Genomic DNA, 53,386 nt, shown 5'->3' on the forward strand with positions numbered 1-53,386 from the left:
ACGTGATCGCCGGCGAGGAAATCCTGCTGACGGCAGGCGGCGGCTACATCCGGCTCAAGGGCGGGAACATCGAGATCCATTGTCCGGGGAAGGTGGATGTGAAGGGGGCGGATCACAGCTTCAGTGGACCGGCGAATTTGAATGTCCCACTTCCGAACTATCCGATTAGTGATTTTAAGCCATCTGGCAAATTTACATTTTCCGAGTAGTGAACAATGATTATCAGCCCGCCAATTTTAAAAACTTCTCAAGGAAGCACTCCGGACCATAAATGGCTAGAGGAGTTAATGCCGCTTTCGTCCGGGGGGAACTACCCGATCTCGAATAAGCTCGCTTGGCACGGTGGCCAACATATTGCACATACTGATACCAGCGGGACTGCTGAGCCGGTTCGGGCTATCGCTGACGGCGAGGTAGTGTTTTGGCGAGATTCCAATGGTGCCGATCAAGCCCCGCTAAATTATGAAGGTAAGACAGACAATGGCTGCATCGTAATAAAACATAAGACTGAGATTGGCGAAGGGACAGAAGGATGCATCGAATACTATTCGATCTACATGCACCTTAAACAAGTATTCGTAAAGAAGAAACAAACTGTTTATCGCAAAGATAGCTTGGGTAGTGTTGGGGCGTGTAACGGTAAAAATGCCATGCATTTGGAAATAATTTGTGATGATGAAAATTTAAGAAAAATAGTGGGGCGAGGTTCTGGGGAACTGGATGTCAGCAAAAATGGTCGTCGCAATATCGTCTATGGCGATATTCATTTTTACCTTCCGTCTGGGACTAGGTTTTTTAGTTCTATCGCTTCAAATGAGGCTACTTCCGGTAATGGTTCTCCAATATATACTTCGACTTCTCCGCTATTCGTGATAATGCGCTTCGAACGTGGTAAATGTTTGCTCCACACACGTCAAGAGGATGCCACAAGGATGGGGTTGTACATCGAAATAGGGCAAGAATTGTCTGCGGAGGACAAAGAATATGAATACAACCTTTATGCCAAAGCCTGCAAGTTAGGTGATGCTTTTCACGTTGCACCAAGTGCCGCGTATGAATTGTTGCGCTTTGGCCGAGTTATCAATATCGAAAATGAAACACCTATTGCTTCTGGTGCGGTGCCTCATTGGCATAGGGTCAATTATCCAGGTGGTGATGGGTGGGTTGATCTCAATGCAATGGCCGTTATGAAGTTTAGCGACGGCGATTTTCCACACTGGTTGGGCTGGGCAACAATAGGTGATGACCCAACACCGGACAGCCAATGTAATTCACCAACACTTGAGAAGTGGATTAAAGGAATTGATGAGAAATTAACAGAAAATGCTCTATCAATTGCATTGAGAGATGAAGAGATTCAGTCTAGGCTTTCTCGTACAATATGTAAATTCCCCACGGAATGGGAAAGAGCGCAGGTTGATACACGTTACTCTTGGTTGAAAAAGTCAAGCGATGTGTTGGTCGAGCCAATGAAGGATGAAAAATATGCTGAATTTAAGGCGTATGTAGAGGCCTTGTCATTCTGGGAGGAGGCTAAACTTGCGATTAGTAACAGCCACTGGCACTTTCATCCTCGAGAGTTCATCCGCCATCTTGGAGGTGCCGAGTGGCTTAGCGAGAAAGAATGGGAGCAATTGATTCCAAAAAATGTGATTAGAAAACCCGGATCCCACAAGTCGGAAAAAACTTCTTTTTGGGAGAGCCCTCGTGTTTCCAGTGATTTTGTTCAGCTTTACTATCCAGAGCTCAACAAGGCTATGAGGAAATTTTTTATAATGAAAAGTGCCATGAGGGCTGCATGTTTCCTCGGAAATGCCATACAGGAAACGCAGTGGCTTAGCGCCACTAAGGAAGGAGGTGGTAGGTTTCCTGATTTGCATAAAGGTTGGTATGGAAGAGGGTTTCTTCAACTCACCAATCCGGATGGGGATATCAACAAAGGAAATAATAATTACTACAAATATTTTTCTTTCTGTGGGAGAAAAAATAAAGTTCCACCTACTCAGGTGGAACTTAATTGGCGCGATGAGTTGGCTTCTTCTGCATTTCACGCAGCGAATAGTGCTGGGGCGTATTGGTCTTGGGATGCCGGTGTGAAGAAGAATTCAAATATATACGCGGATGAAGAAACTAGGAATGATCTGAGGTCAATTGCTACCAACAAGGGGGAGAAGTACTGGTATTACTCTAGATCATTTGCAAAATGCGCTGCATCCGTGAATTTGCCAGGGCAAATACAAAGAGATCCACCCGAGAATATGAATGGGTTGGTGGACAGGCATGTAGCATATGTGAATGCATTAATGATTCTGCATGATTCGCCGATCTTCTCCGATGGCAATTACCCTAAAGGGTTCGAGTATAGGAGGGTGAAAATATGAGTTTAATTTTTAAGTCTGCATTGTTATTTTTCATGATGATGATTTCGGGATTATCTTACTCAAAGCAGGCGTGTGACACGATATTTGCAAATTTCAAGAATGTTGATATAAAAACTTGTGATTTGGATAAAATGGAAATTTCTGGAAAGATTGCAGGACGGAAAGTTAATGTCAAGTCATTCATTGTTGAAAAGGAAGGTGTCGCATATGAAGATTTTGATTTGAAATTGGAGAATGGATTTATTTGGCCGTCAAACAGTGGAAGGTATATTACTGGGATAGATAGGAAATTCACCGTTCCCATAAAGAATGGGTACCTGCAAGTTATTCATTCCAACTATATTTTTGGGGATGGACAGAAGGAGTTGACAAATATTTATTATGCGTGCAGACATCCCTTGCTTAATAAGTGCGCAGAAGTTGAGGTGACTGGAGTTGTCGCAGAAAAAGAAATGGTGTCAGTTCTAGAAAAAATTTTTTCCGTGACGCAATAACAGAATTGATGTTTACCCGGGTGTGGTGGCTCATAGACTTTATGGCTCAGTCGCCTCAACTGAGGGTACTGAGTTGATAAAGATTCTGATACATGAAATACAGATATTAATCAGCGCTTTAAGATTTTTTACGGATTTATAACGAAAAAGGCGACGGAAATCTCCGTCGCCTTTTCTTGGTTAGTTGGTCACTTTCGCTTCCACAGCCCTCAACGCCGTCCTCACCCCTTCCTCCACCACCGGGTGATAGAACGGCATCTCCAGCATCTGCTCAACCGTCAGCCCCATCTGCACCGCCCAAGCCAGCGTGTGGGCGATGTTTTCGGCGCGGGGGCCGATCCATTCGGCGCCGAGGAAGCGGCCGGTCGCCTTGTCGGCGTAGACGTGCATCAGCCCGCGGTTTTTCAGCATCACGCGGCTGCGGCCCTGGTTTTCGAAGCTGACTTCGCCGGCGACGAAGCTGCCCGGTTCGAGGTCGGCGAAGCGGGCGCCGACCATGGCGATCTGCGGGTCGCTGAACACCACACCGATCGGTGCGCGGCGCAGACCGGGTTTGACGTCGGGGTAGCTGGCGGCGTTGCTGCCGGCGGTTTTGCCTTCGTCGGCGGCTTCGTGCAGCAGCGGCAGGATGTTGTTGGCGTCGCCGGCGATGAAGACCGGGCTGTTGCCGCACTGCAATGTCTCACGGTCGAACAGTGGTACGCCGCGCGCGTCGAGTTCGAGGCCGGTGTTTTCCAGCCCGAGGCCGGCGACGTTGGGGCTGCGGCCGGTAGCGGCAAGCACGTAGTCGAAGCGCTCGGTGACGGTTTCGCCGGCGAGGCTCACGTAGCGGATCACCGCTTCGTCACCATCGCGCGCCATCGATTCGATCTTGGCGTCCGGGTCGAGGTAGAACTCGTTCTGGAAGGTGGTGCGGGCGTAGTCGCGGATCGCCGGATCGCTGAGCGGGCCGACGCCGCCACGCGCACCGAAAACACGGACGTCGACGCCAAGCCGGGACAGTGCCTGGCCGAGTTCGAGACCGATCACGCCCGGGCCGAACACGGCGACGCGGCGCGGCAGCGTTTTCCAGCTGAAGACGTCGTCGTTGACGATCAGCCGGTCGCCGAAGACCTTGAACGGCTCGGGTATGCTGGGGCTGGAGCCGGTGGCGATGACGACGCGGTCGGCTTTCACCGTGGTGTGGTCATCGACCAGCAAGGTCAGGTTGTCGACAAAGCGGGCGTAGCCGCGCAGTTTGTCTTCCGCCGGGATGCCGTCGACGCTGTCGAGCACGAAGCTGACAAAGCGGTCGCGTTCGCGCCGGACCCGGTCCATTACTTCGCGGCCGTCGATGACGATGTCGCCGACGACATGCACGCCGAACGGTGCGGTGTGGCGCGCTTCGTGAGCGGCTTCGGCAGCGGCGATCAGCAGTTTGGAGGGCATGCAGCCGACGCGGGCGCAGGTGGTGCCGTAGGGGCCGCCCTCGATCAGCAGCGCGGTTTTGCCCGCGGCCCTGGCTGCACGGTAGGCGGCGAGGCCGGCGGTGCCGGCGCCGAGGATGGCAACGTCGATGGTGATCGTATTCATGGCGGCTTCCTTTGAACCTGCCCCATTCGGCGGCTGCGCCCGCGCATTCCGGTGCCGTCCGATGCTCGGAATCCTCATGGACCATGTGTCCATTCCGGTTCCTGTGCTTCGGGCGTCACCAGACTGCTTTGGCTCGCTCGCCGACTGGGACTGGTTTTGTTGTTATTCGGGTCGGATAGCAATCATCGAGCCGGATGCACTGCGACAGTGCGATCGGGGCTGGTGATTGAAAAGGGCCGGTCAAGCCGGCCCTGTGTGCTGCATTCGGCCCGGCGGCGAGCCGGGCGCGGGCCTTACTTGACGAGGAAACGCTCGAGCTGTTCGTGGCCGCCGATCAGCTTGCCGTTGATGAACACCTGCGGGGCGGTCATCGAGCCCGAGACGGCGCCGAGCGCCTTGCCGCGGATCTTGTTGTCCAGCGGCACGTCGACGAAGTCGTAGCCGTGTTCGGTCAGCAGGGCCTTGGCCTTGGCGCAGAACGAGCAGCCGACCTTGGAGAACACCACGACCTGATCCGGCTTCTTCGCATTCGGGTTGATGTAGTCGAGCATGGTGTCGGCGTCGGACACTTCAAACGGGTCGCCTTCCTTCTGCGGCTCGATGAACATCTTCTCGACCACGCCGTCCTTCACCAGCATCGAGTAACGCCAGCTGCGCTTGCCGAAGCCGAGGTCGCTCTTGTCGACCAGCATGCCCATGCCTTCGGTGAATTCGCCGTTGCCGTCCGGGATCATCACGATGTTCTGGGCTTCCTGATCCTTGGCCCATTCGTTCATCACGAAGGTGTCGTTGACCGAGACGCAGAGGATGGCGTCGACGCCGTTGGCCTTGAAGGCCGGGGCGAGTTCGTTGTAACGCGGCAGGTGGGTGGAGGAGCAGGTCGGGGTGAACGCACCCGGCAGCGAGAACAGCGCCACGGTCTTGCCTTTGAAAAGCTCGTCGGTGGTGACGTTCTTCCATTCATTGTTTTCGCGGACGCGGAAAGTGACGTTGGGGACGCGTTGACCTTCACGGTTTTGCAGCATGTCTAAACTCCTTTTATTGAGGCGGGTAGGCTGCGTCGTGCAGCGATGGGTGAAGTATCCTGACCTTGTTGCGATACGTCTAATTTAATGATTTCAACATATCGATTGCCAATTTCTATCGATCCGTAACCGGGTCGTGTTTGCGCTGCCGGCTTCCGCCGGCGGGCGGCCGGTGGGATCATCGGCCATCGAACACTTGCAAGGAGCGCCTGTGCGGGCCCGACTACTGAGCTGGCTGACCTGCCTGTGCCTGATCCTGCCCGTGCTGGCTGTGGCGGTGCCGCTCCCGCTGAAACCGGTGGCGGCGTCGGCCCCGGCGGCCTCCGGCGCTGCCGCGGCCGAGCTTGGTGCCTCGCTCGACACGGTGATCCGGACGCTGGAAAACGAATCGCAGCGGCAGGCACTGGTGGCCGAATTACGGGCACTGCGCGTGTCGGCCAGTGCCGTCGCGGCATCGGCGCCGGAAGTGGAGCAGGGTGGCATGCTGGGCTGGCTCAACTCACAAGTTGATGTGTTGAGAAACCAGTTTGACAGCGGATTCCGCCCTTTGTTGCGCTGGCGGGCGCTGATTGGCAATAGTGCCAGCGAGCTGCGCCAGCGCATTGCCGAGCAGTCCGGCGATCCGTGGCGCTTTCCGGCGGACTTCGTGCTGGCGCTGGGCATGTGGATGGCGGCGGCGCTGGCGCTCGGCTGGATCGGCCGGCACATCGGCCTGCTGCTGGGCTTGCGCGGGGTCGAGCTGCCCGCGCATCCGCGCACGCGCGAACTGATGCTGTTCATCTGGCAGCGCATTGCACCGTGGGCGCTGGCGTTTGCGTTGACGCTCTATCTGGTCCACCTGAAGGTCACGCTCGGCGGCCTGCTGGCGATGATGCTGGCCTATGCCATCCTGGTCGGCGCGCTGTTCTCGGCACTGAGCGTGCTGCTGTTTTCACTGCGTGGCACCGGGTTGCGACGGGCAGCGGCGCGGGTGCTGATCGTGCGGAGCAGGCACTGGCAGATGCTGATCGGCATGGCACTGGCGCTGGCCGACGCCTTCAGCAATCCGACGATCAAGATCGAGTTCGGGCCGAACCTGGCCGGCCTGCTGGCCGCCATGGCCGACCTGACCACGATTGCATTGACCGCCGCGTTCGCGATCGCCTTCCGCCGGCCGATCGGTCACCTGATCCAGAACCGGCCGTACGCCCAGCGTCACGCCGGCAAGGCGCTGACCGAGACGCTGCAGTTCGTGGCTGCACTCTGGCATCTGCCGGTAGTGCTGCTGTGCGCGCTGTCGGCGTTCAAGACGCTGGCCAACGCCGGCCGGCTCGAAAACACGCTCAACAGCGCCGCGCTGAGTACGCTGCTGATGATCGGCACTTTCCTGGTCTCGACGTTCCTGCAGCGCTATTTCGCCGCCTCGCGCACCCGGCGGCACCGCCGCCGCTCGCCCTACCTGAGCCGGCTGCTGGTGTTCGGGCAGAATCTCTGCCTCGTCGGTCTCTGGCTGGTGTTCGCCGAGCTGTTCACCCGCCTGTGGGGGCTGTCGCTGCTCGACATCGGTGCACTGCGGCTGCGCGGCCGGACGCTCGACGACATCTTCGGCGGCATCGTGATGACCGTGTTGATCGCCTGGCTGCTGTGGATCCTGCTCGATACGCTGATCGAAGAAAGCATGAACGGCGGCGGCGGGCGGCGCGGCAAGACGGCGAGCACCCGCGTACGCACCATCCTGCCGCTGTTCCGCAATGCCATCCTCGGCACGCTGCTGGTGGTGGCGGCCATCCTGTCGCTGGCCAACTTGGGCATCGACGTGACGCCGCTGATTGCCGGCGCCGGCGTCATCGGTCTGGCGGTCGGTTTCGGCGCACAGACGCTGGTCAAGGATCTGATCACCGGGCTGTTCATCCTGATCGAGGATACGATCGCCGTCGGCGACTACGTCGACGTCGGCGGCCATGCCGGCACGGTCGAGGGGCTGACGATCCGCACCGTCAAGCTGCGCGATTCGGCCGGCGCGGTGCACGCGGTGCCGTTCAGCCAGATCGCCAGCATCACCAACTACGCCCGCGGCTTTGCCTACGCGCTGTTCGAGATCGGCGTCACCTACGATGCGGACCTCGACAGGGTGATGAAGACGATCCGCGATGTCGGCACCGAGATGCGCAGCGAGGCGCGCTGGCGCCGCGAGCTGCTGGCGCCGATTGACGTGCTGGGGGTGGAGCGCTTCGACGCCAGCGCGGTGATCGTCAAGGCCCGCTTCAAGACCCGGCCGCTGTCGCAATGGGAAGTCGCCCGGGCGTTCAACCTGCGGCTGAAGAAGCGCTTCGACGCACTCGGCATCGCCATGCCCTTCCCGCAGATGGACGTCCATTTCGACCCGCCGGCGGCGGCCGGCGCGGCTCAGCCGGCAGCCGATTAGGGCTCGGCCCCGATATCGGTGTCATAGCGAACGATTCACAATACGGTTTTCCAGTTTGGGCGCCGACCGTCATGCCTCAAGAACTGCTGTTCCTGCTGCCACTGGCCTTCATTGCCGGGATGATCGATGCCGCCGTCGGTGGTGGCGGGCTGATTCTGGTGCCGGGGTTGTTCACCATCCTGCCGCGCGAACTGCCGGCGATGCTGATGGGGACCAACAAGCTGGCCGCGGCAATGGGTACGTTGTCGGCGACATGGCGCTACGCCCGCCGGGTAAAGCTCGACTGGCACGTGCTGCTGCCGAGCGCGGCAGCGGCCTTCGTCGGCGCCTACTTCGGCGCACGGGCCATCCACCTGCTGCCGGCCGATTCGGTGCGGCCGATGGTCGTCGTGCTGCTGGCGGTGATGCTGGTCTACACCTGGTTCAAGCCGTCGTTCGGTGGCGAGGACGCCGGCCGGCCGCTGACGCGGCGTGACCTCTACACCGGCATGGCGATCGGTGCCGCCATCGGTTTCTATGACGGCTTCTTCGGTCCCGGCACCGGCTCCTTCCTGATCTTCCTGTTCGTGCGCTGCTTCCATTTCGACTTCGTCCGCGCTTCGGCGTCGGCCAAGGTCGTCAATCTGGCGACCAACTTCGCCTCGCTGGCGTTCTTCATCCCGGCCAAGCTGGTGCTGTTCGGCTATGCGATCCCGATGGCGATCGCCAATATCGCCGGTGCGCAGGTCGGCAGCCTGCTGGCGCTCAAGGGTGGCAACACCTGGATTCGTCGGCTGTTCCTGACGCTGGCGCTGGTGCTGCTCGCCAAGCTGAGCTGGGACATGCTCAGGCCCGTGCTGTCGTCATGAACCGTTAGCGCGTGCTCCCGTCGCGCCCGGTACAATGGGCCGGATGACGATGGATACCGAGGCGCTGCTGTCGTGCGCCAGTTGCAAGGCCTGCTGTTGCCGGCTTGAAGTGCTGTTGCTCGCCGGTGACGACGATGTCCCGCCGCAGTTCGTTGCCCGTGACGAATGGGGCGGCGAAGTGATGCGCCGGCTGGACGACGGCTGGTGCGCGGCGCTCGACCGCCGCACGATGATGTGTTCGATTTACGCGGTGCGGCCGCTGATCTGCCGCGAATACAAACTCGGCGATCATGATTGCCTGGAGCAGCGCAAGCTCATTCCGCTGCTGGCCGTCCGGGGCGAGGGAGAAGCATGAACTACTGGTTGATGAAGTCCGAGCCCGACGACGTCGGCATCGACGACCTGCAGCGGCTGGGTCAGGTCGGCTGGTACGGCGTGCGCAATTATCAGGCGCGCAATTTCATGCGTGACGCGATGGCGGTCGGCGACGGTGTGCTGTTCTACCACTCGAGCTGCGCCGAGCCCGGCGTTGCCGGTCTGGCCGAAGTCTGCCGCACCGCCTATCCCGACCCGACCCAGTTCGATCCCGAGTCGAAATATTACGATCCGAAGTCGACACCCGAAGCACCGCGCTGGCAGCAGGTCGACGTGCGCTTTGTCGCCAAGGGACGGCTGCTGGGCATCGATGCGATGCGTGCCGAGCCCGGACTGGCGGACATGCAGGTGCTCAAGCGCGGCAACCGCCTGTCGATCACGCCGGTGACCGAAGCCGAATGGCTGCTGATCAGGGACCGGATAGGATGCTGATCGCACTGCTTGCCTGCCTCGGTCTGGGGCTGGTCGCCGGGGTGCTGGCGGGCTTGCTGGGTGTCGGTGGCGGGCTCGTGATCGTGCCGGGCCTGTTGTTCGTCTTCCATCTGGTCGGTCTGCCCGAAACCCACCAGCAGCATCTGGCGCTGGGGACCTCGCTGGCGACCATCGTGTTCACCTCGATCGCCAGCTTCCGTGCCCACGCGGCGCGCGGCGCGGTACGCTGGCCGGTGTTCCGGGCGATCGCGCCGGGCATCATCGTCGGCACTTTCGTTGGCGCGCAGCTGGCGGCGCTGTTTTCCGGCGTGGCACTCAAATGGTTTTTCGTCGGTTTCGCCTATCTCGTCGGCGCGCAGATGCTGGCCGACCTCAAGCCGGCACCGAGCCGGCAACTGCCCGGGCTGCCGGGCATGAGCGGCGTCGGTGGCGTGATCGGCGCGGTGTCGAGCTGGGTCGGCATTGGCGGCGGCTCGCTGTCCGTCCCGTTCATGACCTTGTGCAATGTGCCGGTACGCGAAGCGATCGGTACCTCGGCGGCGATCGGCCTGCCCATCGCACTGGCCGGTGCGGCCGGTTATGTCGCCAGCGGCTGGCATGCATTCGGGTTGCCACCGGGCAGCGCCGGCTTCGTTTACCTGCCGGCGCTGGCCGGCATTGTCATTGCCAGCTTCCCGATGGCCAAGGTCGGCGCTTGGCTGGCACACCGCCTGCCGGTGCCGGTGCTGAAGAAGTGTTTTGCCCTGTTGCTGATCGTCCTGGCAACGAAGATGTTGCTGACGCTGGTCTGACGAAATGAACAACGCCACCCGAGGGTGGCGTTGTTCATGATCACTTGCTTACTGCTGACCGGGCCACGGGCTGCCGAATGCCGCCTGATAGTCGGCAGAGATCGATTCGACCGTGAACTGGTGGTTCTGCGCGCCGCGCTGGGCGATCTTCATGGCACCGAGCAGCGACGACAGCCGGCCGGTACTCGGCCAGTCCCAGCCTTGGGTGATGCCGTAGAGCAGGCCGGCGCGGAAGGCGTCGCCGCAGCCGGTCGGATCGACAACGGCTTCGGCCCGGACGGCCGGGATGTCATGCACGACGCCGTCGGCATAAATGTGTGCGCCTTCGGCGCCGCGGGTCACGATCAGCGCTTTCAGCTGACCGGCAATCTCGGCCAGCGACAGGCCGGTACGGCTGGCGATGACCTCCGCCTCGTAGTCGTTGGCGGCGAGATAGGTCGCCAGCTCGATCATCCGGCGCAGTTCGTCACCGTCGAACAGCGGAAAGGCCTGGCCGAGGTCGAAGATGAACGGGATGCCGGCGGCGGCGAGCTGCTCGGCACGTTCGACCATCGCCTGCTTGCTGTCCGGCCCGATGATTGCAAGTTCAACCGGCGCTTCGACCTGTTCGAGCCGGTTCAGGTGCGCCAGCCCCATCGCGCCCGGGTGGAAGGCTGCGATCTGGTTGTCGTCGAGGTCGGTGGTGACGAAACACTGCGCGGTGAACTGCTCGGGCAGCTCGCGCACATGGGTGCGGGTGATGCCCAGATTGTCCAATCGTTGGGCGTAGGGGCCGAAATCGCTGCCGACCGCCGCCATGATCAGTGGATCACCCCCCAGCAACTTCAGCGAATACGCGATATTTCCGGCACAACCGCCGAACTCGCGACGCATTTCCGGTACCAGGAACGATACCGACAGCATGTGGATCTGATCCGGCAGGATGTGGCGCTTGAATTGATCTTGAAACACCATGATGGTGTCATAGGCAACCGAGCCGCAAATCAGCGTGGACATGGTGTTTCCCAAGTTGAAAATCGGTCGATTATGCCACCTGTCGGAGCCGATGGTCGCTTCGTCGTACCGGGTACCGTTGGCGTGGCTGCTTTGTTAAGCTTGCAGTATGTGTAGGATTATTCATTCATGCTGATTTCCATTTCGAATCTATTGGTATTTGCGAGCCTGCTTCTGGGCGTGCTGGTCGCCGGCCAGCTGGTCCTGCTCGGCAACAGCCAGCATGAATCCGGGCTCGGCCCACTGGCGCTGGCGGGGGCGCTGACCGGTCTGACCGCCTTGCTGGCCGCGCTGGGCATGGCGCCACTTGCTGTTGCAGCATGGGTTTTCGCCGAATCGCTCTTCAATGTGGCGCTGCGCCGTCATCTGCTGAAAACGCCGCACTGGGCGCCGGCGGTCGGTTGCGCGCTACTGGCCTTCTTGCTGGGGGTCGCGTGGCAACGCGTCTTCGGCGATGAACTCCCGGTCATGCTGGCCGCCACCCTGGCCATCGTGCCGCTGGCTGTCTTGCGTCTTCAGTTGCTGCGCCAGCCGTTTGCCGAGGAGCGTGCCGGCGGGCCGCGACTGGTGATGGCGACCGTGTGCACCCTGCATGCTATGTACTGGCTCGGCATGCTGTTCTTCTGGGCCTTTGCCCAGCCCGGCTGGTGGGGAAGTGCCGAAGCGCTGGTGCTCGAATGCATGCTGTTCGGGCTGTTCCAGTCGCTGCTGTGGCCGCAGCTGGTCGCGCAGAAGCTGCGCGGCCGTCTGGCGCGTCTGGCACGCTACGACGTACTGACCTGGGCGCTGAACCGTCGCGGTTTCGAAGAGGTCTGCTTGCGCGAACTGCGTCGTGCCCGCAAGCACGAACGTCCGCTCGGTTTGCTGCTGGTCGACATCGACCGGATGCACGCGATCAACAGCCGCTACGGTCACGCTGGTGGCGACCATGTGCTGCGGACCTGCGCCGCGGCGCTACGCAGTCACCTCCGTCCCGAGGACAGCCTTGGCCGGATCGGTGGCGACAGTTTCTGCATCCTGGCGCCGCACCGCAACGATGCCGAATTGCAGACGCTGCTGATGGAGCTGCGCGAGGCGCTGACCACCATCGTGTCCGACTATGACGACATCGCAATCCGTGTTTCGGCGGGTGTCAGCATGGCGACGTATCCGCATGACGGCGTGGATTTCCCGGTGCTGTACGGGCAGGCGCAATCGCGCCTGCGGCCCGCCACCGACGGCCCGGCATCGGGCTTCATGGTCGCGCGCGGCTGATTCGTCGGGTTTGTCTCGCCAACGGCGCCCGCTTGAGCGGGCGTCGTCGTTTCCGGCGTCGTACTTAACCAACACTTCCATACGTGATGCTGACGTCTGGCCGTCATTGTATGCCGGCCGTCGTGGCGACACGTGCCGATCGCCTTTCTCCGTCCGCGTGCGTCCGGCCTTGTTTAGATTGTCGCAATGCCGTCGTCATGGCGGTGACCTGAACGGAGAGTCCGGATGCAAAGTAGTGAACCGTGGCCGCGCCTGCTGGCGCCGCTGCGCTCGGAACGGCGCCGCCATGCGCTGATGCTGTGCCTGATCATCGTGCTGGCCTATGTGTATTGCCGCAATGCGGTCATCGTTGGTGATGAGGTGGTCCACGAGGCACAAATCCGCCGTTTCCTGCTCGGCGATTTCAGCATCGATTCGCGTCTGACGACGATTCCCGGCTACCACATGCTGGTGGCCGCGCTGAGCTGGCCGTTCGGAGCCTATTCGCTGGCCACGGTGCGTGGCATCAGCACGCTGTTCGGCACCGCGCTGGTCCTGGTTTATGCGCTGTTGCTGCGCGAACGCCACGGCGCCGTCTCGCCGCAGCGTCTGGTGCAGTTCGCGTTCTTCCCGATTTTCCTGCCCTATTTCTATCTGGCCTACACCGATGTACTGTCGTTGCTGCTGGTTTTCGGCGGATTGTGGCTGGCGTTGCGCAAGCAGGCGATTCCGGCGGCGCTGGTGCTCGGCCTGAGCATCTGCGTGCGCCAGCAGAACGTCATCTGGCTGCTGGCGGTGCCGGTGCTGGCCTACTGCCGCGACAGCGGCTTCCGCTGGTGTCGCGAAACGCTGAAGGAACACGTGGCCGGCGCGGGACTGTACGCGCTGGCGCTGGCCGGTTTCATCGTTTTCGTGCTCTGGAACGGGGGTGTCGCGGTCGGCGATCGTGGTGCGCACCAGCTGTCCGGACTGTTCGTCGGCAACGTGTTCTTCATGTTGCTGCTGTACGCGATTTTCCTGTTGCCCAGCGTGGTGGCCAACCTGCCGGCGACGCTGGACTATGCGCGCCATCACGGCTTCGTGCCGCTGCTGCTCGCCGGACTGCTGGTGGTTTACCTGTTCGGCTTCCAGAACAGCCACCCGTACAACGCGATCCAGCCCGAATACTTTCTGCGCAACGGCTTGCTGACGCTGCTGTCGTCGTCGCTGCCGGTCAAGCTGCTGTTCTTCATTCCGATCGCGCTGGCCACGCTCGACTGGCTGGCGATGGCGCAACGCCGGCCCGAGCTGTACGTGATCGCCGCTTTCAGCGTACTGGCGCTGCTGCCGTCGTGGCTGATCGAACAGCGCTACATGATGATTCCGTTTGCGTTGCTGCTGCTTTACCGCGACGACGACCGGCCCGGCGTGCAGGCGCTGACGGGCGCGCTGTATGCGATTGTCGCTGTTGTGTTCGTCTACGGCACCGCGACGCTGCGCTTCTTCCTGTAGTTCAGGCGACGTAGAGCAGAATGCTGAAGAAGTGGCAGACGCTGCCGGCCAGTACGAACAGGTGCCAGATGCCGTGACCGTGGCGGATCTTTTCGTCGAAGATGAAGAAGATGATGCCGATGCTGTAGATCACGCCACCGGCCACCAGCCACGCCATACCGCCGGCGGGCAGCGCCAGTTTCAGCGGCTTCATCGCGATCAGGATCAGCCAGCCCATCAGCACGTAGATGATCAGCGAGAACACCCGCGTGCGCTTGCCGATCAGCAGCTCCTGAATGATGCCGATCAGCGCCAGTCCCCAACTGATGCCGAACAGCGTCCAGCCCCAGGGGCCGCGCAGCGTCACCAGCGAAAACGGCGTGTAGCTGCCGGCAATCAGCAGGTAGATCGCGCAGTGGTCGAACTTCTGCAGCACCTTCTTGGCGCCGGCGTGGCGGATCGAGTGGTACAGCGTCGACGCGCCATAGAGCATGACCAGCGTTGCGCCATAGATGCTGACGCTGACGACCTGCCAGGCGTTGCCGTACAGGCTGGCGACGACGACCAGCACGACAAGGCCGGCGACGGCGAGCAGCGTGCCGATCAGGTGGCTGTAGCTGTTGAAACGTTCTCCACGGTACATGGGCTTCTCCGGACGAAGCCGAAAGCATAACCGCTGCTGGTGGCGGCGCACTGTGGAAATTCCCACGACCACCGGCCCTTGCGGCGCGGACGACCCGCAAAGTCGCGTTTCCGGTTCTAAGCTGGTTCGACCCTTGTCCGAACGGAGCCTGCAATGACCAAGATCCTGGTGGTGTACTACTCGATGTATGGCCATGTCGAAACCATGGCCCAAGCGGTGGCGGAGGGCGCGCGCGGTGTCGCCGGTGTCGAGGTGACGCTCAAGCGGGTCGCTGATCTCGTGCCCGAAGAGGTGGCGCGCAAGGCCGGCGCCAAACTCGACCAGGCTGCACCGGTTGCCGCGCCGTCCGAGCTGGCCGACTACGACGCGGTCATCTTCGGTACGCCGACACGCTTCGGCAATATGGCGGCGCAGATGCGCAACTTCCTCGACCAGACCGGCGGGCTGTGGGCGAGTGGCGCGCTGATCGGCAAGATTGGCAGCGTGTTCACCAGCACCGCCACCCAGCACGGCGGCCAGGAAACGACGATCACCTCGTTCCACACCACACTGCTGCATCACGGCATGGTGATCGTCGGCGTGCCGTATGCATGTGCCGGGCTGACCAGAATGGACGAGATCACCGGCGGCAGCCCCTACGGCGCCAGTACCTTGACCAGTGGCGACGGCAGCCGCTCGCCGTCGGCGAACGAACTCGACATCGCCCGCTATCAGGGTCGGCATGTCGCGGAGCTTGCGAAGAAGCTTGGTGCCTGAGCTTTGGCTGTTGTCCCGGCGTGAAAAAGCCCCGTCGTTGACGGGGCTTTTTTTGCTGCTCGTCCGACCGATCAGGCGGTCAGCTTGTCGAGTGCTTCGCGATACTTGGCCGCGGTCTTCTCGGCGACGTCGAGCGGCACGGCCGGGGCCGGCGGCTGCTTGTTCCAGCCGGTGCTTTCCAGCCAGTCGCGGACGAACTGCTTGTCGTACGACGGCGGGTTGCTGCCCGGCTGGTACTGGTCGGCCGGCCAGAAGCGGCTCGAATCCGGCGTCAGCGCCTCGTCCATCAGGCACAGCGTGCCGTCCTCATCGAGGCCGAATTCGAACTTGGTGTCGGCGATGATGATGCCGCGGGTCGCGGCGAACTCGGCTGCGGCCTTGTACAGCCGGATCGCGGTATCGCGTACCTTGGCGGCGAGTTCCGGGCCGATCAGGTCGGCGGTCTGCTCGAACGAGATCGGTTCGTCGTGGTCGCCGACGGCGGCCTTGGTGCTCGGCGTGAAGATCGGTTCGGGCAGCTGCTGCGCCTCGATCAGGCCCGCCGGCAGCGCGATGCCGCTGACTGCGCCGGTGGCCTTGTAGTCCTTCCAGCCGCCGCCGGCCAGATAGCCGCGCACGACCGCCTCGACCGGCACCGGCTTCAGGCGCTTGACCACGACCGCGCGGCCTTCGACCTGCGGCAGGTCCTCGGCACTGACGACGTCCTCGGCCTTTTCGCCGGTGAAGTGGCTCGGCACCAGATCCCTGAACTTGTCGAACCAGAAGTTCGAGATCGCGGTGAGGATCTTGCCCTTTTCCGGAATCGGCTCTTCGAGGATCACATCGAACGCCGACAGGCGATCGGTCGCGATCATCAGCATGCGCTGGGCGTCGATTTCGTACAGGTCGCGTACCTTGCCCGAGTAGATCTTCTTCAGGCTCTTGAGGTCGGTGGAGGTGATGCTGGACATCTCGTTTCCTTGGCGCGGGCCGGGGTCGGCGGCAAAAGCCGTATTTTGCCCGATTCCGGCCCGCATTTCATGCCGCCCGGCCGGATGCCGCGCGGGCCGGGACGACAGAACGCCCCGAGGGCGAGCCGTCGGGGCGTCGGGTGATGCAGTTGGCGCTTACTCGCTCTTGCCGGCGACCACCGGGTAAATCACGCCGGCAATGGCCGCACCGATCAGCGGCGCAACCCAGAACAGCCACAGCTGATCGATTGCCCAACCGCCTGCGAACAGGGCGACACCGGTGCTGCGTGCCGGATTCACCGAGGTGTTGGTGACCGGAATGCTGATCAGGTGGATCAGCGTCAGTGCCAGACCGATCGCGATCGGCGCGAAGCCGGCCGGTGCGCGCTTGTCGGTTGCGCCGAGGATGACGAACAGGAACATGGCGGTCATGACGACTTCGCACACCAGCGCAGCCATCAGGCTGTAACCGTCGGGCGAATGCGCACCGTAGCCGTTCGATGCAAAGCCGCCGGCCAGATCGAAGCCGGCCTTGCCGCTGGCGATCGTGTACAGCACCGCAGCGGCGGCGATCCCGCCGAGCACCTGGGCGATCACGTAGGGCAGCAGCTCTTTCGCCGGGAAACGGCCGCCGACGACGAGGCCCAGCGACACGGCCGGGTTCAGATGGCAGCCGGAAACGTGGCCGATCGCAAACGCCATGGTCAGCACGGTCAGGCCGAAGGCGAGCGAGACGCCGGCAAAGCCGATACCGAGTTGCGGAAAGCCGGCGGCGAGTACGGCGCTGCCACAGCCGCCGAGTACGAGCCAGAATGTGCCGATGAATTCCGCCGCCATGCGGTTTTTGAGCGGATACATGTTTCCCCCTTGTTGTGGATGCACGTGACAGGCTTGCCACGAAAGGGGAACAGAATAGGGCAATGACATTGACTATTCTGTCAGATTTACCCTGACAAAATCGTCAATTTTCCCTTTCATCGTCGAAATTCAGACTGCCGGGGCCGACAGATCGAGCCTGAACGTACGGTAGCGCAAGCCGTACCAGCCCGGCAGTTCGCCGTATCCGGCAAAACCGAGCGAGGCATACAGCTGCTGCGCCGGTTGCATCCAGTCACTGGTATACAGGCCGATCGCGGGGGCCTGCTGCGATCGGGCGAGGGCGATGCAGTGCCGCATCAGTTGCCGCGAGACACCCTGACCGCGCGCCGGCGGGGCGACGCCAAGCAGCCGCACGAAGGCCCAGTCGGACGGAAACAGGCTGGCCTCGGTGCCGGGGGGGCCGTACAGGATGCAGCCGGCCGGCGCTCCGTCGTGCTCCATCAGCCACCACTGGCCGGCGGCACGGCCGACCGCCGATGCGATGTTCGCCGCCATGGCGCTGCCGTCGGCTTCCGGCAGCTGGTCGATGAATTCGGCATAACTGGCGAGCAGCAGCGCGCGCAGTACCGGAAAGTCGCCGGTACCGGCGGTGCGCAGATGGTGCGTGCTCATGTCGTGGGCGCGTTCCTGACCAGGTTTGCGAGTTCGGTGTCGGCGAGGCGGTCGGCGATGTTGCGCCGGTCGGCTTCGCTGCGGTTCTGCGACAGCTTGAACTTGGCCTCCCAGCGTTCGACGGCGAAATCGATGCCGACGATGTGGGCTTTCAGCGTGGTGTTGAAAGCGGGGTCGAAGCTGGCGCGATCGCCGATCAGCGTCGGTTCGTACTGGCGGATCAGCTCCGCCAGCGCCAGCGAGGCGCCGACGCGCACGGTGCCGGTCGCGTGCACGGCGGCGTAGTTCCAGGTCGGCACGGCGGGGCGCTGGTCGTACCAGCTTGGCGAGACGTAGTCGTGCGGGCCATGGAAAATCGCCAGTGCAGGGATGCCGTCCTGCCACGCCTGCCAGTGCGGGTTGGCGCGGGCAAGATGGCCGATCAGCCGATCGCCATCCGGCCCCGGGACAAGCACCAGCGGCAGGTGGCTGGCGAACGGCACGCCGTCGACGTTGCTGATCAGCGTCGCGAAGCCGTGGGCAAGGACGAAACCGTGGATCGTTGCGAGGTCGTCGCAACGGAAATGTTCGGGGATGTACATGGCCGGCTCGGCGTGGCGGAACGTTCAAGCATACCGGCGCCGGCGCGGTGTCGTCTCAGTCGCCGAGATGCTTCAGCGCTTCGCGTACCGACAGCGGAGAGAGTCGTTCACGTTCGGTGGCGACGAAGCCGCGCACGGCGTCGGCGTCGGTGCGGGCGTACTGGCGCAGCGCCCAGCCGATGGCCTTGCGGATGAAGAAGTCGGGGTGATCGGCCAGCGCGCGGCAGTAGCCGAACAGTCGCGTGGTGTCGGTGTCGGTCTTGTAGCCGAGCTGGAACAGCAGCGCGGTACGGGCATGCCAGAGCCGGTCGCCGCCGGCCCAGTCGTCCATCACCGTGCGCAATGCGGGCTCGGCCTGCAGCAGCGGACCGACGACGCTGGCGGCCAGCCCGTCGACGCTGTCCCACCACGACTTGCTGCCGATCAGCGTGTCGAGTACCGGCAGCACGGCGATGCCGAGCGTTGCCGGCCGGTCGGCAAGCAGGTCGACGGCGACGATCAGGTATTCGCGTTCGGGCAAGGCCCACAGCTTTTGCGCGGCGGCCAGGCGATCGGCCGGGGTCATGGACTTGCGCGCGGCGCGGATCAGCGGGGTCGAAACGCTGCGCCGGGCGGGGGTCTTGATGCCGAGGAAAGCAAAACGGCCGCGCATGTACGCGGCCATCGGTGCGGCAGTAGCCGGATCGGCGAGCGGCGCAAGGCCGGCGACGACGGCATCGGTGAACGCTGCCGCCGTCTCCATGGTCAGCCCAGCATGTCCTTGATGGCCTGCGCCTGTTCGAGCGCGGCGTCGGCACTGTCGGCCAGCACGTTGAAATGGCCCATCTTGCGGCCCGAGCGGGCTTCGGTCTTGCCGTACAGGTGGAGCTTGGTGTTCGGCGCGGTCAGCAGGACGTCCCAGTTCGGCTCGGCACCGTTCGCGCCCCAGGTGTCGCCGAGCAGGTTGACCATCACCACGGGCTTGAGCAGATCGGTCTTGCCCGGATACAGCCCGCACATCGCGCGGACCTGCTGTTCGAACTGGCTGGTCAATGTGGCATCGAGCGTGTAGTGGCCGCTGTTGTGCGGGCGCGGTGCCATTTCGTTGATGACGAGTTCGTCGCCGTCGAGGATGAAGAACTCGACTGCGAGCACGCCGACATAGTCGAGCGCTTCGGCCAGCTGCATCGCCATCGAGCGGGCGCGCTCGGTGATGCCGGCGCCGATCCGGGCCGGCACGATCGAGACGTCGAGGATGCCGCCGGCGTGCTCGTTCTCGGCCGGCGGAAAGCTGGTGACTTCGCCGGCGCGGGTGCGGGTGACGATGACCGAGACTTCGGCGACCAGCGGCATCATCTTTTCCAGCACACAGGGCTGGTGCTTCAGGTCGGACAGCGCGGCGCGCGCTTCTTCGACCGTCTTCACCCGGACCTGGCCCTTGCCGTCGTAACCGAGGCGGGCGGTCTTGAGGATGCCTGGCAGGTAGTCGCTCAGGTCGCCCTCGAGGTCGGCGGCGGTCTGCACCGGCAGGAAGGGCGCGGTGGCAAGGCCGGCGTTGCGGATGAAGGTCTTCTCGGCGACGCGGTCCTGCGCGATGGCGACGCAATCGCCACTCGGCGACACCGGGACGCCCTGACCGGCAAGCCAGCGCATCGATTCGGCGTTGACGTTCTCGAACTCGGTGGTGATCGCCTTGCAGGTACGGACCAGTTCGGCCAGCGCGTCCGGATCGTTGTACGGCCTGGCGATGTGCACGTCGGCGAAATCGGCGGCCGGTGCTTTCGCGTCCGGGTCGAGCACGGTGACGCGATAACCCATGGTCTTGGCGGCAACGGCGAACATGCGGCCCAGCTGGCCACCCCCGAGGATGCCGAGCATGGCCGGCGGCAGAATCGGCTTCACAGCCATGGTCATTCCTTCGATTTCATCAGTTGCAGGAGCGAGAAGCCCCAGCAGGCAAAGCCCCAGACGAGGCCAGCGGCCAAGCCCAACGGCAGTGATTCGAGCAGTGCGTTACGCAGCGTCGCGACGCCGAGCATGTCGGCGATCAAGCTCCAGAACAGGCAGAACGGCAGCCCCCAGCCGAGGGCACCGCGCAGCAGCAGGCAACGCCAGAATCCGCCTGCGCGGATCCGTTCCCAGCGCTGCCTGTCGTCGTTCATACCTCGGGGAGCGTCATCGCCAGCACGGTCTGCTTTTGCGTTTCGCGGAAGGCGTTCAACGCGGCAGCAAGTTGCGGGTCGCTGCCTGCAAGCATCGCGACCGCGAACAGGCCGGCATTGGCGGCGCCGGCTTCGCCGATCGCGAACGTGGCGACCGGTACGCCCTTGGGCATCTGCACGATCGACAGCAGCGAATCCTCGCCACGCAGGTATTTCGACGGCACCGGCACGCCGAGCACCGGCACGGTGGTCTTGGCGGCGAGCATGCCCGGCAGGTGGGCGGCGCCACCGGCGCCGGCGATGATGCAGGCGAGACCGCGCGGACCGGCGGTTTCAGCGTATTCGAACAGCAGGTCGGGCGTACGGTGTGCCGAAACGACACGGCATTCGAACTCGACACCGTAGGTTTTCAGCTGCTCGGCTGCGTGACGCATCACCTCCCAGTCGCTGTTGCTGCCCATGACGACGCCGACCTTGACCATGTCCTACCCCGCGTAAAAGCAGAAATTCTACCGAATTCGTCGCTGGCGGGCAGCAATACCGATGGACGTTGTCGCTCGGCCCGCCAGTCCGCCGGCCGGGCGGGTGCCATGGGTCAGTCGGGCGTCGCCCATGCCGTGTACAGCGTGGCCATGTCCGGCGGCGTCAGTTCGCGTACGACCTGTGCCGGATTGCCGGCGGCGAGCACGCAGGCCGGAACGTCACGGGTGACGATGGCGCCGGCGCCGATGACGCTGTGGTCGCCGATGGTCACGCCGGCACAGATCACCGCACCGGCGCCGATCCAGACGTTTTCGCCGATGGTGATCGGCTTGGCCCAGAACGCCCAGCGCTGACGCTCGGTCGGGTCGACCGGATGCGTGGTGGCGTGGATGTGCACATTGGGGCCGATCAGCGTGTGTGCGCCGATGCGCACCGGCGCGCCGCCCGAGAGCATCGCGCCGCAGTTGATGAAGACCTTGTGACCGAAGCTGAAGTCGTGCCCGCGCGTGACCGTGAGCGGCGGCAGGATGCGGACGTCGCCGGCCTCGCCGAACAGCTCGGCCAGCAAGCCGGCACGCGCCTCGTGCTCGGTGTCCCAGCTGTTGAAACGGCGCAGCAGTTCGAGTTCGTGCTGCCAGCGGTGGGGGGGCTTGCCGAGGTCGTCGAAGGCAAAGCGGATCGTGGTATCGGACATGCGTGCTATTCCGGTTGTGCAGCCTGCCAATTTAACGCGCGCGGCCGGGATTTGCCCGGCCGGCCGGTGAACTGGGCAAGGTCGGCAATCAGAGCGTGGCCAGCGCCGTGCGCATCCGGGCGAGCGCCGAGTCGAGCGTGGCGCGCGGGCAGCCGAAGTTCAGCCGGACGAAGCCCGGTGCATCGAAATCGGCGCCATCGGAGAGACCGACGCCGGCTTGCTCGAAGAAATGCTGCGGGTGCTGCAGCCCGGCGCCGCGGCAGTCGATCCAGGCAAGGAAGGTCGCTTGCGGCACGGTGACGCGCAGGCCCTGATGGCCGTCGAGCGCCCGGACCACCTCGTCGCGGTTGCTGCGCAGCACCGACAGCAGTTCGGTGCGCCAGGCGGCACCGTCGCGGCAGGCGGCCTCGAGCGCGACGTAGCCGAGCAGGTTCACGTGCGGAATGATGCCGCGCATCGTCTTCTGGAACGCGTGGCGGCGTTCGGCGTTCGGGATGACGGCGAAGGCGCAACCGAGGCCCGGCACGTTGTAGGTCTTGCTGGGCGCCATCAGCGTGATCGTTCTTGCCGCCAGTGCCGGCGACAGTGAGGCAAACGGCGTATGACGGGCGCCCGGCTCGAGCAGCAGGTCGCAATGGATCTCGTCGCTGACGACCGTCAGATCGTGTTTTTCCGCGATTTCGCCGAGCCGGTTCAGCTCGGCCAGCGTCCACTGCCGGCCCACCGGGTTGTGAGGGTGGCAGAGCATCAGGGTGGCGCCCTGCGTTGCGGCCGCGTCGAGCGCGTCGAAATCCCACTCCCAGTGGCTGCCGGTGGCGAGCCGGGTTTCGCGCAGCGGCAGTTTGACGAGCTTGCGTCCGGAAAACTGCGGCGCGGACATGAAGGGCGGGTAGATCGGCGTCGCGGTGATCACGTCCCCGCTGCCGCTGGCGCGGCAGGCAACGTTGAGCCCGGTGACGAGCCCCGGCAGCGGCACCAGCCAGGCCGGCTCGATGGCCCAGCCGTAATCGCGCCGGGCTGCGGCGATCAGCGCCGCCAGCGCGGTTTCGGTCGGTTCGCCATAGGTGAAGATGCCCTGCGCAACGCGCTCGGCCAGCGCCTTGGTGATCGCCGGCGGGCTGAGGAAATCCATGTCGGCCACCCACAGCGGCAGGATGTCGCGTCCGGCGTATTTGCGCCATTTGTAGCTGTCGGCAACGTGCTGGGCGGCGGGCGTGGTGAAGTCGTACATGGGGCGTGTTCCTCGGAATCAAATCCAGCGTGTTTTCGGGGCCGGGTGCTGCAGGGACCGCATCAATGCCGGTGGGCGAACTCGAGTTTTTTCTCGACGGCGCGCTGCACGCGCTCGAACAGCGCGCTCAGCAGCCAGTAGATCGCCGCGGCGGCGAGGTAGAGCGGCAGCGGCTGGAAGGTCTGTGCGATCACTTCCTTGGTGGCGAGCATCAGTTCGGTTACGGTGATCACCGACACCAGCGAAGTGTCCTTGATCAGGCTGATCAGGCTGTTCGACAGGCTGGGCACCGCGAGCCGCAGCGCCTGCGGTGCGATGACGTGGCGCATCGTCTGCCACCAGTTCAGCCCGAGCGAGTAGCCGGCGAGCCACTGGTTGCGCGAGACGCCGGCAATGGCGCCACGCATGCTTTCGGACAGGTAGGCGGCGACGTTCAGCGTCAGCGCCAGGATGCCGGCGGTGACCGGATCGAACTCTATCCCGACGCTGGGCAGGCCGTAATAGATGACGAAGATCTGCACCAGCAGCGGCGTGCCGCGCATCGCGCTGACATAGACGGCCGCGATCTGCGCGAGCACCGGGACCTTGGCGATGCGCAGCAGCGCGACGGCAAAACCGAGCGCCAGCCCCAGCACCATGGCGATCAGCGCGAAAAACACCGTGAAACCGGCGCCCTTGATCAGGAAGGGCAAGGCGGTATGCAGCAGTTCGATCCAGCTATCCACTATGAACGCTCATCAAGGGAGAAGGGTTGAGGGAGATTCAGCGCGGGTGCAGCAACAGGGTGACGAGCAGTGCCGCCGCGCCGGCCAGGGCGATTGCCAGTCCCCACAGGCTGAGCTTGCCCAGCCATTTGAGTTCGTCGTCTTTGCGCAGTGAAAAGCAGAACGCGGCGATCGGGCCGGTCAGCAGGATCAGGACCACCCAGGGGATTTCCCGTCTGCCGATGGCCGTGGGCAGGCACAGCAGCGTATTGATCAGGAGGATGCCGACACCGATGCAGACGATGGTCGTGAATAGCGTAAACGTAAGCATAGTGGTCGGACTCGGGGAAAACAGCGGGGTAGGAGCGCAAAAGCAAGCGCCCCCGGCTTGCGTCCGGGGGCGCGGGTGCACGCAGTGCTTATTTTGCCGCAGGTGCCTTGGAGACGTCGATGCCGAACCATTTGTTCGAGATCTTCGCGAAGCTGCCATCCTTGTGCATGTCGGCCAGCGCCTTGTCGACCGCGGCCTTGAACTGCGGATTGCCCTTGGCAAACGGAATGCCCGACTTCGACAGTTCGCCAACCGCCGCGCCCGGCTTGACCGGCAGCTTGGATTCCTTGATCGCGAACGGAATCATCAGGCTGTCGTTCAGCGCCGCGTCCAGCCGGCCCTGCGCCAGATCCTGCAGGTATTCCGGTGCGCCCGGATAGGTTTTCACTTCGACGCCGGCCACGGCCCTGGCCATGTCGGCGTAGTTGGTACCCAGACCGAGGCCGAGTTTCTTGCCCTTGAGGTCGTCGAGCGACTTGAACTGGCGGGTCTCGTTCTTGCGCACGATCAGCTGCGCCGACGAAATCGTGTACGGCTCGGAGAAATCGAACACCTTCTGGCGCGCATCGGTGATGCCGACCTGGTTGATCACGACGTCGAACTTGCCGGCCTGCAGCCCGGCGAGCAGGCCGCTCCACTCACCGGTGGTGAAGTCGGCCTTCACGCCGAGGCGCTTGGCGAGTTCGCGCGAGAGTTCGACTTCGAAACCGGTCAGCTGGCCTTGCTTGTCCTTGAAGTTGAACGGGGGGTAGCTGCCTTCGAGTGCGACTTTCAGCGCGCCGCGGCTTTTGACGGTATCGAGCAGGTCGGCGGCAAATGCGGGTACGGAGATCGCGGCGGCGACCATCAACAGGACGAGCTTCTTCATATGTAGATAACCCTTGGTTATTTTGATTGTATTCAACATAACCAAATTAACATGTCGTCAAGCCGGATGCATCAGGATTATTCCGTAGTCCTGCTACGTAGTGGGGGCTTGGGGCGGCGGTGCCGGCCGGATGCGGCAACCGTCCGCAGTTACTGTGCCCACGGCAGCTGCCACATCACGCCGAGACCCCAGCGCGGTGTCTCGCTGCTGAACTGCTGCAGGCCACCACCGACCGTCAGCGCCTGCTTGCCAAAGTCGAAACGGCGGCTGAGCGTCAGGTTGACCGGGGTGTCCCAGTCGCCGCTGACGGTGCTGTAGGTGGTTTCGGCCTGCAGCCCCAGTGTGATGCCGTTTTCGAAGGTGTAGTTGGCGAAGGGCAGCAGCAGCGATTGCGGGTTGTCCTCGCGCAATTCGTTGCCGATATAGCGGGTCCGGCGCATGCCCGAGAAGCCGACGACCAGCGTCGGATCGCCGAAAAACGTCAGCCGGGCAGGATCGTAGGTGGGCACCAGGGCGTTGGCGGCCTTGCCGGCGAGCCAGACCCAGCCCGGCGACGTGTCGGAGTCCGGGGCCGGCGTGGTGACGTTGAAGTCGAAGTACGGCAGCCCTTCGTCGGCGTGTCCGAGTGCGGGGAGGCTGGCGAGCAGCAGGGTGGCCAGGATGTGACGGGCGTGGTTCGACATGGCTCCCCCTCGATGACACCGCAGTCTGGCTGCATGGGTGAGTTTCTTTCATAGCCAGCCGGCTGGCGACGTTTGCGGCATGGCGACGAGCGGTCGGTGAAAGCGTTTTTCAGGCCTGAAGTCGTCGCACGATTACCACAAATGCCTTGATCGAGCGCAAAGCGGCAGGCATGCGGTGGGCGCACAGTAGTGGTGTATCCAATCGTCATTGCCGCCCCGGTGGGCGGGTCCGGTTACAAGCCGGAACCCGTTGCCCGGGGCTGGCGCCGAATTCAAGGAGTCGCACCATGGCCACCACCGCATTCTTCATTCCGACCGTCAACCTGATGGGCGCCGGCTGTATGACCGACGCAGCGAAAACCGTCGCGTCCTACGGCTACAAGAAGGCCCTGATCGTCACCGACAAGGGCCTGGTCTCGACCGGTCTGGTCGGCCAGGTGGCCGAAACGCTGGGCAGGGAAGGCGTGAGCAGCGTCGTGTTCGACGGCACGCATCCGAACCCGACCACCGGCAACGTCGAGGCCGGGCTGAAGCTGCTGAAGGACAACGGCTGCGACTTCGTGATCTCGCTCGGCGGCGGTTCGCCGCACGACTGTGCCAAGGGCATCGCGCTGGTCGCGGCCAACGGCGGCAAGATCGCCGATTACGAAGGCGTCGACCGCTCGGCCAAGCCGCAGCTGCCGCTGGTGGCGATCAACACCACCGCCGGCACCGCCAGCGAAATGACCCGCTTCTGCATCATCACCGACGAGGCCCGCCACATCAAAATGGCCATCGTCGACAAGCACACCACGCCGCTGCTGTCGGTCAACGACCCTGAAATGATGGCCGGCATGCCCAAGGGCCTGACCGCCGCGACCGGCATGGACGCGCTGACCCACGCGGTCGAAGCCTATGTGTCGACGATTGCCACGCCGATCACCGACACCTGTGCGCTGAAGGCGGTCGAGCTGATCAGCCAGTACCTGCGCGCCGCAGTTGCTGACGGCAAGGACATGGTCGCGCGCGAACAGATGGCCTATGCGCAGTTCCTCGCCGGGATGGCATTCAACAACGCGTCACTCGGCTACGTCCATGCGATGGCCCACCAGCTCGGTGGTTTCTACGACCTGCCGCACGGTGTCTGCAACGCGGTGCTGTTGCCGCACGTGCAGGCGTACAACGCCCAGGTCGCCGCAGCCCGTCTCGGTGACGTGGCCGACGCGATGGGTGTCGACGTCAGCGGCATGAACGACGATCAGGCCGCGCAGGCCTGCCTCGCTGCGATCCGCCAGTTGGCCGCCGACGTCGGCATTCCGGCCGGCCTGACCGAACTGGGCGTCAAGGAAGCCGACATTCCGGTGCTGGCGACCAATGCGCTGAAGGACGCCTGCGGCTTCACCAACCCGAAGCAGGCCACCCACGACGAAATCTGCGCGATCTTCCGCGCCGCACTGTAAGAGGAAGGGGGAGAAGGGCAAACCGCCGGCGCCGCGCGGACGACGCGCAGGCCGAACAGGCGGAAAGATCTGCGGCACAGCCGCAGACCAGACGATTCACGGGCCGGGGTTTCCCCGGCCTTTTTCTTGCCCGCGACGCAGGCTCCGTCGCCTCAATGTGCCTCACCCAGCAACGCTGGCGCCAGCGCTTCGCGCCTTGGCGTCGCCTAGTTCGGCGTCGACGCGGTCACGATCGCGATCGTCCGCAAGATGGCTGCAAATGCCACTGCCCCAGCGCTACCTGTGTCGCGTGGATGGCGTTTCCCATGAAATAGGAATGTATCGTGGACCCAACCACGATAAGCTTTCTGGGTGCGCAAGCTGAAGCGTCGAATCCTCCTGCACTTCAGTCAACCAGGATTGCATAAACCCGATCCGCGAATGAAAAAGTCAGGCCACCGATGCCATCTGAACTAGTCGTTACCACTGCAAATGCTATGCAAATCTCAGTCCCGCTGATGACACTCGGCGGATATATTCCGCAGTGGAAGAAATTGATTCGATCAAAGTCGAGCAAAGATATTTCGCTGCGCACATGGTTGATCTGGATGGCATCCACATTGTTTGGTACCTTTTATGCCGTTATTCAGCTGTTGATTAATGGCCGTGGCTGGCCGCTCATTATTTCAACAGCATCTACCTTTCTCTTTGTTACCATCACGGTGGGTCTGGTCCTGGTATACCGAAAAGGAAGCCTGTCATTTCAGGTAGCCAAGACCGGTTAAGGCCAGTCTGTTATATGAGGTGATAGGCATGCAATTTTCTGTTTCCCGAAAATTCTAAGTGCAGGAAGCACCATGAGCTGGAATGCAATATCCACACAAGAAGATGCTGAATACCTGCTAGATCTGTTTGGTGGATTCCATGACGCCTGTGTCAGAGAGGCGCACTTTACGACCAAACATTGGGTCAATCAGAATCTTTCCATGCGCTGCTCCCCTGATCTGGACACCAGCATTTCGTTTGTTGTACAGCGACAGTTTACAAATCCGTCATGCATCGAGTTGAAATTCGAGAGCGTTGTTCGTTTGAATTGGGTGCCAACGCCGAAAAACTATGATTCAGCAATTTACTCGGCCGTAATTGGGTTCGAAAATTCGGAAATATTCTGGGTCTTGGATTCGGAAGATCCACCCTCAAAATTAGACCCTGAATCTGAGTGTTGGGTAGTTGCAAAATCACTTAAATGGCGCATGGCGGACGAGTTTCTGGGTGAAAATTTGCACTATGGCGCTCAGCCATAACAGGCCGATTGAAGTACGGCGAATTGGCTGACACGTTATCAAGGGGGGCGGGCTAGAACCGGTCCGCTGCTTGAAGTGTTGGAATTCGCAAATTTTCTGGAAATTCTAATGTTGATCAAGTACAAAAATGCATCATTCGCAGATGCAGAACTTCTGGTCGAAATTAGAGTCGGCGCCATGCGCGAGAGCTTGGAAAGAATCGGGCGCTTCGATCCCGGGCGTGCAAGGGACAGGTTTTTGTCGTCGTACGATCCGTCAAGTACCAGGATGATTTTCCTGAATGATGTTGTCGTCGGATTTTTCATGGTCAAGGCCAATGAAAACGGACTCAACCTTGATCATCTCTACATTGATCCATCCCACCAAGGGATCGGTATCGGGGCTCAGGTTCTAGCTTATGTGTTCGCGGATGCTGACGAAAAACAACTCCCTGTCAATGTCGGCGCCCTTCGCGACAGCGACTCTAACCGCTTCTACGTGAAGCATGGTTTTGTTAAGGTTGGGGAGGCTGAATGGGATATTTACTATGTTCGGCCACCGCAAAGCGCTAGTGCTTCATTTGAATGAAACCGGTTAACGTCCGCTGATGAATTGAAGCGCTAGGAGTTACCTATGTACCGGTATCTGATTTTTGAAACGGACCATTGGCTGGTCAGCCACCGCAGAGATGCTCGTCACCCAGGCTATCTCATAGTTGCGTGTCGCGAATCGAAGGGCGAGTTACATGAGCTGAGTATTGATGCTCTGCAAGAGCTCGGCTTGGTGCTGCAAAAAACTGAAAAATTGCTGCGTTCGTTTTTCGCGCCCTGCAAAGTGATTTTCTACAAGCTGGGATTTTCCAGCGGGTTCAGCTGCCACTTTCACGCCGCGCCGGTGACGCAAAAACTGTTATCTGAAATTGTGGCTCATTGTGACTACACAAACGAGCCAGATGGGAACGATGCAATTCTCTTTCTGAGCCGCGTCTATTGCGAGCGGCCACTGACAGAAGCTGAATCACTTACCTTGAACGACGTTGTTAACCAGTTACGAAAGGCTGCTAATACTTCGTTCAACCGGGACGGGTTAACGCCCGTCCCTTAGTCCAAACATCAGGCGCCATGCAGATGGCCGCTGCAGCTATCGGTCAGCGTTTACCGATCAGACTGACGCCGGCCATCACGACGGCGACGCCGAGCCACTGCAGCGGGCTGAGGCTTTCGTCGAGGATGCCGAGGCTCAGAATGATGGTGATGACCGGGCCGATACTGCCGGCGATCGCCGCGCGGCCGGCGCCGATGCGGGCCATCGCTGCCGCCATCATCCAGATAGGTAGCACGGTGGCGACCAGCGCGGTGATCAGCGCGTAGCCGTACACCGGCCACGGTTGCGAGAACAGCAGCGGCAGCGGCCGGGTCAGCACGTACTGGATCAGCATGGCCGCGCCCGAGACGGTCAGTGCGGCTTCGGTGAAGCGCATCGAGCCGATCCGTTTGATCACGCCGGGGCTGAATGTCAGGTAGAGCGCAAAGGCGACCGTGCTGGCGACGATCCACGCCAGCCCGGCGAGATCGGCATGCGCGCCGGCCAGTCCCGGCCCGATCACGACGGCGATGCCGGCGTAGGTGAGCAGCAGTGCGCCGATCATCCGCCTGGTGACCGGCGTGCGGAAAAACAGCGCCGACAGCAGCACCGTCAGCGTCGGATACAGGTAAAGTACCAGCCGTTCGATGCTGGCGCTGACGGTGACGAGGCCGATGAAGTCGAACAGGCTGGCCAGGTAGTAACCGAGCAGCCCGAGCAGCAGCAGCAGGCCCAGATCGCTGCGCGAAACCGGCGTGGCCGGTGCCGCCACGCCGCGCGCTTGCCGGACGAGCCGCCATGCGCCGATCAGCGCCAGCGCAAACCCGAGCCGCAGTGTCAGCAGCGTGACTGCGTCGACGCCGTGACGGTAGGCGAGCTTGACGAATACTGCCTTGGTGGCGAAACCGGTGGCCGACAGGAAGGCAAGCACGAGGCCGAGCTGTTGCGGCGACAGGCCGAACGTTGCGGTGCCGGACGGGCTGGAAGGGCTTGGAGGCATGGCGGTCATCCTTGTGTTTCCGGACTGGAAAGGGCGCCGCGATGGTCTTCGGGAAGGTGTTGCACCGCGGCGGGGGGCTCGCGGTGGCGGGGGCTGTCGAAGGCCGTAGCGCTACCGCTGGGGGCTTTTCAGCCACCAGGGTTTTAGCTGGGCGATCATGGCGTTCGACATGGGGCTACGCTATCAGCCATTCGATGACAACGTCAACGATCGTGCGTGGCCGCTGGCGCTCAGCCCGGGAACAGGCTGGCAAATTCCTCGAGGCATTTGTCGCCCGCGGCGCTCAGGGCTTGCTTGAGTCCTGCTGCGCCGTTGCCGACCAGCTCGTCGTAGGTCGGGGCGTCGGCCGTCTGTTCGGGCACCTGTTCGCAGAAGTGCTCGGCCAGCACTTCGCGCTGTTTCAGGTTGATCAGGCGGGCTTGTGCCGAATAGATCACCCGGTAGTGGGTCCAGTCTGCGGGGAAGTAGATCAGGCTCCAGTTCGCGGTGCGCACGTCCAGCAGCAGATCCACATCGGGATGCAGTTTCGCGAGTTCGTCGACGCCGGCGGCGGTCGAGACGACGCCGAGCTTGCGGTCGGCGATCCGGTACTGCGCGTGCACCATTTTCGCCAGCTCGGCCGAAATCCCGCTGGCCGGATCGGGAACGGCGTTGTCCCTGATCAGCGCATTGCCGGAACTGACCGCTTCGATTGCGCCGATCAGGCCGAACATCGCGTTGCCGGCGGTCATGGCCGTGAAGTCGGGCTTGGTGCCGGTCGTAAAGGCCAGTGATTTGTTTTCCAGCAGCGGTGCGGCCGTGCTGCTCAGCGGCTGGTGGCGGACGGAAGCGCAGGCGCTCAGCAGCGCGCAGGCGAGAAGCATCAGAAGGCGGGACGTCATGGGGATCAATTCCGGTTGGTGGCATGCATTGCGGCGGCGACGATAGCGGTGGGCTTCCGTCAGGGTCAAATGTGGTGGAACGCCTGTTGCAGCGGGGCACTGTAGCTATCGACGGCCCGGGCACCGCAGGCAGAATGACATTCGACCTTTCACAGGAACCGCCCGGATGTCGTTCATCAAGGATGTCTCGCTTTCGACCGTCGTTGCCGGCTTCGTCACCGTGCTGGTCGGCTTCACCAGTTCGGCAGTGATCGTGTTCCAGGCCGCGCAGGCGCTCGGTGCGACCGAGGCGCAGACGGCGTCGTGGATGTGGTCGCTCGGGCTGGCAATGGGGCTGACCTGCATCGTGCTGTCGCTGCGCTACAAGGTACCGGTGGTGACGGCGTGGTCGACGCCGGGTGCGGCGATGCTGGTGACCAGCGTCGCCGGCGTGTCGATGGCCGAGGCGGTCGGTGCATTCTGCATCAGCGCGCTGCTAATCATCGTTGCCGGTGCGACCGGCTGGTTCGAGAAGGCGATGCAGCGGATTCCGGTGGCGATCGCGTCGGCGATGCTCGCCGGCGTGCTGCTGCGCTTCGGCCTTGCCGCGTTCACCGCGCTGCAGACCCAGCTGGCAATGGTGGGGGCGATGCTGGCGGTGTATCTGGCGATGCGGCGGTTGTCGCCGCGCTATGCGATCGTCGCGGTGCTGGCGGTCGGCGTGGCCATCGCGGCACTGCAGGGCAGCCTGCGCTGGGGCGAGATCCGCCTCGAACTGGCGCGGCCCGAATTCGTGATGCCGGCGTTCTCGTGGCATGCGCTCGCCAGTGTCGCGTTGCCGCTGTTCGTCGTGACCATGGCGTCGCAGAACGTCCCGGGCGTCGCGGTGTTGCGGGCTTCGAACTACCACCCGCCGATCTCGCCGCTGATCACCGCCACCGGTGTGACGACCCTGCTGCTGGCGCCGTTCGGCGCGTTCGCGGTCAATCTGGCGGCGATCACCGCGGCGATCTGCATGGGCCGCGAGGCGCACGAGGACGAGAAGCGCCGCTACACCGCGGCAGTGGCCGCCGGGGTGTTCTACCTGATCATCGGCGTCTTCGGCGCGGCGGTCGCGACCCTGTTCGCTGCATTCCCGAAGGAGCTGGTCGTCGCGCTCGCCGGGCTGGCATTGCTCAACACCATAGCCAACGGCCTGACCGCGGCGCTGAAGGACGACGGCACGCGCGAGGCGGCAATGATCACTTTTCTGGTCACCGCCTCGGGTGTGACGCTGGCCGGCGTCGGCTCGGCGTTCTGGGGGCTGATCGCCGGCGCCGTCGCATTGCTCGTACGGCCGCGCTGAGCGTTTACAGCGTTGCGGTCAGCAGGTCGGGGCCGAACACTTCGAAGTGCACCCGCTTCGCCGCCACGCCCTGCCCGAGCAGCGCGTCGCGCTGGGCCGTCATGAACGGCAGCGGCCCGCACAGATAGTAGTCGGCGTCGGGCCGGACGATGGTGGCCGCGTGTTCGGCCAGCGCGAAGCGGCCGGCGTGGTGGTGGTCGCTGCCGAGCCGGTCTTCACTGCGTGCCGCATCGTAGACGATCAGGTCGTCGATTTGTGTGGCGGCATCCAGTTCGCGCTTGAGGATGTGCCGGCCGCCGTGCGCGGCGACATGGACGAAGACGCCGCGCCGCTGCGGCTGGTGACGCGCCAGATGCCGGCGCATTGCGTGCAGCGGCGTGACGCCGACGCCGGCCGAGACCATGACCACCGGCGTTGTCGCGCCGGTATCGAGCGCCAGATCGCCGAACGGGTTGCTGACCAGCCAGCGGCTGCCGGTTTCGGCGTGGCGCGCCAGATGTGTCGAGACGAGGCCGTTCGGGCGCGCGTCGTCGCCGACCTCCCGCTTGACGGTGATCCGTAGCGTTTTGCCGTCGGCGGCGTCGGACAGGCTGTACTGCCGCAGCTGGCGCAGGCTGATTTCGGGTAACTCGACCTGCACGCTGACGTACTGGCCCGGCTTGAAGGCCGGCGGCGGTGCATCGTCGGTCGGCGCCAGTCGCAGCGAAACGGCGACGTCGCCTTCGGCCACGCGTTCGACGACTTCGTATTCGCGCAGAAAGCTGGCCGGGGTGATGCCGGCGTCCTGATACAGCACCGCCTCGCGTGCGATCAGCTCGCCGGCGAAGCGCCAGTACACGGTGTCCCAGGCTTCGGCGATCTCGGCGGTGACCGCGTCGCCGAGGATTTCGCCGATCGCCGCCATCAGGTGCCGGCCGACGATGGTGTACATGTCCGCCGAAATGCCGAGGCTGGCGTGCTTGTGGGCGATGCGGTTCAGCAGCGGTTCGATCGCCGCCGGCGTATCGCAATGCTGCGCGTAGGCGTAGACGGCGCCGGCGAGCGCCTGTTTCTGTTCGCCGGACGCCTGGTTGCCCTGGTTGAACAGGTTGCGCAGCTCCGGGTGGGCGCCGAGCATCCGCTCGTAAAAACGGCCGGTGATCGCGGTTGCGTTGGCGGCGACGACGGGCAGGGTGGCATCGATGGTGGCGCGGTGGTTCGGTGCAAGCATGGTGTCTTCCTTTTAGTGGTATGTGAAATGCAACAAAATGGGTCGAAAAAAGGCGGAAGCGTGTTCCGCGTTCGTTTCAGTGTGCACTGGCCGGCATGGCCACCAGCCTGTGCATCTGCGCGATCAGCCCGGCAGTCGGTGCGGCGCAGATTTCGGCCAGCGTGTAGCCGTCGAGCGTCCGGTAGAACTGCTGCAGCGCATCGGCGAGCGCACCGCGCAGCCGGCAACCGTTGCGCAGCACACAGACTTCGCCTTCGCAGTCGATCAGTGCCGTCGTGCCTTCCATTTCGCGCAGGATCTGCCCCAAGGTCAGCGTTTCGGCCGGTACGCCGAGGCGGATGCCGCCGCTGCGGCCGCGCGTCGCCGACACCCAGCCAAGGTGGACCAGCCGGTTGACGACCTTGACGAGGTGGTTGCGCGGCACGTCGAACTGGGTGGCGATTTCGGCGATGGTGACGAGGTCGCTGCGGTCGGGATAGCTCAGGTACATCAGCACCCGGAGGCTGAGGTCGGTGTAGCGGGTCAGTTGCATGGCGGTGGTTCTATAAGTTGCAAATACTATGCAACTTATGTTGATCCAGCGCAAGCCGGCCGGGCGCGGGCGTGCATGTTCACGCGGTGGCCCGCGCAGGCCCGCCTCAGCCGCGCAGTTCGGCCAGCGCGTCGTCGAGCAGCCGCCGGGCGATGCTCGCCGGCCCCGGCAGCTCAGGCAGCGCGTCGATGTCGAACCAGCCCGCGTCCTCGATCTCGCCTTCCTGCGGCACGATGTCGCCGGCGACGTAGTCGGCGTGGAAGGCCAGCATCAGCGAGTGCGGAAACGGCCAGCTCTGGCTGGCAAACCAGCGCAGATTGGTGATGGTGACGCCGACTTCTTCCATCGTCTCGCGATGCACGCAGGCTTCGAGTGTCTCGCCGGGCTCGACGAAGCCGGCGAGCGCGCTGTACATGCCCGGCTTGAAGTGCGGCGAGCGCGCCAGCAGCAGCTCGCGGCCGCGGCGGATCAGCACCATCATCGCCGGCGAAACGCGCGGATACATCCGGTGCGCGCACGCCGGGCAGATCGCCGCGGCCTCGTGTTCGGCGACGGTCGTCGCGGTGCCGCAGCGGCCGCAGTGACGGTGGTCGCGCAGCCACGACAGCAGCTGACGCGCCCGCGCCGAGATCCAGAACGCATCGTCGCCAAGCCGGCCGTACAGCGCCCGCAATCCCTCGATCGCCAGTCCTTCGGGCGCGGCCGTGCCATCGGGCCAGGCGATCAGCCGGCACGGCGTGGTGCCGAGGTGACCGATCAGCACATCGACTTCGGGGCTGCCCAGCGGTACCAGCGCGGCGAGCGCAGGCAGGCCGGTTTCCGGCGTCACAAGGTGCTGGTCGCCGATGATGGCGAAGCACAGCGGTTCGCCGGCCGGCAGGGCCGTCGAGAAGCACGGGGTGAAGTCGGGGGGCAGCATGTTCATGGCGAAGTCTTCTGGCGGATTTCGATCGGGCACGACGCCGAAATCATACGCCGGCGCAGCCCCGGTCAGCGTGCGGCGCGTGCGGTTGCCGTAGCGAACTCAGCTGCACCCGGCCGTTTGCCGTTGCGCTAGTCGGTGTTCGGTGCCGCCTCGTCCGGCTGGCGCCGGCGCCGTCATGCGGTACGCCAGCACCACCGGCTGGAACGACTCGCCGAGCAGAGCCACAGCCGCTTTCTGGCCACACTGATCCCCGAACCTGCTGCCGCGCCGGGATTCCGGCTCTGGGTCGACGGCCGCAGTACCGACTGCGACGATGCGCAACTGACGACGCTGCTGTTCGTGCTCGGTGCCGACGAACAGCTCGCGATCCGGCAGCGGCTGATGGGGGGAACGCCGTTCCGGGTCGCCGGCCGCACCGTCAGGATCGAGGCGCTGCCGGCGTAGCGGCTTACGCCGGAAACAGCTCGATGAACCAGTAGTGGCCGTGCCGCTGCTTTTCGCCGGTCGTCACGCTCAGCGGCGCGGCAAAGCGCGGTGCGTCGAGCACCAGCGTGTGGTACTCGCCGTTCTCGCCGCAGACATCGACGCCGGCGGCATCGAGATCGGCGACCGTTTGCGCATCGATGATCCGGCCGAGGAAGTCCGGTCCCAGCGCTTCGTTGCACGAGACGATCATCGTGCGGATGCCGCAGGCTATCATTTCCCCGACCAGCGCCCGGCGGTCCTGTTGCCACAGCGGCAGTTGCGCGGCGAGGCCGGTGCGCTTGCAGACCATTTCTTCCCAGTCGCGATGCGCCTGCAGGTCGATGTCGCCGAACACCGCGGCCTGCGCGCCGAATTCGTCGCGCGCCCTGGCCAGCCGCAGGATGAATTCGGCCTCGTAATCGGACCAGCTGGCGTCACCGGTGATCAGCGGCACGCCGAGCGCGGCGGCCTGCTGCCGCAGCAGGATCGGGGGAATGCCGTGCGAACGCGAACGTTCGCCGGTTTCGTCGAGCATGGTGATCAGCGCGACCGGTTCGTGGCCGGCGGCAACGGCACGGTGGAAGGCCAGGCAGCTGTCCTTGCCGCCGCTCCACGAGCCGACAATGGGGGGGAGGGGAGTCGTCATCCGGCGATGATACGCCAGCTGTATTGTGGCTCCCAAGGTCGCCGGACCGGCCGGACCCGTGCCGACGGAGGCAATGGCCGGTACCGGCGGGAGCCGGCTCCGGTGCGGTCGCGCCGCGTTCGTCGTGCGCGCCGGCAGGCGCTAGAGCGACGGCAGGCCGCAGACCTGCCGGTGGAATTCGCTCAGCGACGGCCAGTCGCCGCTGTTGCAGCGGCTGACACACAGGGCATCCAGCGTCTGGCGTTCGAAGCCGGGATAGTTGCCCAGCCGGTTGATCGCGCGCTCGACGTACATCGGCCGGTCGCCGACGACCTTGCCGCAGTCGCGGTTCGGCTTCGGGGCGCAGACATTGCCGGCTTCCTGATGCAGCCAGTCGCAATCGGCGGTATCGACGCGCGCCTGCTTCGCCGTGGCGTAGTCGAACGACAGCGTGTTGCCCTTCAGCGTGGCCGTGCGTTGCAGGCCCTGTTGCAGGCCGAGGTCGATGTGCAGCGTCTGTCCGATGACGGTGAGCTGCGGTGGCCGGGTCAGGCTGACGAGACGCGGGTCCTGCAGCACCCGCGCCTGCTTGCGGTGGTCGAGCAGCACCAGCAGATAGCGGCCGCTGCCGCCCGATCCGCCGTCGCCGACGAAGACCAGTGCCGCATCGCGCCCCGGCAGTTCGGCGACGCTGTCGAAGCTCAGGTACTGGTCGCTGGCCTTGAACAGCGTCTTGCCCTGGTAGCGCAGGGTGCCGAAGGGGCGGGCCGGCACGTCGCGGACGATGCGCAGGATGCCGAAGCGCGTGGTCTCCCAGGCGATCTGTTCGGCAGCGGCGTGCGCACCGGCGGCGGTCAACATCAGCAGCAGCGCGGTCAGCCAGCGTCGCATCGTCGGATCTCCTGCAAGCGGGGGAATGGTTGCTTACATTCTAGCGAGCCGGTGCGATTGTGCTGAGCGAACGATTCACCGCGCCGAAGTGAGCCGGATCATTGCGCGCAGGAAAAAGCCGGCGCACGCGCCGGCTTCGTGGCCGTTCAGTGTCCGCCGGCGCCGCCGGAGGTGCCGAAAGGCGGCCGGGTCAGCCAGACGACGGCGATCATCGCGATGAAGATCACCCCCATCATCCAGAACACCTCGCTGGTCGCGGTCTGGAACGCCTGCTGGGTGATGGTCTGGTCGATCTGCGCGTACGCGGCGGTACCGCGAATGCCGAGCTGGTCGAGCTGGCCGAGGTAGCTCGTCGTTGCCTGGCTGGCGCTGTTGATGTTCTCGGTCAGCCGCGCGTGGTGGAAGATCTCCCGCTTGGTCCAGATGTAGGTGACGATCGCGGTGGCGAAGCTGCCCGACAGCGTCCGGAAGAAGTTCGACAGCCCCGACGCCGCGGCCATCCGCTCCGGGCCGATGCCCGAAAGAATGATCTGGTTCAGCGGAATGAAGAAGCAGGCGATGCCGATGCCCTGGACGAGCCGGGCGACCATCAGGTGCTGCAGGTCGGTGTCGAGCGTGAAGCTGGCGTACCAGAACATCGTGATGCCGAACATCATGAAGGCGAACGACGTCAGCATCCGCAGGTTGATCCGGTGGATGTTGCGGCCGATCAGCGGCGACATGAAGAACGCCAGTACGCCGACCGGTGCGGTTGCCACGCCGGCCCACGTTGCCGTATAGCCCTTCACTGTCTGCAGCCACAGCGGGAAGATCACCGTGCTGCCGAAGAAGCAGAACATCCCCAGCGACAGCGACACCACGCCCCAGAGGAAATTGCGGCTCTTGAACAGCGACAGGTCGACGATCGGGTGATCGTCGGTCAGCTCCCAGGCAACGAGGAAGGTCAGCGCGACGGCGGCGAGCATCGCCAGCGTGATGATGAAGCCCGAGTTGAACCAGTCGTGCTCGTTGCCGGTATCGAGCATGACCTGCAAGGCGCCGACGCCGACGACCAGCAGCACCATGCCGACGACGTCGATCGGCTCCTTGGCCGTTGCGGTTTCACGGTGCTTGAGCAGGCGCCATGACACCGCAGCGGCAAACAGCCCGACCGGCACGTTGATGTAGAAGATCCACGGCCAGCTGTAGTTGTCGGTGATCCAGCCGCCGAGCAGCGGCCCGCAGATCGGCGCGACGACCACCGTCATCGACCACAGCGCCAGCGCCAGCCCCTTCTTGGCGTTCGGGTAGTTGGCGAGCAGCAGCGTTTGTGACAGCGGCACCATCGGCCCGGAAACCAGCCCCTGCATGAAGCGGAACGCGACCAGCTCGGGCAGGGTGTGGGCAAAGCCGCACAGCACCGAGGCGAGCGTGAACAGCAGTACCGAGATCACGAACAGTTTCACCTGGCCGACGCGCTTGGCGGCCCAGCCGGTCAGCGGCACGGCGATGGCCGCGGCGAGGCCGTAGGAACTGATCGTCCACGTGCCCTGGGTGGTGCTGGCGGCGAGGTCACCGGCGATATGCGGCACCGAGACGTTGACGATGGTCGTATCGAGCACTTCCATGAAAGTGCCGAGCGCGACCGCCGCGGTCATCAGCGCCAGTGCGGCGCCATGCAGCGGTGGCGGCGGGGCCGCCTGTTGCGGTTCGGACATCGATGACTCCGCTTAGCGTGCGCCGGCCAGGTTCTTCGCGATGATCGCGTCGGCCAGTTTCTCCGCATTCAGCAGCGGCTCTTCGAAAGCGCTGGTCGAATACACCGTGTTCTTTGCCGGCTGGGTGGCCAGTACCGGGCCGTTGCGATCCTGGGTGTCGACTTCAACCGTCGTCGACAGACCGACGCGCAGCGGATTTGCCGTCAGTTCCTTCGGATCGAGCGCGATCCGCACCGGCACGCGCTGGACCACCTTGATCCAGTTGCCGGTGGCATTCTGCGCCGGCAGCAGCGAGAACGCGCTGCCGGTACCGGCGGCGAGGCCGACGACCTTGCCGTGGTATTCGACCGAGCTGCCGTACAGGTCGGTACGGACCTTGGCCGGCTGGCCGATGCGGATGTTCTTCAGCTCGGATTCCTTGAAGTTGGCGTCAACCCACAACTGGTCCAGCGGCACGATCGACAGCAGCGATGCACCCGGCGTGACGCGCGAACCGACCTGCACGCTGCGCTTGGCCACATAGCCCGACACCGGCGCGACCAGCGCATTGCGCTGCGATGCCAGCCAGGCCTGGGTGTAGCCGGCGCGGGCGGCGAGCACGCTCGGGTTGTCGGTGATCTTCACGCCGTCGATACCGGCGTGGGCGGCTTCGGACTGCTTCTGCGCGACGTTGAGCGCGGCACGGGCGTTTTCGACCGCGTCCTTCGCGTGGGCGATTTCCTCGGCCGAAACGGTGGCGTCACCGGCGAGCGGCGCGCGGCGGGCGAGATCGGCTTCGGCCTTCTGCAGATCGATTTTGCGCTGGGCCAGCGTCGAGTCGACCTGGTCGGCATTGGCGTACTGCTGGCGCAGCTGGCGCACGGTCTCGCCGAGCCTGGCTTCGGCCGAGCGCAGCGCCACGGCGGCATCGGCCGGGTCGAGCTTGACGACTTCGCGGCCGGCTTCGACCAGCTGGGTCTCGTCGGTGTTGATGCCGATCACGGTACCGGTGACCTGGCTCGTCAAGGTGACGAGGTTGCCGCCGACATAGGCGTTGTCGGTTTCTTCGCGGTGGCTCAGCACCAGGCTGTAGTAGACGGCGTAGCCGATGCCGGCGACGACGAAGGCGCCGGCAATCGCCAGCATCAGGCCGCGTCGCTTGCCGCCGTTCGGATTTTTCTGTTCTGTGCTCATGGATATCTCCGGATCAGTTCTTTTGTTGTTCGACGTGGGCCTGTTCGGTGCTGCTGCCCGGGTCGGCGCGATAACCGCCGCCCAGTGCCTTGATCAGCGCGACATCGGCGATCAGCCGCTGGCTTTGCAGCTGCAGTGTCTGGTCATCGAGCCCGCGCAGCGGCAGCTCGGCGGCAAGCAGGCTGCCGCGGTCGGTCAGGCCCTGTTTGAAGCGCTTCTGCGTGCTGGCATAGACGGCATCGGTCGCGGCCCGGTTGCGCTTCAGCGCATCGCCTTCGCGCTCGATCCCCTGTACTGCTGCCGCGCCCTGGGCGACATCGCGTACCGCGTTCAGCACGCTCTGGTTGTAATCGGCGATGGCGGCACTGCGCTGCGCGTTGGCACCGTGCAACTGCGCGTCGAGCCGGCCGTTCTCGAAAATCGGCAGGGTGAAGTTCGGGATCAGGTTGATCTGGCGGCTGCCACGGTCGAACAGGTCCGACATCGAAATCGTGTCGAAACCGGCGAACAGGTTCAGGTTGACCGTCGGGTAGTAGGCGGCCTTGGCGGCGTCGATCTGGTTCATCGACGCTTCGACGCGCCAGCGTGCTGCCTGCAGGTCAGGGCGGCGGGCCAGCAGCTCGATACCCAGCGTCTTCGGCAGGCCGCCGACACCTTGCGGCAAGGCCTGCGGCTTGAGGCCGTCGACGACCGCATCGCCACCGACCAGCGCACGCAGCGCTTCGCGTTCGCGTACGGCGGCGCTGTCGAGCGCGGCGATCTTCTGCTCGGTTGCCGCGACATCCGCTTCGACACGTTTTTGCGTATCGATTGCGGCCAGTCCCTGTGCAACCAGTTTTTTGCGGGTTGCGGCAAGTTCGGCCTGGGTCTGCCGTTCGCGGGCGAAGTTGGCCTGGCGGGCCCAGTCGGCCTGCAGGTTGAAATAGCTCTGGGTCACGGCGGCGGCGAGTGCCTGCTCGGCACTGGCGCTTTCGGCAAGCCGGGCGTTGGCTTCACCGAGCGTGGCGGCGACGCGGGCGCGGTTCTTGCCCCAGAAGTCGAAGTCCCAGTTGCCGTTGAAGCCGACCTTGCCCTCGGTGTACCACTCGCCGCCAATTGGCGGCGGGAACAGGCCGGTGGCCGAAATGTACTGCCGGTCGACCTGTGCGTTGAAGTCGACGGTGATGCCGTCGGCGGCGCGTTGCTGCAGCAGCGCTGCACGCGCGGACTTGAGCCGGGCCTCGGCGGTCGCCAGGCTCGGCGCATCCTTGATCGCGGCGTTCATCAGCGCATCGAGCTGCGGATCGCGATAGGCGGTCCACCAGCGTGCTTCGGGCCAGCCTTCACGCGCCAGCTTGATGTGCTTGGGCAGCTCGGCACTGGCGATGTCGCGCTGAGGCAGCACGGCATCGTCCTTGGGCATGAAGGCGCAGCCGGCCAGCAACGCCAGCGCCAGCGGCGCCATCCTCTTCAGTGGTAGATATTTCATTTTTTGATTATCCGGATAAAAAAACGCGCACCGTCCGGGTGCGCGTCGGCCTGTTGGCCGGGGTCACCCCAGTTCGGTCAGCACGCGCTTGAGCAGGTTTTCCAGCGTGTCGCGTTCATCTTGGCTCAGTACATTGAAAACGTTATGAACCCGATCGCGCATCTGTGGCAAAAAGCGTTGCACCAGTTCGTCGCCTTCCAGCGCCAGACGCAGGTCGACACGGCGACGGTCTTCGGCATTGGGCGTGCGGGTCAGCAGCTGCTTGGAGACGAGCTCGTCGCAGATCCGCGTGACGTTGGCGCGTGATTCACCGGTCGCGTCGGCGAGTTCCGACGGGTTCAGCGCGCATTCGGGCGAGCTGAACAGCATCATCAGCGCGGTAAAGCTCACCGCATTCAGTTCGTATTCGCGCAGAAAGGCGTTGGACCGTGCCGCCTGGGCCGTCTGGATGTGGCGGATCAGGTGACTCAGGACCACGTGCTGCCGCGTCTGCGGTACGTCGGGGGCGGTGACGCGTGCGCATACGCGATCGATTTTCTGCTCGACCGGAGCGAAGCTGATGGGAGTGCCGGCTTTAGTATTCATATTTTGATAGTATCATTTAGAACTAAAACATGACAAGCATAAAAACCGCGCCTGTTGGAAACGGGCCGCAGTCTGGCCGGGGACGGCGTGCAATGCCGACGAAAACAAACAACGCAAGCACATCGTCAGTGCCTGGTCGCTGCCGCGGCTGGCAGCGTTTCAGGCGTTCCGCGGTGCATCAGCATACGAAACCCTGCACCGGCGCGGCTTTGACTTGGAACAAGCTCGATGCCGGGAGCATGGGTGACGAAGCATGCCGGTGGCATCGAATGTAAGCGGACGCCGATTTACAAACGATGGCAGGATGCCGCCAGCGTTGTCCGATCGGCCAGAAAAACTGCCGGAAGTGACCAATTCCGCAACAATTTTCCGGTGGTTCGCCATGTCGCGGCGACGGGATCCGCTCGCCGCCCGAGGCTGTACGCGTCGGCTGGCTTGCGCTAGCCTCTGGCCGCATGAAGAAACAGACACTCGACCGCATCCTGCAGAGCCAGGGATTCGGCACCCGCAAGGGCTGCCAGCAACTGATCAACGACGGCGACGTGCTCGTCAACGGCGAGCCCGCCAGCGGCTACAAGCTGCCGCTGGACCCGACCGGCATGGTGCTGACCGTGTTCGACGAGGAATGGCCGGTGCGCGAGCACGTCTACCTCGTGCTGAACAAGCCGTCGAACATCGAATGCTCGCGCAAACCCAGCCATCACCCCGGTGTGCACACGCTGCTGCCCGAGCAGTTCCTCTGGCGTGACGTGCAACCGGTGGGCCGCCTCGACCACGACACCACCGGCATGCTGCTGCTGTCCGACGACGGTGCGTTCATCCATACGCAGGGGCATCCGAAGCACCACCAGAACAAGGTCTACGTGGCGACGCTCAAGCACGAAGTCGACGAATCGCTGGTGGCGCAACTGCTGGACGGCGTTCAGCTGATCGACGAGCCGGCGCCGATCGCCGCGCTGGCGGCAAGGCTGATCGACCCGCTGCACGTCGAAATGACGCTCGATCAGGGCAAGTACCATCAGGTCAAACGCATGCTCGCCGCCGCCGGCAACCGTTGCGAGGCGCTGGTGCGTTCGCAGATCGGTGGGCTGACGCTGGCATCGCTCGGTCTGGCCGAGGGCGAGTGGTGCTACCTCGACGACGAGATGCTGGCCAGGCTGAATCAGAACGACGCGGCATGAATGCGCTGACGCTGTACGCCGGCGCCGAAGCACTGGCGCGGATCCGGCGTGACGGTTTCGATCCCGAGCTGTTCAGTCATGTCGGCGCCGCCGCCGGCGGGCCGAAGTGGCTGGTGCTCTCGCGGCTGGACCGCGCGGTGTTCGGCGAATGGCAGGCGCAGCGGCGCACACCGCTGATCGCCGTCGGCGCCTCGATCGGCGCATGGCGGCTTGCCTGTCTGGCGCAGCGCGATCCGTTCGCGGCGCTGGCCCGTTTCGAAACCGCCTATCTCGGCCAGCGTTACAGCGAACGGCCCGATCTCGCCGAGGTGACCGCCGAGGCACGCCGGCTGCTCGACGTGCTGCTGGGTGACACCGGCGCCGACGAGATCGCCGCCAACCCGCGAATGGCGCTGAATGTCGTCGTCGCCCAGCGTGTCCACGGCCGCGACGGCGGCTGGAGCGAAAAGGCCGCGCTGGCGCGGATGGTGTTCGCCAACGCCTTGAGCCGACCGGCGCTCGGCAAGCACCTGCACCGGCACATCCTGCATACCGGCCTGCCGGTGCGCTACCGCGACGACGGCATTCCGACCGGCCATGCACCACTGGCCGCAGGCGACGTTGCCGCGACCCTGATGGCGACGGCAGCGATTCCCGGCGTGATCGCTCCGGTGCACGACCTGCCGGGGCTGCCGGTCGGTGCCTTTTATGACGGCGGGCTGATCGATTACCACATGGACCTACCGCTGGCCGAGCCGCAGGGGCTGATGCTGCTGCCGCACTTTTCCGGGCGCGTCGTCACCGGCTGGCTCGACCAGTTCCTGCCGTGGCGCAAGCCGCAGCATCTCGACCGCACGCTGCTGCTGGTGCCGTCGCAGGACTGGATCGCCCGGTTGCCGGGTGGGCGGATTCCGAGCCGTGCCGATTTCAAGCGCTTTCACGGTCGCGACGCCGAACGCATCCAGGCCTGGCAGACCGCGCTGTCGGCCGGCGACTGGCTGGCTGACGAGTTCCGCGGTCTGGTCGAGAGCGGCCGGATCATCGACGCGATCCGGCCGTTGCCGCGTTAAGAGCGGCTATAAAACCCTGCTGGCAGCGTTGCGCTCACTTGTTGTACTTGCTTGTACTGTCTGTGTTTCGCGCGCCTTGCCAGCACCGTTCCACTGGGTTTTCTAGCCACTCTAAGCATTGAGCAGTGCGGCCAGCTCTTGCCGTTGCGTGTCGTTGAGCTGCGCCAGTGGCACGGTCGCGCGGCCGAGCGCAAGGTAGGCGTCCTGGATTACGGCATTGTCGAGGACGGCCAGATGACGGGCGACGGTGCCGGCATCGCCACGGGCAATCGGCCCGGTCAGTGCGGCTGCCGGTCCCAGTTCAAGCGCGTTGGCCAGCGTCTGCCACATCAGCGGTCCGAGCACTGTCAGCGCCATGCCCGGCGCGATGCCCGCCTGGCCGGCCAGCTGCTGAGCCAGCGCCGTTAGCGCGACCAGATAGTTCGACCCCATGACCATGGCCGCGTGATAGGCGGCCTTGCCGCCGGCTGCCAGCGTGAACGGCTTGCCGCCGAAGGCATGCGCGAGTGCCTCCAGCATCGGCAGTGCCGCCGCATCGCCGTCGAGTGCACACGGCGTGCCGGCCAGCTGGCCGAGCGCACGGCTTGGGTCGGCGAAACTCAGCGCCGGATGCAGGCTGCCGGTCAGTGCGCCGCTGGCCAGCAGGGGCGCCAGCACTGCGCTGTCGAGTGCGCCGCTGGCATGGAAGACCAGATCGCCGGGACGGATCAGACCCTGTGCGGCGATTTCGCCGGCCACGCTGGCGATTTCGCCGTCGCCGGTCGCGATCAGCCACAGCGCGGCCGGCGGCAGGCCTTCTAGCGCGGTGTGGCTTTTGCCGCTGCCGATGAAGGCCACGGCGGCGTCGGCAGTGATGGAAGAGCGGCAGACGACGGCGCCGATGTCGACGGTACCGGCATCGTGCCATGCGCGGGCCAGCGTGCGGCCGAGCCGGCCACCGCCGATCAGGTTGAGGCGCGGTTTCGCAGCATCGTCTGGCGATTCGGATACATTGCGGTGAGCTAGAGTGGAAGGCGACACGGTGGGGCAGGCAGTTTCGGAATCGTCCGATAGTGCACCCCGCGTCGTGCAACGACAATGTCCGGACACACTGGAGGCCGAGGATGGGTGCGCCCGAGTCGATCGCTGAGGATTTTCGCGGTGCCTGCTTGGAGTTTGCCGAACCCGCCACGCGCGATCATGCGGTCGGTCGGTTTCGCCGGCTGGCCGACGTCGGCCACCCGGCTGCGTGCTACAACATCGGGGTGCTGCTGCTCGGCGGTCGGCATCTGCCGCGCGACGACGCCAGCGCGGAAAGCTATCTGCGTCGCGCCGCCGCGCAGCAGTATCCGGGCAGCTTCCGGCCGCTGGGCATGATGGCCTTGCGTGGGCGGACGGTGGCGACGAGGCAGGCCAGCGGCGATGTCCGCCTGTATCTGGCCGGGCAGTGGTTTGCGCGTGGCTGGCTGGCTGGCGATGCCGAGGCCCATACGCTGATGTTGCGGCATTTCCCCTGCCTGTTCGCCTGCATGGTGCTGTGCCCGTGGCGCTGAATGCAAAAAGGCCGCTGCCGCGGCCTTTTTGCATGTGACGGGCGTCGAGCCCGTCCGGTCCTGATGGCAGTGCTTACTTCTTGGCGATGGCGTGGCCGCCGAAGGCATTGCGCATCAGCTGCAGCAGCTTCATGCCGTAGTCGTCGTTGCCGCGGCTGGCGAAACGGGCGTACAGCGCGCTGGCGATGACCGGTGCCGGTACGCCGAGTTCGACCGATTCGAGCACGGTCCAGCGGCCTTCGCCGGAGTCGGTCACGTAAGGCTGCAGGCCGTCGAGCTTGCTGTCTTCCTTCAGCGATGCCGCGGTCAGGTCGAGCAGCCACGAGCGCACCACCGAGCCGTGACGCCAGGTTTCGGCGATTTCGGCGACGTCGAGGTCGAAGTCCTTCTTGGCTTCGAGCAGCGCGAAGCCTTCGGCGAAGGCCTGCATCATGCCGTACTCGATGCCGTTGTGGACCATCTTGGTGTAGTGGCCCGAGCCGGCCGGACCGCAGTGGATCCAGCCCAGATCCGGACCCGGTGCCAGCAGCTTGATGAACGGTTCGACCTGCGCTACGGCATCCTTGTCGCCGCCGAGCATGATCGTGTAACCGTTGGCCAGACCCCAGACACCACCCGATACGCCGGCGTCGACGAACTTGAAGCCGGCGGCGTTCAGTTCGGTCGCATGGCGCTGGCTGTCCTTGTACATGGCGTTGGCGCCGTCGACGACCAGGTCACCCGCGGCCAGCAGGCCCTTGAGCCGGGTGAACATCGACTCGCTGATCTCGCCCGACGGCAGCATCATCCAGACGACGCGCGGTGCCGGCAGTTCGGCGATCAGGGCTTCGACCGAGTCGAAGGTACGGATATTGGTATTTTCGGCCGACAGCTGGGTGCGGGTGTCCGCGCTGACGTCGAAGCCGAACACGGTAGCGCCGCTGCGGGCGAGACGGCGGGCCATGTTGCCGCCCATTTTGCCGAGGCCGATGAGTCCGATGTTCATGCAGTTGTCCTTATTCTGTTACGGGGCGGGACAAGGCATCTGGCGCTTGTCGGGCCCACAGGGGCAGGGGGCACCGCTGGGGTGCCGCATCACGGTTGCGGTCTATGGTGCCGCTCAAACGACTAGTTTGACACCGGGGCCGCAGCCGACGCATCGGGAATTATCGCATCGGGGATGGCCCGTAGTGGCAAACAGTTTGCTACGCCGTGGTGCAACACCGCGTTAAAGCTTGATCTGGGTTAAGCCACGCTGGCGTCCGCTGGACTATGTTCTTGCCCCAAATGCAAGGAGAGTCCATGTCCGCCAAGCCGCAGCTCGTCTGCCCTGCCGGCAGTCTGCCGGCGCTGAAGGCCGCGATCGACCACGGCGCCGATACCGTCTACCTCGGCTTCAAGAACGCTACCAACGCCCGCAATTTCGCCGGCCTGAATTTCGGCGACACGCAGATCCGCGACGGCGTGGCCTACGCGCACGGTCGTGGCCGGGAGGTGCTGGTCGCGATCAATACCTATGCCCAGGCCGGGCGGCTGGCCGAATGGCACCGCGCAATCGACCGGGCCGCCGATCTGGGCGTCGATGCGGTGATCCTCGCCGACCTCGGCCTGCTGGCGTACGCCCACCGTACCCATCCGCAACTGCGTCTGCACCTGTCGGTGCAGGGCTCGGCGACCAACGCCGACGCGATCAATCTGGCGCACGAGTGCTTCGGCGTGCGGCGTGCCGTGCTGCCGCGCGTGCTGACGCTGCCGCAGGTCGAGTCGGTGATCGGCAAGACGCCGGTCGAGATCGAGGTGTTCGGTTTCGGCAGCCTGTGCGTGATGGCCGAAGGTCGCTGCATCCTCAGCAGCTACGCGACCGGCCAGTCGCCGAACACGCACGGCGTGTGTTCGCCGGCCGGCTTCGTACGCTGGGAGCCGCAGGGCAAGGCGATGGACGCACGGCTCGCCGGCATCCTGATCGACCGTTATGCCGAAGGCGAGCCCGCCGGTTATCCGACGCTGTGCAAGGGCCGTTTCGACGTCGAAGGCGATACCTATTACGCGCTCGAGGAGCCGACCAGCCTGAACACGCTGGCGGTGCTGCCCGAGCTGATGCGCATCGGCGTTGCCGCGATCAAGGTCGAAGGCCGCCAGCGCAGCCCGGCCTACGTGACCGCCGTGACCAAAACGCTGCGCGCCGCGATCGATGCCGCAGGCGATGCCCGCTACAGCGTCAAGCCGGCGTGGCTCGACGCGCTCGCGCCGCTGTCCGAAGGCCACCAGCAGACGCTGGGCGCCTACAACCGGCCGTGGCGCTGATGGAGAAACAACGCATGCAACTGACACTCGGACCGCTGCTTTACTACTGGCCGCGCCAGACCGTGCTCGATTTCTATGCCGAAGCCGCGGGCTGGCCGGTCGATACCGTCTACCTCGGCGAAGTCGTCTGCGCCCGGCGGCACGAACTCAAGCTGGCCGACTGGCTGGCGCTGGCCGCCGATCTGTCCGGCGCCGGAAAAGCGGTCGTGCTCAGCTCGCAGGCACTGCTCGAATCGTCAGGTGACCTGATCGGGCTGAAGAAGCTGATCGAGTCGGGGTTTGCCATCGAAGCCAACGACCTCGGCGCGGTGAAGCTCGCCCGCGATGCCGGCCGGCCCTTCGTCGCCGGCCCGCACCTGAACATCTACAACGGCCCGACGCTCGACTGGTTTGCCGAAGCTGGCGCCAGCCGCTGGTTGCCTCCGCTCGAAGCCAGCCGCGACACCGTCGCCGCCATCGTCGCCGAGAAGACCGCTGTGGTCGAAACCGAGGTGTTTGCCCACGGCCGTTTGCCGCTGGCCTTTTCGGCGCGCTGTTTCACCGCCCGGCACTACGACCTGAACAAGGACGCGTGTGAGTTCAAGTGCATCGACCATCCGGATGGGCTGACGATGAGTACGCGCGAGGGGCAGGATTTCCTGTGCATCAACGGTATCCAGACGATGTCGGCGGCCTGTCACGCGCTGTGGCACGACCTGGGCGACCTCGCCGGAATCGACGCGCTGCGCATCAGTCCGCAGCAGCACCACACCGGTGAAATCGTCGCCGCCTATGCGGCGAAACTGGCCGGCAGGCCGGCGACGGCCGACGCGGCACGCTGGAACCCCGAAGGCTGGGTCGACGGCTACTGGCGCGGCGAGGCCGGCATTCATCCGATACAGGAGCATTGACCATGACACTGACCGGCATGCTGTTTCCGCTGCTGCGCCATTTGCCCGAGGCCCCGCCGAGCCGGACGCTGGCCTTCGCGCTCAATCTTGTCCGGCGCCGGCTCTGGCCCGACGAGGATTTCGGCTGGCTGGCCGACAAGCGCATCCGTTTCGAAGTCGCCGATATGGGCCGTGGCGTGACGATCGGTTTTTCGGGTATCCGCTTTCGCGGCGAGGCGCCGCCGGCCGACGTGACCTTTACCGCATCGTTTGCCGACTATTGGGCGATCGCCCGGCGCAACGCCGATCCGGATACGCTGTTCTTCCAGCGCCGGCTGACGATCTCCGGTGATACCGAGCTGGGCCTGCAGCTGAAAAACCTGCTCGACGCAACCGACTGGGAACCCTTGCTCGCGTTGCTGCCGTTTCATCCGCGCACGACCTGAGTCACAAAGGGGGCTGCCGGTTGTCGTGCAAAACCGCGGAATGTACTGGAAATTTCTCGGCTACATGGCTGATTTTTATGGATTTTTTATAAGCCGTTCATGTTGCATGACGGCAACATAACAAAAACCGTTACTTGGGGGTGGGACGGACGCTGACCGAAAATGACATTCAATTACCGTGTTGTCATAAACAGGAAAGCTGCCATGAAACTCAAACCCTCCGTTCTCCTCGTCGCTGCCGCGCTGTCGGCGCCACTGGCGCAAGCCGAAGTCACCATCGGCGGGTCGATCGAGGCCGACATCCTCTACCACGACAGCAATGCCGAGGGTTACAAGGGCGAGTTCGAACTCGACGTCGAGCCGCGCCTCTTCTTCACCGGCGCCGACAAGCTCGACAACGGCTCCGAGGTGATCTGGAAAATCTGGACCGGCGCCGAGAACTACCGCAGCGAAGCCGACAAGGGCAATTCGGTCAACTCGATGGGCTCGGGCCGGACCTGGGGCAACCGGGAAGCGTGGGGCGGCTGGCGTGGCGACTGGGGTCAGCTGCAGTTCGGCAAATCGTTCTCGCCGATCTACAACCGCCTCGACGGCACGTATGCGCTCGACGGTTCGGGCCAGTACATCGACGATCCGGGCCTGATCTACTACAACCCGACCAACTCGATCACCTACTACTCGCCGAGCCTGGCCGGTTTCAGCATCGCCGGCCAGTACAGCTTCCGTGATCAGCTCAACGAGCGCGAAGGGCAGTCGCAGTCGTATACCTACGAAGTGCTGCTGGGGTACGAAGCGCAGGCCTTCCGCGTCGACGCGGGTTACGAAGAGTCGCGACCGGAAACCAGCGGTGTCAGCGGCAGCCAGGTGGCCAACACCGACGGCAAGAAGGACAAGTTCGCCTTTGGCGCCGGCCGGGTGAAGTTCGGCGACTTCGATCTGGCCGCCGGCTACCGCTGGTGGAAACAGGAAGCGCAGGGCGAGGGTGTCGTGACCGTCGTCGAGGGCGGCGCCGAGCAGAGCAATGCCTTCCTGCAGGCGCTGTACACCTTCGGCAACAACCGTCTGGGCTTTACCTACAGCTACTTCTGGGATGCCAAGGACGTGAACGGCGACAAGATCGACGACAGCGCCAGCAACGCGTTCGCACTGCGCTGGACCTACGCCCTGTCGAAGAAGACCAGCGGCTACGCCGACCTCCACTACACGATGAACGACAAGCATGGTGCCGTCGGCGCCGACGGTCCGGGCAACCCGTCGTACACCAACGACGCCGACACCTACCGCGTGCTGTTCGGGACCTACACCGATTTCTGACCGGTTCCGCGGGCCGCAGGCATGAAAAAAGGGCGACTCCGGTCGCCCTTTTTACTGGTGCCCGTACCGGCTTACTTCTTGGCCTTGGCGCCCGCTTTGTCTTTCGCCAGCAGTTCGTCGATCACCTTGGTGATCGTGCCGTCTTCACGGCCGATCATCCCCGGGCTGGTCACGTACTTGCCGTTGACGATGAAGGTCGGCACACCGTCGATCTTGTAGCGGTTGGTCAGCTCGGACAGTTTGCCCAGGGCAGCGTTGGTCGAGAAGCCGGTGTAGATGGCCTTGAACTTGGCGACGTCGATGCCCTGTTTCTGGATCCACGGATACAGATCGCCTTCGCGGCGCAGCTCGATGCCGTCACGCTGAACGGCGTCGAACACGGCCTGCTGGTACTTGGCTTCCAGACCCATCTGCTGCAGCGTCGCGAACAGCTTGGCGTGACCTTCCATGTCGTTGCGGCCCGGCCACATCACGTGCACGCGGCGGAAATTGACGTCCTTGGGCAGCTTGGCGGCCCAGCTCTCGACGTACGGTTCGACCTTGTAGCAGTGCGGGCAGCCGTACCAGAAGAACTCGATGACCTCGGCCTTGCCGGCCTGCGCCACCGGCTGCGGCGTTGCAAGGCGTTTGTAGTCGGTGCCTTCGCGCACATCGGCGTGCGCCGCGGTGGCGGCGACGAGGGCGAAGGTCAGGCCCGTCATCCAGCGTTTGATCATTGTTGTTCTCTCCTGATTGGGTGGTGGGTCTGAGTCGCGTCGCGGCGCTCAGTTCCCTTTGACGACGGTGCTGTCGATCCCGCTGCCCTTGAGCTGGGCGCGCGCCTTGTCGAGGTCGGCGAGATTGGTGAACGGGCCGATACGAACACGATGCCACAAGCCCTTGTCGGCCGAACTGCTCGACTGGATCGTCGCCTCGACGCCGACCAGCGCCAGCTTGGCCTTGAGGTTGTCGGCTTCCTGCTCGTTCTGGAACGCGCCGACCTGCAGATAGGCGCCCTTCGGGGCTTCGACCTTGGCGGGCGGGGTGGTTTCGGGCTTCTTGACCGGGGGTGTCGGCTTGGTGTCTTCGGCCGCCTGCTTGTTGTCGTTCTTGTTCAGTTCCGGCAGGACCTTGTAGAAATCGAAGCGCTCGGCGCCGCTGGCCTCGGCCGGTGCGCTGGCGGGCTTGGCGGTTTCCGGCAGCGCCGGCGCGCTCGAGCTGTTGCCGCCCGGGTGCAGCACTTCGGGCTGCTTGGCGGTCGGCTGCGGGGCCGAACCGATCGCGTCCGGCGGCGTGACGTCCTTCTTGGTGAACGGGCTGTCGCTGCGATTGAGGAACAGCGCAACGCCGACGGCAACGGCAACGCCGCCGAGCAGGCCGACGACCAGACCGGTGACCAGTGATCCACCGCCGCCGCTCCGGCTACTGCTTGCCCGCGATTTCTTCATGTCTCTTGCCATCTTGGCGTTTTCTCCAGTGCGGGTGGGCTGTGCCACCCTGCCCCATATTATCGGGCAAAGTCGAGCCGGACGATTATACGGGCCATCCCCGGTGTTGCACCGGACGCTGCGCCGCAAATAGTGAATTCTGCCGGCCGTCAACGAGAACGCGTCTCGATCGTTTCCTTGGGCGTACACTTGCAATTGTTATTTCGCTCACCCAAGGGGAACTTTTGATGAAACGTCTGATCGTTGCCGCTGCTCTGGCACTGCCGCTGTCCGCATTTGCCGCCGAGTACCCGATCGGCAAGCCGGCCATCAAGGCCGGTATGGAAATCGGTGCCGTTTACCTGCAGCCGGTGAAGATGGACCCGCCGGGAATGATGCTCGACGCGGCCAAGTCCGACGTCCACCTCGAGGCCGACATCCATGCGGTCAAGGACAACCCGAACGGCTTCGCCGAAGGCGAGTGGATGCCCTACCTGCTGGTCAAGTACGAGATCCAGAAGGTCGGCAGCAAGAACGTGATCAAGGGCGATTTCATGCCGATGGTTGCCAGCGACGGTCCGCACTACGGCGACAACGTCAAGCTCGAAGGCCCGGGCAAGTACAAGCTGAAGTACACGATCCTGCCGCCGTCGCAGAACCCGATGGCGCACTTCGGTCGCCACGTCGACAAGGAAACCGGTGTCGGCCCGTGGTTCAAGCCGTTCGAGCTGAACTACGAGTTCTCCTATGCCGGTACCGGCAAGAAGGGCGGCTACTAAGCCCGCCGTGCAAGGCGGCCGCACCTGCGCAGCGCGCGTTCATCCGGTGTCTGTACTACGGGTGAGCGCGATCTGCCTTGGCGCGTCTGCCTGCTGATGCAGGTCCGGCTTGAGAGCCGTTTTGCGCCCGCCGGACGCGGAACGATTCGTCACCGAGCGGGCGGGCGGATCGCCGTAAGATGCGGAGCGATATCCGACAGGTTTGAATGGAAAAGACTATGCACAAGTTCTGGATGGCCCTGGCCGCGACGGCATTGATGGCCGGCGCGCATGCCGAAGACCTGCCGACGTTCAAGGTCACGATCAAGGACGGTACGATTTCGCCGACGCGCTTCGAAGCGCCGGCCGGCAAGCGCTTCAAGATCGAGATCACCAATGCCGGCAAGTCGCCGG

At 63.9% G+C, this 53,386-nt stretch carries 60 protein-coding genes (1 of these 60 cut by a window edge); 27 read left to right on the top strand and 33 right to left on the bottom strand.

Features of this window, described 5'->3' with window-relative positions; genetic code table 11:
- The 3 genes from JMJ54_RS07675 to JMJ54_RS07685 all read left to right on the top strand — a co-directional run.
- A partial coding sequence (locus JMJ54_RS07675; RefSeq protein WP_203537507.1) for a DUF2345 domain-containing protein occupies positions 1–209 on the top strand: 209 nt, incomplete at its 5' end.
- A gap of 6 nt (positions 210–215) precedes the next feature.
- Positions 216–2,381: a M23 family metallopeptidase gene (locus JMJ54_RS07680; RefSeq protein ID WP_203537508.1), complete on the top strand. Its 2,166-nt coding sequence runs from the start codon at positions 216–218 to the stop codon at positions 2,379–2,381.
- The gene (locus JMJ54_RS07685; RefSeq protein WP_203537509.1) at positions 2,378–2,875 is read left to right on the top strand and encodes a hypothetical protein; all 498 of its coding nucleotides are present in this window, start codon (positions 2,378–2,380) and stop codon (positions 2,873–2,875) included. Before JMJ54_RS07680 ends, JMJ54_RS07685 begins: the two co-directional genes overlap by 4 nt.
- 180 nt (positions 2,876–3,055) lie before the next feature.
- On the opposite strand, the gene JMJ54_RS07690 is transcribed toward JMJ54_RS07685, so the two are convergent.
- Together JMJ54_RS07690 and JMJ54_RS07695 are read right to left on the bottom strand one after the other, a co-directional pair.
- Entirely contained in the window at positions 3,056–4,447 is a 1,392-nt protein-coding gene (locus JMJ54_RS07690) for a dihydrolipoyl dehydrogenase (protein ID WP_203537510.1), read from the bottom strand.
- Between the two features lie 293 nt (positions 4,448–4,740).
- Positions 4,741–5,472, bottom strand: a complete 732-nt coding sequence (locus tag JMJ54_RS07695; protein WP_203537511.1) for a glutathione peroxidase — start codon at positions 5,470–5,472, stop codon at positions 4,741–4,743.
- A gap of 211 nt (positions 5,473–5,683) precedes the next feature.
- On the opposite strand from JMJ54_RS07695, the gene JMJ54_RS19530 reads away from it, so the two are divergent.
- From JMJ54_RS19530 to JMJ54_RS07720, 5 genes are all read left to right on the top strand, one after another.
- Positions 5,684–7,876: a mechanosensitive ion channel domain-containing protein gene (locus JMJ54_RS19530; RefSeq protein ID WP_203537513.1), complete on the top strand. Its 2,193-nt coding sequence runs from the start codon at positions 5,684–5,686 to the stop codon at positions 7,874–7,876.
- A gap of 71 nt (positions 7,877–7,947) precedes the next feature.
- Complete coding sequence (locus JMJ54_RS07705) at positions 7,948–8,724, top strand: sulfite exporter TauE/SafE family protein (protein ID WP_203537515.1); 777 nt, start codon at positions 7,948–7,950, stop codon at positions 8,722–8,724.
- A 43-nt stretch (positions 8,725–8,767) separates the two neighbouring features.
- A complete protein-coding gene (locus JMJ54_RS07710) occupies positions 8,768–9,079 on the top strand; it encodes a YkgJ family cysteine cluster protein (protein WP_203537517.1) in 312 nt (103 codons plus the stop codon).
- On the top strand, positions 9,076–9,531 hold the full coding sequence (locus JMJ54_RS07715) for an EVE domain-containing protein (protein ID WP_203537519.1): 456 nt from the start codon (positions 9,076–9,078) through the stop codon (positions 9,529–9,531). The genes JMJ54_RS07710 and JMJ54_RS07715 overlap by 4 nt, the downstream gene beginning before the upstream one ends.
- A complete protein-coding gene (locus tag JMJ54_RS07720; protein WP_203537521.1) occupies positions 9,525–10,322 on the top strand; it encodes a sulfite exporter TauE/SafE family protein in 798 nt (265 codons plus the stop codon). The genes JMJ54_RS07715 and JMJ54_RS07720 overlap by 7 nt, the downstream gene beginning before the upstream one ends.
- A gap of 48 nt (positions 10,323–10,370) precedes the next feature.
- Here JMJ54_RS07720 and JMJ54_RS07725 read toward each other — a convergent pair whose 3' ends face one another.
- On the bottom strand, positions 10,371–11,318 hold the full coding sequence (locus JMJ54_RS07725) for a carbohydrate kinase family protein (protein ID WP_203537523.1): 948 nt from the start codon (positions 11,316–11,318) through the stop codon (positions 10,371–10,373).
- Between the two features lie 126 nt (positions 11,319–11,444).
- Between JMJ54_RS07725 and JMJ54_RS07730 the strand changes: the two genes are divergently transcribed.
- Both JMJ54_RS07730 and JMJ54_RS07735 read left to right on the top strand, forming a co-directional pair.
- Entirely contained in the window at positions 11,445–12,569 is a 1,125-nt protein-coding gene (locus tag JMJ54_RS07730; protein ID WP_203537525.1) for a GGDEF domain-containing protein, read from the top strand.
- Between the two features lie 225 nt (positions 12,570–12,794).
- On the top strand, positions 12,795–14,039 hold the full coding sequence (locus JMJ54_RS07735) for a Dol-P-Glc:Glc(2)Man(9)GlcNAc(2)-PP-Dol alpha-1,2-glucosyltransferase (protein WP_203537527.1): 1,245 nt from the start codon (positions 12,795–12,797) through the stop codon (positions 14,037–14,039).
- A gap of 1 nt (position 14,040) precedes the next feature.
- Here JMJ54_RS07735 and trhA read toward each other — a convergent pair whose 3' ends face one another.
- The gene (trhA, locus tag JMJ54_RS07740) at positions 14,041–14,661 is read right to left on the bottom strand and encodes a PAQR family membrane homeostasis protein TrhA (protein ID WP_203537529.1); all 621 of its coding nucleotides are present in this window, start codon (positions 14,659–14,661) and stop codon (positions 14,041–14,043) included.
- 153 nt (positions 14,662–14,814) lie between these two features.
- On the opposite strand from trhA, the gene wrbA reads away from it, so the two are divergent.
- Positions 14,815–15,417, top strand: a complete 603-nt coding sequence (gene wrbA / locus JMJ54_RS07745) for an NAD(P)H:quinone oxidoreductase (RefSeq protein WP_203537531.1) — start codon at positions 14,815–14,817, stop codon at positions 15,415–15,417.
- 71 nt (positions 15,418–15,488) lie between these two features.
- Here wrbA and JMJ54_RS07750 read toward each other — a convergent pair whose 3' ends face one another.
- From JMJ54_RS07750 to JMJ54_RS07815, 14 genes are all read right to left on the bottom strand, one after another.
- Positions 15,489–16,367 (bottom strand): phosphoribosylaminoimidazolesuccinocarboxamide synthase, encoded by an 879-nt coding sequence (locus JMJ54_RS07750; protein ID WP_203537542.1) that lies wholly within the window; start codon positions 16,365–16,367, stop codon positions 15,489–15,491.
- Positions 16,368–16,523: 156 nt separating this feature from the next.
- Positions 16,524–17,225 carry an aquaporin Z gene (gene aqpZ / locus JMJ54_RS07755; protein ID WP_238999976.1) on the bottom strand — a complete coding sequence of 234 codons (702 nt, stop codon included), beginning with the start codon at positions 17,223–17,225 and terminating at the stop codon, positions 16,524–16,526.
- Positions 17,226–17,354: 129 nt separating this feature from the next.
- Positions 17,355–17,858 carry a GNAT family N-acetyltransferase gene (locus tag JMJ54_RS07760; protein ID WP_203537543.1) on the bottom strand — a complete coding sequence of 168 codons (504 nt, stop codon included), beginning with the start codon at positions 17,856–17,858 and terminating at the stop codon, positions 17,355–17,357.
- Complete coding sequence (locus tag JMJ54_RS07765; RefSeq protein WP_203537545.1) at positions 17,855–18,439, bottom strand: FMN-binding negative transcriptional regulator; 585 nt, start codon at positions 18,437–18,439, stop codon at positions 17,855–17,857. The genes JMJ54_RS07760 and JMJ54_RS07765 overlap by 4 nt, the downstream gene beginning before the upstream one ends.
- A gap of 55 nt (positions 18,440–18,494) precedes the next feature.
- Positions 18,495–19,181 carry a DNA alkylation repair protein gene (locus JMJ54_RS07770; RefSeq protein WP_203537548.1) on the bottom strand — a complete coding sequence of 229 codons (687 nt, stop codon included), beginning with the start codon at positions 19,179–19,181 and terminating at the stop codon, positions 18,495–18,497.
- A gap of 2 nt (positions 19,182–19,183) precedes the next feature.
- On the bottom strand, positions 19,184–20,326 hold the full coding sequence (locus JMJ54_RS07775) for a 5-(carboxyamino)imidazole ribonucleotide synthase (RefSeq protein ID WP_203537550.1): 1,143 nt from the start codon (positions 20,324–20,326) through the stop codon (positions 19,184–19,186).
- Positions 20,327–20,328: 2 nt separating this feature from the next.
- Entirely contained in the window at positions 20,329–20,580 is a 252-nt protein-coding gene (locus JMJ54_RS07780) for a hypothetical protein (RefSeq protein WP_203537552.1), read from the bottom strand.
- A complete protein-coding gene (purE, locus tag JMJ54_RS07785) occupies positions 20,577–21,062 on the bottom strand; it encodes a 5-(carboxyamino)imidazole ribonucleotide mutase (RefSeq protein WP_189460119.1) in 486 nt (161 codons plus the stop codon). The genes JMJ54_RS07780 and purE overlap by 4 nt, the downstream gene beginning before the upstream one ends.
- A 113-nt stretch (positions 21,063–21,175) precedes the next feature.
- A complete protein-coding gene (locus tag JMJ54_RS19420; RefSeq protein WP_203537553.1) occupies positions 21,176–21,757 on the bottom strand; it encodes a sugar O-acetyltransferase in 582 nt (193 codons plus the stop codon).
- A gap of 88 nt (positions 21,758–21,845) precedes the next feature.
- Positions 21,846–22,988 (bottom strand): MalY/PatB family protein, encoded by a 1,143-nt coding sequence (locus JMJ54_RS07795; RefSeq protein ID WP_203537555.1) that lies wholly within the window; start codon positions 22,986–22,988, stop codon positions 21,846–21,848.
- 62 nt (positions 22,989–23,050) lie between these two features.
- Complete coding sequence (locus JMJ54_RS07800) at positions 23,051–23,713, bottom strand: amino acid ABC transporter permease (RefSeq protein WP_203537557.1); 663 nt, start codon at positions 23,711–23,713, stop codon at positions 23,051–23,053.
- A 37-nt stretch (positions 23,714–23,750) separates the two neighbouring features.
- A complete protein-coding gene (locus JMJ54_RS07805; protein ID WP_203537559.1) occupies positions 23,751–24,023 on the bottom strand; it encodes a hypothetical protein in 273 nt (90 codons plus the stop codon).
- An 88-nt stretch (positions 24,024–24,111) separates the two neighbouring features.
- On the bottom strand, positions 24,112–24,891 hold the full coding sequence (locus tag JMJ54_RS07810) for a transporter substrate-binding domain-containing protein (RefSeq protein WP_203537560.1): 780 nt from the start codon (positions 24,889–24,891) through the stop codon (positions 24,112–24,114).
- Between the two features lie 149 nt (positions 24,892–25,040).
- The gene (locus JMJ54_RS07815) at positions 25,041–25,574 is read right to left on the bottom strand and encodes a hypothetical protein (RefSeq protein ID WP_203537562.1); all 534 of its coding nucleotides are present in this window, start codon (positions 25,572–25,574) and stop codon (positions 25,041–25,043) included.
- 287 nt (positions 25,575–25,861) lie between these two features.
- Between JMJ54_RS07815 and yiaY the strand changes: the two genes are divergently transcribed.
- The 5 genes from yiaY (at position 25,862) to JMJ54_RS07840 (ending at position 29,379) form a co-directional block, all read left to right on the top strand.
- Positions 25,862–27,013: an L-threonine dehydrogenase gene (yiaY, locus tag JMJ54_RS07820; RefSeq protein WP_203537564.1), complete on the top strand. Its 1,152-nt coding sequence runs from the start codon at positions 25,862–25,864 to the stop codon at positions 27,011–27,013.
- 476 nt (positions 27,014–27,489) lie between these two features.
- Positions 27,490–27,777 (top strand): PQ-loop domain-containing transporter, encoded by a 288-nt coding sequence (locus JMJ54_RS07825; RefSeq protein ID WP_203537566.1) that lies wholly within the window; start codon positions 27,490–27,492, stop codon positions 27,775–27,777.
- A gap of 72 nt (positions 27,778–27,849) precedes the next feature.
- A complete protein-coding gene (locus JMJ54_RS07830; protein WP_203537568.1) occupies positions 27,850–28,296 on the top strand; it encodes a hypothetical protein in 447 nt (148 codons plus the stop codon).
- Between the two features lie 108 nt (positions 28,297–28,404).
- Positions 28,405–28,863, top strand: a complete 459-nt coding sequence (locus tag JMJ54_RS07835) for a GNAT family N-acetyltransferase (RefSeq protein ID WP_203537570.1) — start codon at positions 28,405–28,407, stop codon at positions 28,861–28,863.
- A gap of 45 nt (positions 28,864–28,908) precedes the next feature.
- On the top strand, positions 28,909–29,379 hold the full coding sequence (locus JMJ54_RS07840) for an HIT family protein (protein WP_203537572.1): 471 nt from the start codon (positions 28,909–28,911) through the stop codon (positions 29,377–29,379).
- 43 nt (positions 29,380–29,422) lie between these two features.
- Here JMJ54_RS07840 and JMJ54_RS07845 read toward each other — a convergent pair whose 3' ends face one another.
- Both JMJ54_RS07845 and JMJ54_RS07850 read right to left on the bottom strand, forming a co-directional pair.
- Positions 29,423–30,358 carry a DMT family transporter gene (locus JMJ54_RS07845; protein WP_203537574.1) on the bottom strand — a complete coding sequence of 312 codons (936 nt, stop codon included), beginning with the start codon at positions 30,356–30,358 and terminating at the stop codon, positions 29,423–29,425.
- Between the two features lie 230 nt (positions 30,359–30,588).
- Positions 30,589–31,239 carry a hypothetical protein gene (locus JMJ54_RS07850; protein ID WP_203537576.1) on the bottom strand — a complete coding sequence of 217 codons (651 nt, stop codon included), beginning with the start codon at positions 31,237–31,239 and terminating at the stop codon, positions 30,589–30,591.
- 166 nt (positions 31,240–31,405) lie between these two features.
- Between JMJ54_RS07850 and JMJ54_RS07855 the strand changes: the two genes are divergently transcribed.
- On the top strand, positions 31,406–32,563 hold the full coding sequence (locus tag JMJ54_RS07855) for a benzoate/H(+) symporter BenE family transporter (RefSeq protein ID WP_203537578.1): 1,158 nt from the start codon (positions 31,406–31,408) through the stop codon (positions 32,561–32,563).
- Positions 32,564–32,567: 4 nt separating this feature from the next.
- Here JMJ54_RS07855 and JMJ54_RS07860 read toward each other — a convergent pair whose 3' ends face one another.
- From JMJ54_RS07860 to nudC, 3 genes are all read right to left on the bottom strand, one after another.
- Positions 32,568–33,773: a globin domain-containing protein gene (locus tag JMJ54_RS07860; protein ID WP_203537580.1), complete on the bottom strand. Its 1,206-nt coding sequence runs from the start codon at positions 33,771–33,773 to the stop codon at positions 32,568–32,570.
- A 76-nt stretch (positions 33,774–33,849) separates the two neighbouring features.
- Positions 33,850–34,305, bottom strand: a complete 456-nt coding sequence (locus tag JMJ54_RS07865; RefSeq protein ID WP_203537582.1) for an Rrf2 family transcriptional regulator — start codon at positions 34,303–34,305, stop codon at positions 33,850–33,852.
- A gap of 106 nt (positions 34,306–34,411) precedes the next feature.
- Complete coding sequence (nudC, locus tag JMJ54_RS07870) at positions 34,412–35,230, bottom strand: NAD(+) diphosphatase (RefSeq protein ID WP_238999977.1); 819 nt, start codon at positions 35,228–35,230, stop codon at positions 34,412–34,414.
- A gap of 135 nt (positions 35,231–35,365) precedes the next feature.
- On the opposite strand from nudC, the gene JMJ54_RS07875 reads away from it, so the two are divergent.
- Entirely contained in the window at positions 35,366–35,674 is a 309-nt protein-coding gene (locus JMJ54_RS07875) for a hypothetical protein (RefSeq protein WP_203537584.1), read from the top strand.
- 4 nt (positions 35,675–35,678) lie between these two features.
- Here the strand turns inward: JMJ54_RS07875 and JMJ54_RS07880 are convergent, their stop codons facing one another.
- From JMJ54_RS07880 to JMJ54_RS07905, 6 genes are all read right to left on the bottom strand, one after another.
- Complete coding sequence (locus JMJ54_RS07880) at positions 35,679–36,341, bottom strand: Dph6-related ATP pyrophosphatase (RefSeq protein WP_203537586.1); 663 nt, start codon at positions 36,339–36,341, stop codon at positions 35,679–35,681.
- A gap of 141 nt (positions 36,342–36,482) precedes the next feature.
- Positions 36,483–37,211, bottom strand: coding sequence for a hypothetical protein (locus tag JMJ54_RS07885; RefSeq protein WP_203537588.1), 729 nt, complete (start codon positions 37,209–37,211; stop codon positions 36,483–36,485).
- A gap of 146 nt (positions 37,212–37,357) precedes the next feature.
- The gene (locus JMJ54_RS07890) at positions 37,358–38,908 is read right to left on the bottom strand and encodes a DHA2 family efflux MFS transporter permease subunit (RefSeq protein ID WP_203537590.1); all 1,551 of its coding nucleotides are present in this window, start codon (positions 38,906–38,908) and stop codon (positions 37,358–37,360) included.
- Between the two features lie 12 nt (positions 38,909–38,920).
- On the bottom strand, positions 38,921–40,081 hold the full coding sequence (locus JMJ54_RS07895) for an HlyD family secretion protein (protein WP_203537592.1): 1,161 nt from the start codon (positions 40,079–40,081) through the stop codon (positions 38,921–38,923).
- A gap of 13 nt (positions 40,082–40,094) precedes the next feature.
- Positions 40,095–41,549 carry an efflux transporter outer membrane subunit gene (locus JMJ54_RS07900; protein WP_203537593.1) on the bottom strand — a complete coding sequence of 485 codons (1,455 nt, stop codon included), beginning with the start codon at positions 41,547–41,549 and terminating at the stop codon, positions 40,095–40,097.
- A gap of 63 nt (positions 41,550–41,612) precedes the next feature.
- A complete protein-coding gene (locus tag JMJ54_RS07905) occupies positions 41,613–42,134 on the bottom strand; it encodes a MarR family transcriptional regulator (RefSeq protein WP_203537595.1) in 522 nt (173 codons plus the stop codon).
- A gap of 455 nt (positions 42,135–42,589) precedes the next feature.
- On the opposite strand from JMJ54_RS07905, the gene JMJ54_RS07910 reads away from it, so the two are divergent.
- Positions 42,590–43,315 carry a pseudouridine synthase gene (locus JMJ54_RS07910; protein WP_203537597.1) on the top strand — a complete coding sequence of 242 codons (726 nt, stop codon included), beginning with the start codon at positions 42,590–42,592 and terminating at the stop codon, positions 43,313–43,315.
- Positions 43,312–44,364 (top strand): patatin-like phospholipase family protein, encoded by a 1,053-nt coding sequence (locus JMJ54_RS07915; protein WP_203537599.1) that lies wholly within the window; start codon positions 43,312–43,314, stop codon positions 44,362–44,364. Before JMJ54_RS07910 ends, JMJ54_RS07915 begins: the two co-directional genes overlap by 4 nt.
- Positions 44,365–44,475: 111 nt before the next feature.
- Here the strand turns inward: JMJ54_RS07915 and JMJ54_RS19535 are convergent, their stop codons facing one another.
- Positions 44,476–45,384, bottom strand: coding sequence for a Rossmann-like and DUF2520 domain-containing protein (locus JMJ54_RS19535; protein ID WP_308437989.1), 909 nt, complete (start codon positions 45,382–45,384; stop codon positions 44,476–44,478).
- Between the two features lie 83 nt (positions 45,385–45,467).
- Here JMJ54_RS19535 and JMJ54_RS19185 point away from each other — a divergent pair, with 83 nt between their 5' ends.
- The gene (locus JMJ54_RS19185) at positions 45,468–45,896 is read left to right on the top strand and encodes a tetratricopeptide repeat protein (RefSeq protein ID WP_238999978.1); all 429 of its coding nucleotides are present in this window, start codon (positions 45,468–45,470) and stop codon (positions 45,894–45,896) included.
- Between the two features lie 73 nt (positions 45,897–45,969).
- On the opposite strand, the gene gnd is transcribed toward JMJ54_RS19185, so the two are convergent.
- Positions 45,970–46,881 (bottom strand): phosphogluconate dehydrogenase (NAD(+)-dependent, decarboxylating), encoded by a 912-nt coding sequence (gene gnd, locus JMJ54_RS07925; RefSeq protein WP_203537603.1) that lies wholly within the window; start codon positions 46,879–46,881, stop codon positions 45,970–45,972.
- A 296-nt stretch (positions 46,882–47,177) separates the two neighbouring features.
- Between gnd and ubiU the strand changes: the two genes are divergently transcribed.
- The 4 genes from ubiU (at position 47,178) to JMJ54_RS07945 (ending at position 50,808) form a co-directional block, all read left to right on the top strand.
- Positions 47,178–48,179: a ubiquinone anaerobic biosynthesis protein UbiU gene (ubiU, locus tag JMJ54_RS07930; protein WP_203537605.1), complete on the top strand. Its 1,002-nt coding sequence runs from the start codon at positions 47,178–47,180 to the stop codon at positions 48,177–48,179.
- 14 nt (positions 48,180–48,193) lie between these two features.
- On the top strand, positions 48,194–49,069 hold the full coding sequence (locus JMJ54_RS07935; protein WP_203537607.1) for a U32 family peptidase: 876 nt from the start codon (positions 48,194–48,196) through the stop codon (positions 49,067–49,069).
- A gap of 2 nt (positions 49,070–49,071) precedes the next feature.
- Positions 49,072–49,494: a ubiquinone anaerobic biosynthesis accessory factor UbiT gene (gene ubiT / locus JMJ54_RS07940; RefSeq protein WP_203537609.1), complete on the top strand. Its 423-nt coding sequence runs from the start codon at positions 49,072–49,074 to the stop codon at positions 49,492–49,494.
- 204 nt (positions 49,495–49,698) lie between these two features.
- Positions 49,699–50,808, top strand: coding sequence for a porin (locus tag JMJ54_RS07945; protein ID WP_203537611.1), 1,110 nt, complete (start codon positions 49,699–49,701; stop codon positions 50,806–50,808).
- A 71-nt stretch (positions 50,809–50,879) separates the two neighbouring features.
- Here the strand turns inward: JMJ54_RS07945 and JMJ54_RS07950 are convergent, their stop codons facing one another.
- Together JMJ54_RS07950 and JMJ54_RS07955 are read right to left on the bottom strand one after the other, a co-directional pair.
- Positions 50,880–51,524: a thiol:disulfide interchange protein DsbA/DsbL gene (locus JMJ54_RS07950; protein ID WP_203537613.1), complete on the bottom strand. Its 645-nt coding sequence runs from the start codon at positions 51,522–51,524 to the stop codon at positions 50,880–50,882.
- Between the two features lie 48 nt (positions 51,525–51,572).
- On the bottom strand, positions 51,573–52,235 hold the full coding sequence (locus JMJ54_RS07955) for an SPOR domain-containing protein (protein WP_238999979.1): 663 nt from the start codon (positions 52,233–52,235) through the stop codon (positions 51,573–51,575).
- Positions 52,236–52,462: 227 nt separating this feature from the next.
- Between JMJ54_RS07955 and JMJ54_RS07960 the strand changes: the two genes are divergently transcribed.
- Together JMJ54_RS07960 and JMJ54_RS07965 are read left to right on the top strand one after the other, a co-directional pair.
- Entirely contained in the window at positions 52,463–52,993 is a 531-nt protein-coding gene (locus JMJ54_RS07960) for an iron transporter (protein WP_203537617.1), read from the top strand.
- A gap of 218 nt (positions 52,994–53,211) precedes the next feature.
- Positions 53,212–53,386 carry the 5' portion of a cupredoxin domain-containing protein gene (locus JMJ54_RS07965; RefSeq protein ID WP_203537618.1) on the top strand. It continues 149 nt past the right edge of the window, so 175 of the gene's 324 nt are visible here — the first part of the coding sequence; it begins with the start codon at positions 53,212–53,214; the stop codon falls past the right edge of the window.

Source organism: Jeongeupia naejangsanensis (genome assembly GCF_016865585.1).
Classification (GTDB): domain Bacteria; phylum Pseudomonadota; class Gammaproteobacteria; order Burkholderiales; family Chitinibacteraceae; genus Jeongeupia; species Jeongeupia naejangsanensis.

Excerpts from the sequence above, each read along its gene's own strand:
- JMJ54_RS07680 (WP_203537508.1), top strand. The coding sequence starts at position 216 with ATGATTATCAGCCCGCCAATTTTAAAAACTTCTCAAGGAAGCACTCCG.
- JMJ54_RS07685 (WP_203537509.1), top strand. The coding sequence starts at position 2,378 with ATGAGTTTAATTTTTAAGTCTGCATTGTTATTTTTCATGATGATGATT.
- JMJ54_RS07690 (WP_203537510.1), bottom strand. The coding sequence starts at position 4,447 with ATGAATACGATCACCATCGACGTTGCCATCCTCGGCGCCGGCACCGCC.
- JMJ54_RS07695 (WP_203537511.1), bottom strand. The coding sequence starts at position 5,472 with ATGCTGCAAAACCGTGAAGGTCAACGCGTCCCCAACGTCACTTTCCGC.
- JMJ54_RS07705 (WP_203537515.1), top strand. The coding sequence starts at position 7,948 with ATGCCTCAAGAACTGCTGTTCCTGCTGCCACTGGCCTTCATTGCCGGG.
- JMJ54_RS07710 (WP_203537517.1), top strand. The coding sequence starts at position 8,768 with ATGACGATGGATACCGAGGCGCTGCTGTCGTGCGCCAGTTGCAAGGCC.
- JMJ54_RS07715 (WP_203537519.1), top strand. The coding sequence starts at position 9,076 with ATGAACTACTGGTTGATGAAGTCCGAGCCCGACGACGTCGGCATCGAC.
- JMJ54_RS07720 (WP_203537521.1), top strand. The coding sequence starts at position 9,525 with ATGCTGATCGCACTGCTTGCCTGCCTCGGTCTGGGGCTGGTCGCCGGG.
- JMJ54_RS07725 (WP_203537523.1), bottom strand. The coding sequence starts at position 11,318 with ATGTCCACGCTGATTTGCGGCTCGGTTGCCTATGACACCATCATGGTG.
- JMJ54_RS07730 (WP_203537525.1), top strand. The coding sequence starts at position 11,445 with ATGCTGATTTCCATTTCGAATCTATTGGTATTTGCGAGCCTGCTTCTG.
- JMJ54_RS07735 (WP_203537527.1), top strand. The coding sequence starts at position 12,795 with ATGCAAAGTAGTGAACCGTGGCCGCGCCTGCTGGCGCCGCTGCGCTCG.
- trhA (WP_203537529.1), bottom strand. The coding sequence starts at position 14,661 with ATGTACCGTGGAGAACGTTTCAACAGCTACAGCCACCTGATCGGCACG.
- wrbA (WP_203537531.1), top strand. The coding sequence starts at position 14,815 with ATGACCAAGATCCTGGTGGTGTACTACTCGATGTATGGCCATGTCGAA.
- JMJ54_RS07750 (WP_203537542.1), bottom strand. The coding sequence starts at position 16,367 with ATGTCCAGCATCACCTCCACCGACCTCAAGAGCCTGAAGAAGATCTAC.
- aqpZ (WP_238999976.1), bottom strand. The coding sequence starts at position 17,225 with ATGTATCCGCTCAAAAACCGCATGGCGGCGGAATTCATCGGCACATTC.
- JMJ54_RS07760 (WP_203537543.1), bottom strand. The coding sequence starts at position 17,858 with ATGAGCACGCACCATCTGCGCACCGCCGGTACCGGCGACTTTCCGGTA.
- JMJ54_RS07765 (WP_203537545.1), bottom strand. The coding sequence starts at position 18,439 with ATGTACATCCCCGAACATTTCCGTTGCGACGACCTCGCAACGATCCAC.
- JMJ54_RS07770 (WP_203537548.1), bottom strand. The coding sequence starts at position 19,181 with ATGGAGACGGCGGCAGCGTTCACCGATGCCGTCGTCGCCGGCCTTGCG.
- JMJ54_RS07775 (WP_203537550.1), bottom strand. The coding sequence starts at position 20,326 with ATGGCTGTGAAGCCGATTCTGCCGCCGGCCATGCTCGGCATCCTCGGG.
- JMJ54_RS07780 (WP_203537552.1), bottom strand. The coding sequence starts at position 20,580 with ATGAACGACGACAGGCAGCGCTGGGAACGGATCCGCGCAGGCGGATTC.
- purE (WP_189460119.1), bottom strand. The coding sequence starts at position 21,062 with ATGGTCAAGGTCGGCGTCGTCATGGGCAGCAACAGCGACTGGGAGGTG.
- JMJ54_RS19420 (WP_203537553.1), bottom strand. The coding sequence starts at position 21,757 with ATGTCCGATACCACGATCCGCTTTGCCTTCGACGACCTCGGCAAGCCC.
- JMJ54_RS07795 (WP_203537555.1), bottom strand. The coding sequence starts at position 22,988 with ATGTACGACTTCACCACGCCCGCCGCCCAGCACGTTGCCGACAGCTAC.
- JMJ54_RS07805 (WP_203537559.1), bottom strand. The coding sequence starts at position 24,023 with ATGCTTACGTTTACGCTATTCACGACCATCGTCTGCATCGGTGTCGGC.
- JMJ54_RS07810 (WP_203537560.1), bottom strand. The coding sequence starts at position 24,891 with ATGAAGAAGCTCGTCCTGTTGATGGTCGCCGCCGCGATCTCCGTACCC.
- JMJ54_RS07815 (WP_203537562.1), bottom strand. The coding sequence starts at position 25,574 with ATGTCGAACCACGCCCGTCACATCCTGGCCACCCTGCTGCTCGCCAGC.
- yiaY (WP_203537564.1), top strand. The coding sequence starts at position 25,862 with ATGGCCACCACCGCATTCTTCATTCCGACCGTCAACCTGATGGGCGCC.
- JMJ54_RS07825 (WP_203537566.1), top strand. The coding sequence starts at position 27,490 with ATGCAAATCTCAGTCCCGCTGATGACACTCGGCGGATATATTCCGCAG.
- JMJ54_RS07830 (WP_203537568.1), top strand. The coding sequence starts at position 27,850 with ATGAGCTGGAATGCAATATCCACACAAGAAGATGCTGAATACCTGCTA.
- JMJ54_RS07835 (WP_203537570.1), top strand. The coding sequence starts at position 28,405 with ATGTTGATCAAGTACAAAAATGCATCATTCGCAGATGCAGAACTTCTG.
- JMJ54_RS07840 (WP_203537572.1), top strand. The coding sequence starts at position 28,909 with ATGTACCGGTATCTGATTTTTGAAACGGACCATTGGCTGGTCAGCCAC.
- JMJ54_RS07845 (WP_203537574.1), bottom strand. The coding sequence starts at position 30,358 with ATGCCTCCAAGCCCTTCCAGCCCGTCCGGCACCGCAACGTTCGGCCTG.
- JMJ54_RS07850 (WP_203537576.1), bottom strand. The coding sequence starts at position 31,239 with ATGACGTCCCGCCTTCTGATGCTTCTCGCCTGCGCGCTGCTGAGCGCC.
- JMJ54_RS07855 (WP_203537578.1), top strand. The coding sequence starts at position 31,406 with ATGTCGTTCATCAAGGATGTCTCGCTTTCGACCGTCGTTGCCGGCTTC.
- JMJ54_RS07860 (WP_203537580.1), bottom strand. The coding sequence starts at position 33,773 with ATGCTTGCACCGAACCACCGCGCCACCATCGATGCCACCCTGCCCGTC.
- JMJ54_RS07865 (WP_203537582.1), bottom strand. The coding sequence starts at position 34,305 with ATGCAACTGACCCGCTACACCGACCTCAGCCTCCGGGTGCTGATGTAC.
- nudC (WP_238999977.1), bottom strand. The coding sequence starts at position 35,230 with ATGAACATGCTGCCCCCCGACTTCACCCCGTGCTTCTCGACGGCCCTG.
- JMJ54_RS07880 (WP_203537586.1), bottom strand. The coding sequence starts at position 36,341 with ATGACGACTCCCCTCCCCCCCATTGTCGGCTCGTGGAGCGGCGGCAAG.
- JMJ54_RS07885 (WP_203537588.1), bottom strand. The coding sequence starts at position 37,211 with ATGCGACGCTGGCTGACCGCGCTGCTGCTGATGTTGACCGCCGCCGGT.
- JMJ54_RS07890 (WP_203537590.1), bottom strand. The coding sequence starts at position 38,908 with ATGTCCGAACCGCAACAGGCGGCCCCGCCGCCACCGCTGCATGGCGCC.
- JMJ54_RS07895 (WP_203537592.1), bottom strand. The coding sequence starts at position 40,081 with ATGAGCACAGAACAGAAAAATCCGAACGGCGGCAAGCGACGCGGCCTG.
- JMJ54_RS07900 (WP_203537593.1), bottom strand. The coding sequence starts at position 41,549 with ATGAAATATCTACCACTGAAGAGGATGGCGCCGCTGGCGCTGGCGTTG.
- JMJ54_RS07905 (WP_203537595.1), bottom strand. The coding sequence starts at position 42,134 with ATGAATACTAAAGCCGGCACTCCCATCAGCTTCGCTCCGGTCGAGCAG.
- JMJ54_RS07910 (WP_203537597.1), top strand. The coding sequence starts at position 42,590 with ATGAAGAAACAGACACTCGACCGCATCCTGCAGAGCCAGGGATTCGGC.
- JMJ54_RS07915 (WP_203537599.1), top strand. The coding sequence starts at position 43,312 with ATGAATGCGCTGACGCTGTACGCCGGCGCCGAAGCACTGGCGCGGATC.
- JMJ54_RS19185 (WP_238999978.1), top strand. The coding sequence starts at position 45,468 with ATGGGTGCGCCCGAGTCGATCGCTGAGGATTTTCGCGGTGCCTGCTTG.
- gnd (WP_203537603.1), bottom strand. The coding sequence starts at position 46,881 with ATGAACATCGGACTCATCGGCCTCGGCAAAATGGGCGGCAACATGGCC.
- ubiU (WP_203537605.1), top strand. The coding sequence starts at position 47,178 with ATGTCCGCCAAGCCGCAGCTCGTCTGCCCTGCCGGCAGTCTGCCGGCG.
- JMJ54_RS07935 (WP_203537607.1), top strand. The coding sequence starts at position 48,194 with ATGCAACTGACACTCGGACCGCTGCTTTACTACTGGCCGCGCCAGACC.
- ubiT (WP_203537609.1), top strand. The coding sequence starts at position 49,072 with ATGACACTGACCGGCATGCTGTTTCCGCTGCTGCGCCATTTGCCCGAG.
- JMJ54_RS07945 (WP_203537611.1), top strand. The coding sequence starts at position 49,699 with ATGAAACTCAAACCCTCCGTTCTCCTCGTCGCTGCCGCGCTGTCGGCG.
- JMJ54_RS07950 (WP_203537613.1), bottom strand. The coding sequence starts at position 51,524 with ATGATCAAACGCTGGATGACGGGCCTGACCTTCGCCCTCGTCGCCGCC.
- JMJ54_RS07955 (WP_238999979.1), bottom strand. The coding sequence starts at position 52,235 with ATGAAGAAATCGCGGGCAAGCAGTAGCCGGAGCGGCGGCGGTGGATCA.
- JMJ54_RS07960 (WP_203537617.1), top strand. The coding sequence starts at position 52,463 with ATGAAACGTCTGATCGTTGCCGCTGCTCTGGCACTGCCGCTGTCCGCA.